Genomic DNA, 57671 nt, shown 5'->3' with positions numbered 1-57671 from the left:
TATCCAAAACTTCAAACGTCAGATCAACTCACTGGGATTCTCATATGATTGGGACCGTGAAGTTCAAACAACTGATCCTAAGTTCTATAAGTGGACTCAATGGATCTTCGAACAAATGTACAAAAAAGGTTTGGCTTACGAATCAGAAACATTAGTTAACTGGTCACCAGATCTTGGTACTGTTGTTGCTAACGAAGAGATCATCGATGGTAAGACGGAACGTGGTGGTTTCCCAGTTGTTAGAAAGCCAATGCGTCAATGGATGTTGAAGATCACAGCTTATGCTGACAGATTGTTGGACGACTTGGATGATATCGACTGGCCAGAAAGTATCAAAGAAATGCAAAGAAACTGGATTGGCCGTTCAGTTGGTGCCCAAATTACTTTCCCAGTTGCTGACTCAGATGACAAGATCAACGTCTTCACAACTAGACCAGATACTGTTTTCGGTGTTGAATACATGACTTTGGCTCCTGAACACAAATTGGTCGACAAGATCACAACGCCTGAACAAAAAGCTGCGGTTGATGCTTATAAGGAAGAAGTTTCTCACAAATCAGACCTTGATAGAACTGATTTGAACGATGAAAAGACTGGTGTCTTCACTGGTGCCTATGCGATCAACCCTGTTAATGGCAAACGTATTCCTATCTGGATCTCAGATTATGTCTTGGTTACTTATGGTACTGGTGCAGTTATGGCTGTCCCAGCTCACGATGACCGTGACTTTGCCTTCGCAACTAAATTCCACTTGCCAATGACACAAGTTATTGAAGGAAACCTTGAAGATGGTGCCATTACTGGTGACGGTAAACACATCAATTCTGATTTCTTGGATGGTTTGAACAAAGAAGATGCTATCAATCGCATGGTTGAATATCTTGAAGACAAGGGCATTGGTGAAAAGAAAGTCAACTACCGTCTACGTGACTGGGTCTTCTCACGTCAAAGATACTGGGGTGAACCAATTCCTGTAATTCACTGGGAAGATGGCACAACTTCACTTGTTCCCGAAGATGAATTGCCACTTAAATTGCCAGCTGATGACAACATCAAACCATCAGGTACTGGTGAAAGTCCATTAGCTAACTTGACTGACTGGGTCAATGTGGTTGATAAGAATGGTCGTAAGGGTCGTCGTGAAACAAACACTATGCCACAATGGGCTGGTTCATCATGGTACTACTTGAGATACATCGATCCACACAATGACAAAGAATTGGCTGATTACGACTTGTTGAAACAATGGTTGCCAGTTGATCTATATATTGGTGGTGCAGAACACGCCGTACTTCACTTGCTATATGCAAGATTCTGGCACAAGGTGCTTTATGATTTGGGCGTTGTTCCAACTAAAGAACCATTCCAAAAACTCTTCAACCAAGGTATGATCCTCGGTAAAGGTCACGAAAAGATGTCTAAATCAAAAGGTAACGTCGTTAACCCAGATGATGTCGTTGAATCATACGGTGCCGATACTTTGAGAATGTATGAAATGTTCATGGGACCATTGGATGCATCCATTGCTTGGTCTGAAAACGGCCTTTCTGGTTCATACAAGTTCTTGGACCGTGTTTGGAAGTTGTTCATCAATGATGATGATTACAGCACAATCAAAGAAGGTTTCTTGACTGATACAAATGATGGTAAACTTGATAAAGTTTATAACGAAACAGTTAAGAAGGTTACTAACGACTTTGAAGCTTTGCACTTCAACACAGCCATTTCACAAATGATGGTCTTTGTTAACGAAGCTCACAAGGTTGATCACATGCCTAAGGCTTACGCTGAAGGTTTGGTTCAATTGTTAGCTCCAATCGCACCACATATGATGGAAGAACTTTGGAGCAAGTTTGGTCACACAGAATCAATTTCTTATGCTAAGTGGCCAACATATGACGAAAAGAAATTAGTTTCTGATACCGTTGAGATCATTGTTCAAGTTAATGGTAAATTGAGAGACAAAGTTGAAGTTGCCAACGGAACTTCAAAAGACGAACTCGAAAAATTGGCAACAAACGATGAAAAGGTTAAGAAATTTATCGAAGGTAAGAACATTGTTAAGGTGATCGTTATCCCTAACAAGATCGTTAATATCGTTGTTAAATAATAGATAGAAAAAAGGCTTCGGAAATTTTCCGAGGCCTTTTTATATTGAATATCACCACAAAAGACAAATTGTCTAAGATATTTGATATGAAGGAATTGAAATTTATTAATGAATAATTGCATGATACTTGTAATGAAGTGAATTATTATATGGTGTTTGATAGAGATATTCAATATATTTATTTTAACATTGTTAGCGCTTTAATAAACCATTATCTACAGATAATTTTATTTTTCTCTTAAAGAAAATCCGATTTTGGGAAATTAATTTGCTTTTTGGCCAATTAAAGTGTAATTTAAAATTTTTAGGATAAGAATTTTGCTATAATTAAATGGATAGTTTTTAAGGTGGTGCAGGTTTTGGGCGTAAATAATAGCCGTGATGATGAAGAAGTAATGCCAGTGATGGATCCGGAATCATCTTCACAAGATACTATGTTGGCAGGGTCCGCTTGGATGACAGCTGGTAGTATTTTTTCACGTATTTTAGGTGCGATATATATCATTCCCTGGATGGCTTGGATGGGATCATATTATCCGGCAGCTAACGCGTTGTTTGCCAAAGGTTATAACATTTATAGTTTGTTCTTGATCGTTTCGACTGCAGGAATCCCTGGAGCGATATCAAAACAGATCTCACATTATAATGCTTTGGATCAATACGCAACAGGTAATAAATTATTTAAGCATGGGCTGAGGATCATGACTTTCATGGGAATCATCTTTGGTGCGGTGATGTACTTTGGTGCTCCAGTGTTGGCAATGCTATTTACTGACGGCGACCCCAGAAGTATTCCGGTCATCAAATCCTTAGCGGTAGCTGTGTTAATTATTCCTATTTTGAGTATTTTAAGAGGATATTTGCAAGGATATTCGGATATGGCTCCTTCAGCTATATCCCAATTCTTGGAACAAATTGCCCGGGTTATTTATATGCTGGTGGCAACTTATATCATTATGGTCGTTCAAAAGGGCAGCTATATCAATGCCGTAGTTCAATCGACTTTTGCAGCTTTTATTGGAGCAATTGTAGCGATTGGAATCTTGGTTTTGGCAATCCTCAAAAAATTGCCGAAGTTAAGACGCTTGTCCCGTGAAGGACAACCAGTGGCTGATGTAAATGAGAACAACTTTACCCGAGAAATTTTTGAACAAGCGGTGCCATTTATTATTTTGGATGCCGGAATCACGTTCTTTAATTTGTTCGATCAGTCGACTTTCAACCAATTCATGCGGATGTTCGTCAACGCAACTGGCGCTCAATTGGATAATTACTATTCACTCTTCGGATTCCAAGCTAACAAGTTGATCATGATCATCGTTTCGCTGTCAACAGCGATGGCAGTGACGGCGGTACCTATCTTGTCTGGCCTATATTCTAAAGGTGATAAAGAAAAAATTGAAAATCAAATTTCAAATACTTTGGAGTTATTCTTCTTCGTCATGATTCCTGCTTCCTTAGGGATGTATGCGGTAGCACAACCATTGTGGACGACGTTCTATCGTTACGATGCTTTGGGTGTCTTGATGCTCCAATTTTCATCAGTGATCTCAATTCTATTAGGACTTTTCACAGTTCTCTCAGCTATTCTACAAGCGTTATATCGTAATAAATTAGCCATTAGATATTTTGTTTATGGCTTGATCGTCAAAATCGTTGCTCAGTTGCCAATGATCTGGCTCTTCCACGAGTTTGGACCTTTAGTAGCGACAAGTATCGGTATGGGAGTTGTTTGCTGGTTGATGCTACAAGAACTACACAAAATCTATCCATTTGATACTGGTAGAATTTCACGCAGAATCAGTGGCATCATCTTATTCTCCTTGATTATGTTTGTGTCTGTTTTGTTCGTCGATTGGGTGGTCTTCCACTTCGTTGGCAACTCCGATCGAATCATCAGTGTAGTCGTATTAGTTCTAGAAGCTGGTTTAGGTGGCGTCATTTATGGATATTTAGTCTTGAAGACGTCCTTAGCTGATAAGATTTTGGGACCTCGAGTTGAACGGGTCAGAAGAATTTTCAATATTAAATAAAATTATTAGGTTTTCCAATATTAATTTAAAGACGCCTCTGATTCAGCATTTCAAATCAGGGACGTCTTTTTTTTGTTACCACGATCGGTTAGTTTTCAAGTTGATTATTTATAAAATCAACGATCAGTTGGGTGATCTCTGGGTGCCAAAATTTTGGATCCATGTGACGTGCACCCTTGATTTCGTATAATTCGTTGGTAATATTATGTTCAGTTAATTTTTGCGCCAATTCTTCAGCGTTAGAAATTGGGACGACTGAGTCATCAGTTCCGTGCAGAATAAAAAAAGGCACTGTTGTTGAATCGATATATTTAAGCGGATCAGCTCGATCGTTTAAGATTTGTGACTGATCAGGTTTTTTGCCTAAAAAATTCCGATACATGAAATTATGATCGTCAGTGCGATTGCTATTCATGGTCGTCAACGGATCAACGACGCCAGACCAAGGAATGGCCAAAGCTACTTTGCTGTCAAAATTAAGATTGTCGCCAACGTTAAATTTTTCTGAATCGTTAGTGACCCCCAGCATGCTGGCTAAATGTCCACCGGCAGATTCACCCATAGCAATGATTTTAGTCGGGTCAATTTGAAATTTAGCAGCATTTTTTTTGAGATAACGAATCGCCGCTTTAGCATCTTCTAATTGACCAGGGAATTTGGTTTTATTGCTGTCGCGATATTCGACGTCGACGACAACAAAGCCCCTTTTAGCATAAGCCGTCAAATCAGCTAGATGAACGTTATAGTCGACATCCATCCAAGCACCGCCAGCAAACCAGAGAATGACTGGAAATTTGTGATTGTCGAAACGTTTCTGGTGCCGTATGACTGATAAATGCAATTCTCTAGTCGTTTGGTTGAGCCAGCCGGGAACTTGAGCATAGGTAAGGTTGGAGTCGATCTGCAAAAGATCCGGAACATTAGAAATGTTCAATTCGTGTTTCAAACTCAATCCTCACTTTCAATTTGACTGTATCTAGCCATGTATTTAGGCAATTTGCGAATAATGGCCGATGGCAAGACGACATAATGCTTTTCGTTCAGTTGGTCAGCAATAATGCTGTGGATCAATAGGGCGGCTGAAATCGTGTCTAAGGAGAAACCAAATTGACCGATGAAACCTGCGATGATACCAGTCAACGTGTCTCCCATGCCGCCAGTCGCCATACCAGGATTGCCAGCTTCGATTTGGGAAACTTGATCGTGATAATAAATTTCTGAATGGTGTTTTTTCAAAACTAATACGGCATCGTGATTTAAATGTTCCAAAGCTTCGAAATTATTGCTGACGGTTTGTTCAAGAATAGGTAAGTTAGCCAGTCTTTGCCATTCGCCTTGATGTGGCGTCATAACGATGTTGGCGGTCGTTTGTAGAGGAATTTTTTCACTGGCAATAATGGTTAAGGCGGAAGCGTCTAAAATCACTGTTTGATTAGTAGCGGTATTATTCAAGACGGTTTTGACCAAACCTTTAGCAACTGAAGTTGTTCCTAAACCTGGTCCAATTGCGATAACTGAACTGCTGATAATGGCTTCCAAAAGGAGTTGCTTGTTGTGATAGTCGATAGTCATAGCTTCAGGAATGCGCGTGTTGATAGCGGTGAATTTTTCAGGGGTAGAGGCGACGGTAACTAATCCAGCCCCACTGTGAACGGCTGCACTGGTAGCCAAAATAGCTGCACCGCCAAAGTTGCTAGATCCGGCGATAATTAAAATTCTGCCATAGTTTCCTTTATATGAATTAGGTTTTCGAGGTAAAATAACGTTACTTAAAATACTTTTACTAATATTTTCCATTACAAGGACCTCCATTTGTAGTATCATTTTCATTGTAATCTAATTGGTAGATTATTTGTATTGATTTGCCGCCGTGGCGGAATTGGCAGACGCGCATCGTTCAGGTCGTTGTGTGGTTTTCCACATGCAAGTTCGAATCTTGTCGGCGGCAGAGTTTTATCGGTAAAAAAATAGCTAAAGTCCTTTTAAAACAAGGATTTTAGCTATTTTATTTTGCTTGAAATATTATTTTTTATTTGCACTGGAGAAAACATCCAAATTGGATTGGAAATGTGAGTAAGTAAAAGGTGTCTTGCCCTTTAAGGATTTATTTTTCAATTTAATATTTAAGCGGGTGTGAAATTTCATCTTCAAAGCAAAATCAGTTTTACAGAAGTAGTCGATTTGATAAGTTTGGGGGGCATTTAATTTTTTTACATAAATACCGGTATCACTCAAGTTATCGAAATACAATTTAGGATATTCGGATTTGACGGCACTGTGAGCGATGGCATAGAATTTTTTTCTCTGATCATCGTTTAGGTTATTGTTTTTTTTATCTATGAGCACATGGCTGCCAGTTTGATCATAATAGGGTGCTGACCAATGATGACTGGAATACAGTTTAAAGCCGCTAAAGCCTAAAGAAACGATCACTAAGGCCACAATCAACCAGAGCCACCATTTAGTGTAGAGTGGCTTTTTTTGCCTGCGATGACGTTCAACACGACTGTAACCATAAGTTTGCATAGATTTATTATCCCCGATTTTTGAATGATTTAAGACCTTTTTCTAATTATAGCAATAGTCGAATCGATTAATACGGTTGGAAGTTAAAAATCTCGAAAGAGAGCAGTTATAATATGTACTTAAAAACCTCAGATTCATATTTAGAATCTGAGGTTTTCTATGTTAATACTCAAAAGTTAACCAGTTTGTTTCACTAAATTGAAACGAGTTGCTCAAACCAGATTCCTGCGCATTGCTACGGCCTAAAAATCATCTGCCAAAAACGGTCAGATAATTTCCAGGTCTAGGCAATTGCTCAGGATCTAAGCAGTTTGCTTCACTCTCTAAAACGAGTTACCCAAACTAACTTTCTGCGTTTTGCTACATCTCCCAAATCACTCGCAAACCCGGCGAGCAATTCGTGAGATTAGGCAAATACCCAAAAGTTAACCAGTTTGTTTCACTCTCTAAAAGTCTTTTTCACCAAGGGCATGTTGAGCAGCAACGTTTAGAATACTCCATTGTCTGTCAAAGCCTGGTTGGAAGAAGAAGTCAGCGTCGGCCAAATCTTCAACGGTCAATTTGTGTTGAACGGCCAAGGCCAAAACGTTAGCTTGAGCAGTGACATCATAAGTTGACAAGACAGCGCCACCTAAGAGAACGTGGGAACTTGGATTGAAGAATAATTGGACACAAACTTGAGGATTTTCTTTGCCAGCAAGTACGTATGCAGGTCTGAGACTGCCTGAATAGAAGGATGATTTTATCTCTACATTGGAACGTTTAGCAGTAAAGCTATTCAAACCAGTTTCAGCAAAGTGATAATCGAAGACGCTCAAAGCTGATGAACCAACGACGCCTTTGAATGGCAAAGCGGGTGTCTTTTCAAATAAGTGTTTGACGACATATCTAGCTTCACGACGAGCAACAGTTGCTAAAGCAATCGGAACATGGTTGTCAGCTGGGATTGAATAAGCCAATGTAGCGTCACCTAAGGCATAGACATCGGGCAAATTAGTTTGAAGGTACTCGTTATTTTTGATCCAGCCGCGGTCGTCCAAATCAACGGTTCCTTTGAGCCAGTCAGTATTTGGTTTGACACCAGCAGCTTGGATGACTAAGTCACTTGGGTATTCAGCGTCAGATGTTTTGACAGCTGAAACTTTACCGGTACCAACGTATTCTTGAATGTGAGCACCTGTGACAACTTTGACACCTTTATCTTCGAGGTGTTTAGCTAAAATGTCAGTCATTTCGGAATCGAGGTAAGTGCCCAAAGGACGGTCGATCATGTCGATAATTGTGACATTCTTACCAGCTTTTTTGGCAGCTTCAGCAGCTTCAATACCAATATAGCCGGCACCGATAATAGTAATATTTTTGACTGCTGGATCTTCAAGTTTTGCTTTGATCTTTGTAGCCCAGTCGAAGCCACGCATCAAATAGACATTTTCTAAGTCGTTGCCGGGAACAGGAATTGACTTAGGTGTTACACCGGAACTCAAGATCAACTTATCATATGGATAATCTTGGGTCGTATTATTGACAGAATCAACAACTGTAACCGTCTTTTGATCGGCATTGATCTTGGTTACTTGATGGTTGTTGAGAATTTCTACGTTTTTATCTTGAGCAAAATCACTTGGTCTGAAGTTACGAACATCGTTCACGTCGGTAACTGCATTTTCGAGATACAATTCAGTACCACAGGACATGAAGGAAACAAAGTCGCCCGCTTCAAATAATTTGATATCGATATCATCATAACGCTTGAGTAATTCTAGAATTGATTGGTGGCCACCGTGGGAAGCTCCAACAATTACTACTTTAGTCTTTGACATAAAATAACCTCCGCTTATAATTTTTAAAAATCAAATCATACACCCATAGATTAAAGCTAAAAAAAACAAGTGTCAAACAATAAGTTAGTTGACACTTGTCGATATTTTAGCTTTAACTAAAAATATTTTGTTGAATCAGATTACATTAGAATACTAATTTTGAAATTGCTTTGGTCAATGTCTGTGGAGTTGACATTTGGCCATTTTCTTCGAGAATTTTTTTGACTTGATTTTTAGTATCCTCTTCACGTAATTTCTTGAGATATTGGAATCCAGCAATCGTCAGACCATTGAACTTGATCAATGTGACGTATTTTAAGGGACTGACGATACCAGAGATCAGACCATCATTGATCAAACTGAGAGTAGTTTCTTGAATATCGTCGATCAAAAACTGATTAACGTTGTCGCTTGCAATGTAATCTTTGACCAGTTGATAACGTTGAGCGTCGTCGAGAAGTTCTTGGAAGTCTTTGGGATTCTTGTCAGCGATGATTTCCAGAACCATTTTATAAATGTCAAATTTATTCATTTCTTCACAGCCTTTCAAGTTGATTATAGATGAAAAGAGAATAAAAAAATACTCACTGGTTGAGTAAGTATTTTATCTGTGATGATCAATAAAATAATTGATAAATTGTCGATATGTATACTGCTTTTTAGTAAAAAATTTGCAAAAATGACCTGAAAAACCCTATAATTAAAGTAATGAAGAAATTAGGAGATTGGGAATATGATAAAAGAATTTAAAGATTTCATCAGTCGTGGAAACGTAATGGACTTAGCTGTCGGTGTTATCATGGGGGCCGCTTTTACAGCCATCGTTCAATCATTAGTTGGTAATTTGATCAATCCATTGATTGGTTTGTTCTTAGGTAAGATTGACTTGAGCAATTTAGTCTTCAAAGTCGGGGATGCAACGTTCAAATATGGTAATTTTCTTGAATCGATCATCAACTTTCTGATTATTGCAATCGTAGTCTTCTTCCTAGTTAAAGCTATGAATAAAATCATCAGCAGTCGTGATGAGGAAGAGGAAGAACCTGAAACAACTAAAGAGGATGAGATGGTTATGTACTTGAAGAAAATTTCTGATGCTTTAGATGAAAAAGATGCTAAGTAGGGGATTAAAATTTTTTTGCTTAATTAAAAACCCATCTCTGATTCAGTACTTTCGAATCAAGGATGGGTTTTATGCTAGTATTTGAAAATTGACTATGCTTTGAAATGAGTTACACAAATACTCAAAAGTTAACCAGTTTGTTTCACTTTATAAAATGAGTTACACAAACTAACTTTCTGCGTTTTTCTACATCTCCCAAATCACTCGCAAAACCGACGAGCAATTCGTGAGATTAGGCAAATACTCAAAAGTTGGCCGGTTTGCTTCACTCTCTAAAACGAGTTGCCCAAGCCAGATTCCTGTGCATTGCTACGACCTAAAAATCATCTGCCAAAACCGGCCAGATAATTTCCAAGCCTAGGCAATTACTCGGAATCTAAGCGGCTTGTTTCACCTTATAAAATGAGTTACGCAAACCAACTTTCTGCGTTTTTCTACATCTCCCAAATCACTCGCAAAACCGACGAGCAATTCGTGAGATTAGGCAAATACTCAAAAGTTGACCGGTTTACTTCACATTAATAAATACGTTTGAAAACTTCACACAAACAGGGAATATTCTCGTTAAATGTTTGACCGGCTTCCTTGTATTCTTGCTTGAAGAAATCTTCGTGAACTTGACGCCAGTATTCTAAAGTTCGATCGCCTTCACCTTCATGATAGGCATGTTCGGCACTGACATATTTGAAGGGAACTACTTCGGTAACTAAGGTTTCTGTGATACAGACAGGGTCGCCATCGCCGTTTAAAATGATATTGTAATCGCCAACTTGGGGCATGTATTCGTTAGGTTCGTAGAGGGCGTACGAAGATGTAGTAGCCGTCTTTTTGCCATCATAGATCAATTCAGCCAATTCTTGAGCGGACTCTTTGGTACTTCCGTAGGAACTAATATCACCGAGTGGGTAATAAAGTGAATTTTTGTCTCTTAAAAAATTGAACCAGTAATCTTGAATTTTTTCCTTATCCATTATGGACACCTCAAATATTAATCTTTATAAGTTTATTAAAACATAGGTAAATAAAAAATCACAAATTCATTTTTGAATTTGTGATTTTATTATTTATTGAATGGAATCAACGGTTTGCCAAGTCCAATGGCTGACATAGTTACCAGGAGTGGAGCCAGTTTTACTGGCTTTGAAATTGAGGCGAAGATTATTCAATATATCATCAGTGAAGTCACTGGTTTGTTCCCACTCATGATGTTCTCCGAGTTTTGTTTGGCCAATTATCAGATTCTTTGGCTTAACTAGCTGATTTTTCCAATAAGTCCTATGAGTCAGTCGCTCTTTGTCATTGGCCATTCGATCGGGGTCACCGGTGAGTTCGCTGTCACCACCAGAATTACTGTCGTTGAAATCTTCATCTTCATCATCATCGTCACCATCGTTAGGATCATCAGCATTCTTGTAAAATTTTGACATCGTCAGTGAAACTCCCGCAGGGGTGGCATCCTTTTTGCGGAAATCAGTTAATATAACGCGTCCCTGAGTGATTTTTGGTTTGACCTTTGAACCATAGTCGTTTGAAACGGATATTTCACCAAAATCAATTTTTTCTGGAGCGGTTAAATACATGCTCCCAGGTTCATGTTGAAAATGAATTTCATCGGTACCGATATTTCCTTCATGATCAACGATTTTAAAATCAATCTTATGGATCTCGAAATCGTTATGTTCCTTAATATCAAGAGCATTTATTTCCCAATTGTTATAAGCACTCAAAGTTGGATTGTCCAAGCTAGTTTCAACTGGTTTCTCTTTGCCTCCGTCAATTGAGTAAGTGATAGACTTGATTTTTTCACTGTCAGCATCGTTCCAAACGCCTTTGATGTCGAGTGCATGATTAAAAGGATTGTGAGGATCATTAGGGGTTGAATGTGGAGAAGTAACAGTGATTTGTGGAACATCAGTAGCAGGTTGAATAAATCGAAAGACGGTTTCTTTAATACGAGATTTATTCCCTTCAGTGTGATATTCATCTTCCCAGTCCGTCATTTGAAGTCGTAAAGTGTGATTTCTTTTGCGATTCAAGTCCTTAATAGATATTCCATCATCGATTGAGAATTCGTGAATCTTACCAAAGTCGGATTCCTTTTGAACGCCCTTGAATAATTCCTTAGCATTTTTGAATTCAGAATCGTCAATTGAATATTTCATGGTGGTATATTTACTGTCAAAGTCATACCAAGAACCCTTAATAGTAAAGTGATCAAACATGTCCATGACTAATTCAGGGTCTTCATGAGTTCCTTGATGGTCTAGTTCAATAACTGGAACTGCTGATTGATCATTGATATCAGTCTGGGCAGCGTATTCCAGGGAGACAGTTTTTTCGGGTAATAGATCTTGTGGGGCAGTTCGCATAGTCAAGCCGGCATCCCAGAGTTCTTCTTTTTCATCAGCCCCGAGTCTTTTTCCAGCAATAAGAGCATTAGAAGTTCCTTTATCGCCAGGGTCACGCTGGTTTTCAAAAGCATTAAATTTATATCTGGGAACGAAAGGTGAATTGTAACGATTGGTACTTGAATTATAGAACCAAATAACATTGAGAATGTGGCTGATATAATGAGGTTTTCCACTCTTCCATGGATAGTATCTTTCTTTAGTTTCTAGGAGAGGTCCAATCCCTATAGTATGCATAAATCCCTTGGTAGCCAGATATGATTTACCAATCGAACGAGCGGCCCAAGCTTTAGGACCTTGGGGATAATTGGTAAAGATACTTGTTCTAACTTCTTTGTTGCCTGATTCGATGTACATCCCGCGGTCGCCACCTAAAGAACGCATAGGAACATAATTTCCAATTTTATTTAATTGTGCTTTTTCATGAGCTGATAACTTACGACTGGTTTTTTCGATTTCACGACCATCCTTGTTGAGCGACAGGTCGTGACTGGAGAAGCCACTGAAGTTATTAAATACCCGATCGCCAACATTTTTAAAATCAATTTTAGTCACAACTTTTCCAGCTGAATTGAAACTATGGGTGATAGTTGTTTCAATCTTACGATTTTCACGATTGTTAGTTTCTACAGGGTAGGCTTTTTGCAAATAGACCATTCGTTGTTCTTCAAATCCAGTAATCGGGTTTACCCGGAAGTAAAATGATGGTTTACCCGCCATAGCAAAACTATAACCATTTTTATCGGGACCAGAAGTCCCCGGCATCAACCAATTGTCGGTTTTTACAACAGAATTATAAATATTATTAGATATGAAACTATTTGGGGAACCGACGGGACGATCTTCAATATTTTGTTTTTCAAAGAATTCATCGGCCTTTTGGTTATCCCCATAGTGACTTGTGTAAATATGATTTCTATCACCTTCGGGACCATCTTCAATTCTTGCACCAGGACTAGAGTAGAGAACTGCAAAGTTAGCAGCAGTTAAGCTATTTTTACGTGCTTTTCCTTTAGGAGAATATGCATCAGCAATTGTCTGATTGGCTTTAGCCATTTCGTAATCACCGAAGTAAAGGTAAGGTTGAGTGGTTGAACCATTTTTGTGATTCAAAATAGGTCCCTTACTAAGACGTAGTTCTTTAGTTTTGATCCAGCCACTGTCAGCACCTTCATCATCTTCATGTTCAGGGTCATTCATTCTTTTATCTAGACTAGTTGGTTCGTCCTCATTGAAAGTTTGATAAAAGAGGGATTTTTCATCGCCATTAAAAGCCTCTAATTTAAAGGCTTTATTATTAGCAATCGCTAATCTGAAATTCTTGCTTTCACTAGGAGCTAATTTTACTGTTACTTTTTGATTATCTGAATCAACAGAAACATTTTCTGAACCCAGCTCTTTTTTTTAGGCGTCAAAGTCGATAACATCTTTTTCGCTAGTTTGAAAAACCAACGTTTGGTCAGATCCTAATTCGTAGTCGACGGTTAATTCAAGCTTGTCATCTTTTTCATGTAATTCAGTAACGTCAGCAGAAGTCATAGATTCAGCGTGAATGGTGGTAGTTTTTATAAAGCATAAGAGTAATAGACTTAAAAAGGTGGTAGTTAAGCATATTAGGGTTATGTTTTTTCTTCTCATAAAAAAAGTGCCTCCCTAAGAAATGATTTTTAAATCTTAGCATGAAGGTCTTTTTTATCTGATTCAAAAGATGTAAGTGCTTTTTTTGGAAAATGAAGTGCAAAATATTAAAATTAATATTAAAAATATTAAACATTACTTTAGAAATACAATATTTAAATATAATTAATAAAAAAATCATTCAATTAAGAATGATTTTTTTATTATCAATGTTTAATAGGAAGTTCAACTACAAATTCACTGCCATGAGGCAAGTTGTCACGAACAAAAATATGTCCATGGTGTAAACCGACAATCTGTTTAGCGATGGCTAGTCCTAAACCGTGGCCGCCACTGTTAGTATTGCGGGATTTGTCGACTCGGTAGAAACGGCCAAAGATTTTGTTTTTCTCATCGTCAGGGACACCAACACCGGTATCACTGATGATAAATTGATATTTGGAGCCTTCAACTTGATCGTAAATTTTGATGGTGCCATTTTTAGGCGTATATTTCGTGGCGTTGTCCAACAAAATGATCAGCAGCTGCTTTATCTTGTCCCGGTCCAAATTCAAGGTGGGATGTGAGTTCAGATTGATTTGAAAGACTTTTGACTGAGAATTGATGATGTCTTTGAACGGCTCGATGGGGTCTTTTAAAAAGAACTCTGGTTTAGTCAATTCAAAGTTGTACTTAGTCGTAGCTGAGTCGGAACGCGCTAAGACTAAGAGGTTATTAGTCAGGGAATTCAGACGATTGACTTCATCCAAAGAGACGGAAATGGCTTCAGCTTCATCGAGAATCGTCTGGTTAGGTTTAGTCAGCATATATTCAAGTTTTCCTTGAATAATAGTCAAGGGCGTTCTTAACTCGTGGGCCGCATCGTTGACGAATTCGGTCTGTTGTTTCCAAGATTTGACGATCGGCAACATATTGATCCGTGCCAAGATGTACGAGATGAGTAGGGCAATCACCCAGAATAGGAAGAACGTAATGATCAAGATTTTCTTGAAATTATCGATTGCTTGGATCTGGGTATCGATATTTTGCATGATCAAAACATAATTGCCGGCATACATTGGATTATTATTTTTTTTGGAAACTTTTATTAAAATGGAACGGAAATTCATATTCTTTACAACTAAAGTTTGTTTGACATTAACATTATCTTTATTTAAATTTATGTGTTTTAGAACTGAATAGCGATTACCCAAACTGGATTTGTTCAAGAGTTTACCTGACGAATCGAAGACTAAGATCGAAGCCTGAAAGGGGGTCTTGGGATCCGGCTTTTTGTTTTGGTCGTCGAAACGATTAGGGTCATGAGGATCTGGTGTGAGTTTCTTTTTGGCCATATTCGGTTGCTTTTGAATCGAAACGACTTGGTTTCTAATATCTTTATCGATACTGCGATACGTCGACGATTGAAAGAGATTGAAAATGATGATTCCTAAGGTCAAAAAGAGAATGGCAAAAGCAGCCATAATGGACAAGAAGAGTTTGAATTGTTGGCGACGTGTGATTTTACTTTGACTGGTTTTCGGTTTCATCTTGGAAAATATACCCAACGTTTCTAATAGTTTTGATCAAGCTGTCATTTTGTGAAGGACGAAGTTTTTTACGTAAATTACTCATATAAACTTCAACGACTGTGATTGAAGTGTCGGAGTCAAACCCCCAAATTCGTTCAAAAATTTGGTCCTTGGTCAAAATCGTATTTTTATTTTGTAACAAATAAACTAATAAATCATATTCTTTGCCATTGAGAGAAACTGGTTCGTCATTGGCAGTGATCACATGGTTATTCAGATTGACTTCTAGATTTCTAATTTTAAGCGTGGAGTCATCAGCTAGAACGCCACTACGTTTCAACAGAGCTTTCACACGGGCCTGAAGTTCCTCACGGTGAAACGGCTTAGTCAAATAGTCGTCGGCACCCAGATTGAAACCGTGGATCTTGTCATCGATCTCGGCTTTGGCAGTCAAAATCAAAACCGGAGTGTTGATTTTTTCGTTGCGGATATTTTTTAAAACGTCATAGCCATTCATTTCTGGCAGCATGATGTCGAGAATAATTAAGTCGTAAACATCCTCCGTTGCTGCAAACTTGCCACTTAGGCCATCGTTTTCAATATCTACTTCTGAAAAATCTGCCAAGAAGGAAGCAATATTGTTGGCTAGGTTCTGATCGTCTTCGACTACTAAAATTCTTATATTATTTGGCATAGTAATCTCCTTTTGTAAATTCTAGTAATAATTATAAAGCATAATTTTTAATTTAAGCTAAGTTTAAGTTAGTTTGGCTAATCTTGTCCTTGTCGTTAAGAAAGGAATTTGAACAGATGAAAAATAATATGCAATTAAAACCAATTCTATTATCAGTTTTAGTCTATTCAATCATTTGTTTCTTTATAAATATTGTTATTCAAGGATAGGAGAAGTTAAATGATGGAATCAAAAGAACCTAGTCGTGTTCAAAAAAATGAACGAACGAGTTTTTTCCATAAATTAAGAACTATTAAATATGACTATTGGCTGATAGCCATTCTCATTCTGGCAGCATTCTTGTATGCCTGGAACATTTGGGAAGCAGGGGAAGCCAACAACTTCTATACTGCCGCTATCGTCAGTATGACTAAAAGTTTTAAAAATTTCTGGTACGCCAGTTTTGATCCTGCCGGATTCATTACAGTTGATAAACCACCGGTAGCACTCTGGTTTATGACGATCAGTGCCAAAATCTTTGGAGTCCATGGTTGGAGTGTCGTCTTACCATCGATTCTGTTTGGGATTGGATCAGTCTACTTGATCTACAACATGGTCGCTAAAAAGTTTGGTCGTATCCCAGCCAGAATTTCAGCTTTGATCATGACTTTAACACCGATCGTAGTAGCCGACTCCCGGACCAACAACATGGATGCTACGTTAGTATTTTTCCTACTGTTGTCATTTTGGTTCGTACAAAAGGCGGTAACTAATAAACAACAACGTTACCTTTGGATCGGATTTGCTTTGATCGGATTTTCTTTCAATATCAAAATGTTACAAGCCTTTATGGTTTTACCGGCCTTGTATCTCTACTATTGGATAGCTGCCGAATTCAATTGGAAGAAAAAATTGGCTCACTTGTCAATTGCGACGATCTGTTTAGCAGTTTTCACCTTGATTTGGCCCTTGTCAGTCGATATGACTAATGCCAACAGTCGTCCTTATGAAGGTGGTTCTGAAACTAACTCAGCTTTGGAATTAGCCTTTGGATATAACGGTACTGAACGTTTGTTAGGTCAAACTACCGGTACTGGTGGAGCTTTCCCAGGAATGGGCAGTTCATCTAAGAAGAGCAGTAAGTCAATGACTCCGCCTTCTGGTACTAAAAAATCAAGTTCGAAATCATCAACAAACGCACCAACGCCACCAAGTGGAAGTAGTACTAAGAAGTCCGCTAGTGGTAATCCTCCAGCTAAACCATCAGGTTCTAAGAAAGGCAATGCGCCAACAATGCCAACTGGTTCTAAGAATGGTGGACCAGGTAGTTCTAAAAATGGTGGTGGAGCTGGTACTGGCGGTGCCGGTGGTGGTGCCTTCAACATTGGTACAGCCGGTCCGTTCAGATTGCTTCAAAAAGAATTGGGACCACGGATCAGTTGGCTGATGCTGTTAGCGGTCTTTGGAGTTATTTCCAGTTACGCTTACTTCAGAGGTTCCAAGATGAAGAAATGGTACGCACTAAACGCTCAGAGAAAAGAACTTTGGCTCTGGCTAGGATGGTTAGTACCTGTAGCTGGCTTCTTCTCAGTCGCTAGTTTCTTCCACCCTTATTACACGATCATGCTAGCTCCCGCAATGGCAGTTTTAGCTGGTGTCGGAATTTACACAATGATCAAACAGTGGCGTGAAAAGTCGCTTTGGGCAATGTTGTTGCCAATTTCCATTTTGTCTACAAGTATCTTACAAGCTTGGTATTTAACAGATTATTATCCAACCCTTGCTTGGGTATTGTTGATAGCTGGAATCATCATCTCGCTTCCATTGTTCGTCTTGCCATGGATCGCAATCAAATTGAAGAATAAACGAATTTGGCCAATCGCCGCTTTGATAATCGTTATGTTGGCCCCAACTTGGTGGTCATTGACACCGACTTTAGCTGGTTCCAGTGATGGTATCCCTAGTGCCGGACCAAGTTTACTATCGTCAATGGGCGGTGGCGGCATGGGTAACTCCCAAGTCGACTCGACCTTACTCAAATATTTGGAAAAACATCAAGGCAATGCAGAATACTTATTTGCTACTGATGATTCTAGTACCGCTGCACCATACATTATCAAGACTGGTAAAGCTGTCATGGCAATGGGTGGTTTCAATGGTACTGACAAAGCTATTACGTTGAAACAATTTAAGAAACTCGTTAAAGAGGGCAAATTGAAGTATTACTACTCCGGTGGTAAAACTGGTGGTTCTAATACTGAAATTGTCAACTGGATCAAGAAACATGCTAAGAAAGTTACTTTATCAAACAGCACGACCCAAACGAATAATTCTAGTTCGGTAACAGTATCGACGAAGAGCAAAACTTCTGCCGAGGCTCCAACTGGACAAGCTCCAAGCGGCACTAATCCAGCTTCAAGTAGCAAGTCGACTCCACCGGCTAAACCAAGTGGATCTAAGAGTGGTGCCCCAAGTGGTCAACCATCTGGAACAAAGCCAAGCGGTACAAAACCAAGTGGTACAAAACCATCCGGAACCAAAGCACCAACAGGTAAGAAGAAATTAACCAAAGCTCAACTCAAGAAGATGAAGAAGTCGAATAAAACTGGCGCACCTTCAATGGGTACAGGTGGCGGCATGGGTGGTCCTGGTCAATCAGGTACCCTCTATGATTTATCAAGTATTTATAAGTAATCAATGAAAGGAACATTTGCTTATGAAAAATCAATTAATATCGATTGTCCTTCCAGTTTTTAATGAAGAGGCTGGTATTCAAGCTACAATTGATACGTTATTAAATTATATTGAACAACAAGAGGAAAGTTATGAGTTGATTTTCGTTGACGATGGTTCCAAAGATAAATCAGTCGCCATCATCAACCAGGCTATCGCTCAACATTCCAATATTAAATTAGTCGAGTTCTCTCGTAACTTTGGACATCAGTTGGCGATCACAGCTGGCCTAGAATATACCAAGGGTGATGCTGTCGTTGTAATGGATGCCGATTTGCAAGATCCACCTGAAGTTATTCCCCAAATGATTGAGAAATGGCACGAAGGGTACGAGATCGTCTACGGCAAGAGAATGCAACGGGACGGTGAAACATTTTTTAAGAAATTTACAGCGAAGATGTTTTATCGGACTTTCCGCAAACTAGCCACGATCGATATGCCCCTTGATACAGGAGACTTTCGCCTGATGGACCGTAAAGCTGTCAATCAGTTGATGAAATTGCACGAGCAAGATCCTTTTGTCAGAGGACAAGTTACTTGGATCGGTTTCAGACAGACGAGCGTAAAATATCATCGTCAAGAAAGAATTGCCGGTGAAACCAAATATCCACTTTCTAAAATGGTCAAACTAGCTTTGGATGGTATCACATCATTTTCAATGAAACCCTTGCAAGTCGTTAATATCTTTTCGATTTTGCCTTTGGCAAGTGGAGTCTTCTCACTAGGATATTTGATCGTAACTAGCAACTATTCACTAGCATCTGTTGGTGTAACTATCTTATTGTTCACATTGGGCTTGTTGATGCTGTCGATTGGCATATTGGGAAGTTACTTGGGCCGAGTATTAGACCAAGTTAATAATCGCCCTAGATATATTGTCAGCAAAACTGAAGGATTTGAGGCTCGAAACAAGGGTATTCATGATTTCAGCGCTCGACAAATAAATAATTAATAAAATTAAAATTACTGTTTTATATATGAAAAGTTTTCACACTTTTTAAATAATAGTTTATGTGTTAAAGTAATGGTAAATTTGATGATTACAAAAGTTGTTTGATGGACAACTTCTGGCATCAAATTGAACATGAACTATCCCATTCATTAAAAGAAGCTGACGAACACCCAGTCGTCAACTTCTTTTTTCTTTGCTCCAAAAAAACGATTATGCTTTTTTATAAAATTATTTGATTCATCGATTATAAAAGATGATTATTTCACAAACTAGAGGGTGAAACAAACCGGTTAACTTCTGAGTATTTGCTTAATCCCCCGAATTGCTCACCGGTTTTGTGAGTAATTTGGGAGATGTAGCAAAACGCAGGAAGTTGGTTTGTATAACCCATTTAGAGGGTGAAACAAGCTCGGTCAGATTCTGAGCAATTGCCTAGATTTGGAAATTAGCCACTCGATTTTGGTGGGTGATTTTTAAGTCGTAGCAATGCACAGGAATCTAGCTTGTGTAACTCGTTTTGGAGAGTGAAACAAACCGGAAAACTCATTTTGGATAACAAGACATTATGTCTGTTTATTGCAAATTAAAAGGACCTCAATTCCAATCGGAATCGAGGTCCTTTTTGGTGAACTTTTAGTAGACATCACCATTGTAGATAGAATTTTTAACGATTACGTAGTCAACTTTGCGAAGCGAATTGAGATCTTTACCACCAGCATAAGAAATGGAAGATTGAAGATCTTGTTTCATTTCTTCTAAGGTGTCTTTGATTTCGCCTTTGTAAGGGATGAGCATCCGTTTTCCCTCGACGTTTTTGTATTCGCCTTTTTGAAATTGTGAGGCGGAACCATAATAAGCTTTGAATTTTTGACCATCTTTTTCGATGATTTTACCGGGAGATTCTTTGTGACCAGCGAGAAGAGAACCAATCATGACCATATCGGCACCAAAGCGAATCGATTTAGCAATGTCGCCATCGTTTCTAACGCCACCGTCAGCGATAATAGGTTTGCTAGCAGCCTTAGCACACAATCTGATAGCAGCTAGTTGCCAACCACCAGTACCAAAACCAGTTTTTAATTTAGTGATGCAAACTTTACCAGGTCCAATACCAACTTTAGTTGCATCGGCACCGGCGTTTTCTAGTTCACGGACAGCTTCAGGTGTACCGACGTTACCAGCGATAAGGAAAGATTCGGGGAGGTTTTGTTTAATATATTTGATCATTTGAATAACGCGGTCACTGTGGCCGTGAGCGACGTCGATCGTGATATAGTCTGGCTTGAGACCTTCGGCAACGAGTTCGTCGATGAATTGAAATTCTTCTTTTTTGATACCGACACTGATCGAAGTGAAGAGACCCTTTTGGTTCATATCTTTAATGAAGGCAACTCTAGTTTCGGGAGCAAAACGGTGCATGACGTAAAAGTAACCATCAGCAGCTAGTTTTTCAGCTAAATTTTCATCAATGATCGTTTGCATGTTTGCAGGAACAACAGGGATCTTAAAAGTTTTTGGTCCAAATTTAATAGTTGTATCACATTCAGAACGACTATCGACGATACATTTATTCGGAATTAGTTGAATATCTTCATAATCGAATACTTGCATTTAATATACACCTCATTAATTACGAACAATTATTATTTTTATATTCATGTTCGTTCGTACTTATAATTTAACGGTTAATGATTAAGAAGTCAAATTAAAATTGCTAATATTTTCATTTATTATGATAGAATTTTCCTATACAATAAAATTTGTAGCAAATATTCTTATTTTTACACTGGGCAATGAAAATATTTGACACTAATACATGGAATTGGTATTATTATCATATTATTAATAGAACAGTATATTAATAACGTTTATTAGTGACCTTTAAAAAATCGGTATATCCAATAGGAGTGGTTAAAAGTGCAACAGTATACTGCAGAAGATATTACAAAAATCGTTAAGGAAGAAAACGTTGAGTTTATCTGTTTGATGTTTACAGATATCAACGGAATCATCAAGAACGTCGAGGTTCCTGTTTCTCAACTAGACAAGGTGTTAGCAAACAAGATCACCTTCGATGGTTCATCAATCGATGGTTTCACACGTATTGAAGAAAGTGACATGTTGCTACATCCTGATCTATCAACATGGTTGATCTTCCCATGGGGCGAAGAACACGGACGCGTTGCCCGTTTGATCTGTGATATTTATAAGACTGACGGTACACCATTTGAAGGCGATCCTCGTGTAAACCTCAAGCGGATCATCAAGAAGATGAACGACATGGGCTATTCACATTTCAACATTGGACCAGAACCAGAATTCTTCTTGTTCAACACTGATGAACATGGCAACCCAACATTGCATCTCAATGATGATGGTAGTTACTTTGATTTCTCACCAGTTGATCTAGGTGTCAATGTACGTAAAGATATCGTTTTAGCCTTAGAAAAGATGGGCTTTGAAGTCGAAGCTAGTCACCACGAAGTTGCACCTGGCCAACAAGAAATCGACTTTAAGTACCAAGACGCTATCTCAGCTGCCGACAGTATTGAAACTTTCAAATTAGTTGTTAAGACTATTGCAAAAGAAAATGGTTTGTATGCAACCTTCATGCCAAAACCTGTTCAAGGTATCAATGGTTCAGGAATGCATATTAACATGTCACTATTTAATGGCGACGACAATATCTTTGATGATGCAAATGATATGTTGTCACACACAGCTAAGAAATTCTTGAGTGGTATTCTCAAGCACGCTCGTGCTCTAACAGCTGTCAACAATCCAACCGTTAACTCATATAAACGTTTAGTACCAGGTTATGAAGCTCCAACATACATTGCTTGGTCAAGTAAGAACCGTTCACCATTAGTACGTGTACCTGCTGCTAAAGGTAAGTCAAAACGTATCGAAATGAGATCTGTTGATCCAACAACGAACCCATATTTGGCCATCGCATGTATCCTTGATGCTGGTCTAGATGGTATCGCAAGTGATTATCCATTGATGAATGAAGTTAAGGATAATATTTACGAAATGTCTGAAGACAAACGTCGTGAAGAAGGCATCGTTGATCTTCCTTCAACATTGCACAATGCTTTGAAAGCACTTCGTAAAGACGAATACGTTCAACAATCGCTTGGCAAAGGTCTAACAAATAGTTTCTTTGCTGCTAAGAATGCTGAATGGGCTAGATATCAACAAACCGTTTCTCAATGGGAACGAGACACTTACATGTCACAATATTAATTTGAGAATTAAAAATAGTGGTGATCCGTTTTTGTGGATTGCGACTATTTTTTTATGTTTAAAACTATGGTGCCGAACACTTTTGCTAAAAAGTATAAAAATATCCATACAAAAGGTATACTATAAATAATATTTTTACTGAAAAAGAGGAATAACGAAATGGCTTATTCAATTGGACAAGTAGCAGAGAAGACCGGACTGTCTAGCTACACGTTACGTTATTATGATAAACAAGGCTTGATGCCATTCGTTCATCGCGATGATGTCGGTCGCCGGGAATTTACAGAAAATGATATGGACTTTATTGAATTAATTACATGTTTGAAAGAAACAGGGATGTCATTAAAAGAGATCCGTGAATTCGTCAATATGTCTATGGAAGGCAATGATACGCTAGAACAACGTTTGGAAATGTTCAAGAAACAACGTGACGAAGTGTTGGAACAGATCAGACAGTCGCAAAAGTATTTAGAAAAATTGAGCCACAAAGTTCAGTATTTTGAAATGGCTTGTGCTCAAGGAACGGAAGACGGTTTGGAAGATTTCTGCGATACTTTGGAAGCAGCTTCAAAAGCTAGTCAATCAATGGATAACTAAATATTTGTTTAATGGCTTTTCTCTGGAAATCATTAGTCTAAAATGTTAATATTTGGCGTAATCAAAATTATGGTTACTGCTTTCCCCCCAGAGAGCATAAGGGACACTACTAAGCTGGTGTCCCTTTTTTTGTGCATTAAAATATTTTTTATTCAAATATGCATAATCTAATTGTTAATAAATGGAATAAATGATAATAAGTTTTATAATATAAGTGGATTCTTAGTAACAAATTTCCGCAATTGATTTTATTTTGAAAATAAATTAATGAAACATTCAGAGAGAAGTGATTCTTTATGGGGGTAAAGAAACTAAGCTGTTTTTTAGCAATTATTTTGTTGACTGTAATTTCAAGCTTCCTTGTTGATGTGACTGATATTCAAGCAGATCCACCGGCCTTGAGCCCTTTTAATAGTAATGATGTTCCCAGTGGTGTCGCGGGGGATAAGGTGATCGATCCATACGATGAAAAAACCACGACCATTTTTAGACCACTGACTTATGACAATGGCAGCGGACTGGGTAATTCCAATAAGTTTCTTAATGGGACTAATAACCCGATTGCGGGTATTAATAATGGCTTTTCTACTAATCCAATCAATCATGGTGGTGGATACTTGTCGCTGTGGACCAAATCAAACCATGCAGGTGTCATGTGGAGCAACGATGCTTACAAAATGGATCTGGATAAGGACCAATATTTTTCCTTTTGGTTTTGGGGTAGTGACCAGGATATGACAACTAAGTATTCTAATGGTGGGATCGCATTTGCCATTCAAAATGATCCTCGTCAACAGAATGCTTATTCTTACGATAATGTCAATGGGACAGCGACAACTGATGCTGCGCTTAAATTGTCACCGGCAGAATCATTAGGGCTATTTGCAGCTGATCAAAACGTTCCCCATTTGAGTAGTGCTGTCAAAAATAGCTGGGCTTTGTCGATCGACTCGTATGACAATAAATCCGGCAATATCAATGATTCTTTTGATAAGGGTGTTTATCAAGGTGTACCAATAACTGGGCAAGTATATCTTTCCACAAGCTATCCAGGAGAGGCTGACTCATATTTGCCATTCACAACAGCCAATGGTACGACGGCCTATACGATTCCCCGAACTGTTGTTGATACAAGCAATATGAGTTTAGCAAATGGTGTAGGGATGTGGCATCACTTGAGATTGCTCTATCAGGCTCCTAAAGACGGTGGCAATCAAGCGACGATGACATATTGGTTCAATGATATATATACCAATGGCAGTTCGAATACTAATTCTGGACCAGATTCAGTAGATACACAGGCCAATCCACGCAAGATCCAACGCACTACCACAATTGATTTGAGTAAATTGCACGTAACTCAGGATTCCGATGGCAAGCGCTTAGTCAGATGGGGATTAACGTATCGTGATGATGCTGCAACAACTTCTGGTGGTAGTTTCGTTATTGAAAATGCTTCGCCAGTAATGAACGTTTCCGTTGAGCCGGAAGTGATCGACGTGACTCAGGATAATCGAGTTTTAACTGATGACAATGAGTATGTCAATTCGGGCGACCAACTAATATTTAGAAATGTTTTGAATTATAACCGTGGCGTAACTAATTGGACTAATATCAAATCGGTTATTGGCGTTCCTACAGGGACAATTTTAAACAAAAGTAATTATGGTAATGTCACTTATGGCACGGGCAGCAATACTTCGAGTGTGGCGATTCAAAATGCCACAGTATCTGGAGCATATATGAGCTATGCTTTGACCAAAGGCTTGGCCGCTAGTGAAACTACTACTACGTCCCCACATGCAGTTATGGATGTGAATATGTCTGCTCAAGCAGCGGATAATACCGATGTTAAAGTTCCGGGAATTACCAGTTATTTCAATGGCGATTACTATGTTGGAACTACCACCTCAAAGAGTTTCATTATTCGTGGCAAACAAACTAAAGATTTACAATTGTCGGTCAATGAAAGCAATCCAATCAAAGTCTTTAATGGTGGCAACGTGAATATCAGTGGGAGTTTGAAATACGGTGATGATTCAGCTTTTGTCAGTCCTGGTGCGTCGATCTACTTAAACGTAAATGGCAGCGATAAGAGCGCACTCACAGTTCCAGTTGCGTCCACTGGTGATAAATCAATCGATATTTCTGACGCCGTTTCCCAAGAACTGACCAAAGAGTTAAAGAATAATGAATTAAATGTAGGCGATAACCAAGTTACGATCTATGCGCGGGATTCACTAGGAAATGTATCCAACAAAGTAAGTTTGACGATCAATGTTTCTGATCAGTCAGTTGTTTTGGATCTGGATTCAAATGGCTATTCGTTCAAAGATATTCAAGCGCTTTATAGTGGTCTGGTTGAACGTAAAGGTGATTGGAAAGTAAATGTCGATGCTGTAAATTCAGCTTGGAATTTATCAGCTAGTGCTAGTTCTTTGGAATATACTGATGCTCTTGATCAAGTGCATGCATTTGATGGTGGGTTAGTTTATAAAAAAGGCAACAAAATTCAAGCAATGGATGTTAACGTACCAATTAGTTCATCTGCTGATAATACTGGTACATCGACAACTATCATTGGTCAGAATTGGTTATCTGACGAAGGTATTCTTTTGCAATCAGATGGTAAGACTAATACCAAAGGAAAATATACTGGTACGATTTTTTGGGATCTAGTCCAAGGACCGTAATTTAGAAAGTGGAATGAATTTGTGTCGCTCATTTCCAAATAAAAACAAAAAATTCTCTGATTCAAATGCGAATCAGAGAATTTTTTTGTAAGTGTGATTTTAGTCTCTAGTAATACTCAATACGGCAGTTGTTTTCAAGGAATTTTTGTTATCTTTTCCAATGGTGATCCAGTCGGCAGCGCTGATCAAACCTTCAAGTTTGTTCTCTTCGTCGTCTTCGGTAACTTTCCCATCTTCGAAGCTACCATTAAAGATTCGATCCAAATAATAATTGTCGTCGTTGCTTGCCATCAATGATGATTGATATTTCCAAGCAATTAAATATGTTTCCTCAGTAATGTGAATGCTGCGACCATTCACTAGATTAATATTCAAAGCCATGATACCGCCTCCTTAACTTGATTATAGCAAAGATAGCGCTTTATTCGTTATCGGAAAGCCATTTTATTAAATAAATAGGTATTTATATATAAGAAGAAACGTAATTTTAATATGGTAATTAATCAAAATATATTAGCGATTTAATTAACTTATTGGAAAAATGAATCATATAGACCAAAAGTTATGTTAAGTTTGTCAGTAGCAGGAGAATTTTTCAAAAAGGGTGTGCGTGATTTTTATGAAGAAAAAAGCCGCATTATTTTTATTGTTGAGTTTATTGATCATTTTGACAGGGTGTTCGCAAAAAGTTGCTACAGAAAAGTCGACGCGTTCCAGTGCCGAATTGGTCAAAACAACTGATTACAGTGACTATAATACTCAAGAAAAAAACTTAGAACATTTTATCAAGCAAAAGTTAGTGACGAAAAAAGGCATCTACACTAATTACAGCAAGCAAAAGTATATTGAAAGCGAAGCGCGGGGACATGAAATGCTGTCAGAATCATCAGGACTTTGGCTGGAGCATTTAGCGTATACGCATCAATATAAAGCATTTAGAAATTTTTATAAGCAGACGAAAGCTACTTTTGATCAAGGGAATCAATTCAGCTACCGTTATGTGCCAGCAAAGAACAAGAAGTTCTCAGTCAATGCGACTTTGGATGATCTAAGAATCATCAAGGCTTTGCAGATGTATTCACAGTTAACTAAGGATAAATCTTATCACCAAGAGGCCGTGACTAGATTTGCTAAACTTCAGAAGCACACGATGCAGCGGGGAAAGATCGCCAGTTTTTACGATACCAGTGCCCATAAGGCAAGTACGGACAGTGCTTTACCATATTATGATCTTTTGACTTTACGTTATTTTGAATCAGGAACTAAGGCTAGTAAAAAGATGTATCGCCAACAATTGACGGTCGTTCAAGATGGTTTCTTGGGGGATGCTTTTCCGCTGTATGCGACGACTTATAATTGGCAAAGCAAGTCTTATAGTAAGGATAATTTGAATACGTCTGAAGCGTTGGAAACGTTGTTGCATTTGTCAGAAGTTGGTAAAGTCAAAAAAGTTTCATTGAACTGGTTGACTCGTCAAGTCAAGAACAACACGTTATACAACGCATATACAAATACTGGTGGCATCGTTGATTCGGGACATTCGGCTGGTAGTTATGCTTTAGCAGCTGAGATATTTGCCACGAATGGCAATCAAAAGATGTATCACCAAGCGATGAATTTGGTTTGGAAATACCAAATCAGCGATAAAAGTTCGCCAATGTATGGGGCCATTGGTTTGGAACAGAAAAAAGAAGCATATTCATACAATAATTTAAACGCCCTAATCGCATCACAATATTGAGGTGAACAATTTGTCAAAGATACTCAAGAGCTGGTGCAGTAAATTTGCTAAGCGAGTTTCACCAGCTATGTTTGCCACTATTTTGGTTGCAATCATCAGTGGCATTATCTTGTTTATCCCACCAATCAAAGGATTAGGGGACAATGGGGATTTTTATAATGTACTTTTAACTAATGGCTTGTATCGCTTGCCGATGCATTACAATCAACTCAGTGACTATGTCATCAATAAATTTGGAATTCTTCATTATTATAATGAGAATCATTTTTATACTTTTACTTCACAGATGATCTCTGTCAAACTAGCGATGTTTTTAAATAAGCTATTTTATAGTCGGACGGTGTTTGACATTCGTTTTATGGGGTTGGTCCATTATGGATTTTATCTAGGTGGGATTTATCTTTTAACGAAGTCACTTGTCCATCCCTTCCGTAAAGTCGGCAGCTACGTGATCGCCTTTTTGGTCGTTTTGATCTTGGGCGATTCGGCTTATACATTATTCTTCAATTCGTTTTATGCGGAAGCCGGCATGTTCGTCTTGATCATTTACATCATGGCAGCAATTATGTCGCTGGCTAGAGACGTTTATGCGAAAAATTGGCCAATGGTTTGGCTGTTCTTTGTAGCATCGATCCTTTTGGTCACGAGCAGTCAAGCCAATGCTAGTTTGACGATCAGTTTAGTCATTATGGCGATCGGTTTGGTGTTTTTGCCAGGTTTCAAGGCCAGAAGACTTGCGGTAGCTTTTGGAGCGTTGACGATTTTTCTGGCTGGAGTAGGGATCTATTTCTCAGCTAATGAAGAAGCGGTCAATGCTAATAAACTCCAAGCTTTTTCCCAAGGGGTATTGTTGGAAAATACTAAGGATCCAACTGAAGATATCGACCGTGGCGGAGTTGACGGGCAGTATTCATTGATTCGTGGGAAAAATTATTATACGGACTCTTATACGGCCATCAAGCCAAGTGGGGCTTACACTAAAAAGCATCTATTGAAAAAAATCAATGTTGGTTGGACAGTCCATTACTACGCAACGCATCTGAAGCAATTCAATAATCTTTTAGATGTCGCCGCAACCGATATTCCAAATTTACAGATGAAAAATGTCGGTGACTTTTCTAGAAATTCAGGTCATAAACCACGGGCCCAGACCAGATACTTTACATTGTATAGTGCAACTTTAGGGGCTTTTTATCCTGGTAAATATGCGTTTGACTTGTTGATAATGATCGGTGCGATTGGTGCTTATGCGGTCGGCTTTTATTTGGATAACAAGCGCAACCATTATTACGGAATCGTTAGATTCTTCTTGGTCGTTGGCTTGATGTTGGCGTTAGTTTATATTCCAATTTACGCAGTGATAACTGGGGGAGAATTTAATCTAGCTCAAAGACTCTTTATGGCCGTAACTAGTCTCAATTTAACGATTTTGTTGTTCGTGAGCGATATTATCAATCACACATTGTGGCACACAACGCCGGAGGAGGATGACGATGAAGAATAATAAGTTTGCGGGATCATTTTTAGTAGTTATTAGTCTATTGTTGTTGTTGTTTATCGTGGATCCACCACAACCTGTGCAAGCTGCAAGAACTGATAACAAAGTTTTATTAGTCTACGATTCGCAAAATAATCTGCAAAAAAAAGCCAAAAATATCGACGCCTTGCAACGAGTTTTGACCAGTATGAATTTGCAAATTAGAACAGTTGAACAAGCTGATTATAAAAAAGGCGATTTGAACAGTAGTTACGTTGGAGTGATCACGATGATCAATTGGCGTCAGGTAGGCTTGAAAAATCGAACGTTTATAACTGATCGCAGTAAATTTTCTGGTATCAAACTGCATATTGGCAATAATCTCCTTAAAAGTGAAATTGAAGCGTTAGGTGGTTCGGCTCAAGATTTGTATCGGCAACAGTTCATTTTGAAGAATCACGCTAATACGCAAACTTTACCGTTCAGTGAAACTATCACAGTCGTGCAAAATTTACCTAAATCGGCTAAGACGTTTGGCACTTTGTCAACGCAGCAGGAGGATCAGAAAAGCTATCCTTTTGGTGTCATCAATGGAACGAATGGATATTTGCCATCGTTTCGGTCGAGTGGCTTGTCGTTGATGACGGAAATAGAGCTCATCGGTCAGTTGTTCAGTCGGGTTGGCAAGTATCAGCCATTATTGACTTTTACCAACGTGACACCTTATAGCAATTTGGAATACATCGACGATTTGAGTTTGTACTGTTATAAAAATGAGATTCCCTTTGCAATCAGTACGACTTCGGTCAGCCAGAATACTGATTTGAAGGCTTTTGATCGTTTCACAGCGGTTATGCGTAGTGTTGAAAATCGGGGTGGCATTATCTTTCTAAATGCACCTGAAGTCAGTAACGCCGACAATAGTGGACAGACTTTGAGCAATAAGTTTTCAGACTATTTAGTCACTTTGGCTCAGCACAAAGTCTTTCCAGTTGGCGTCAGTGCGCCAGGCTATTGGAATCAAGATAAAATTTTACGAAATAATTTTTTGGACTATGGCGACCACTGGCTGATGTTGCCCGATCCGGAAGAAACGGCATTTGTTCACCAAGATAATAAGGCCAATGTAGCCACAGAGAGTTTCTTTACTATGCCGTTGTCATCGTTAAAGGAAGTTAAGAAGACAAGTACGATGGCGTTTGCTATTCCAACAGCTCTGACGATCTCAATGCCTGATTCGAAGACGCACGTGCAGATGGTCAAACGAGAACTTTCACGTTCACAGTTGACTTGGTATGATCCAGCAAATAATTTAACAACGCGCATTGCCACACCAAGTACATTATTGGAATATAAATATGGCAACTATTTTGCCAATGGTCAGCAAGAGGATACGCAGATCAGCAGTTCGTTATTGAACAAAGAATTCGATGATGGCAGTCCTAAAGCAGCTATGAGCAAGTACTTCAGAGTGCAAGGCAATGTCTTTATGGTCTTCTTTGTCATCGTGACAGTTGTTCTTTTAGTGTTTATTTACTTGGGACAACGAGTTTATTGGAATAATTTCAGAAGAAAGTAAGGAGGGGGTCGCTATTTCAGCTTTAGATTATTTATTATTAGTGGCAGTAATGTCGATCTGGGTAACTTTGGTAGTCAATTTGATTTTGACTATCGCTGGATATACGTGGTATTTGCGCCACGCCAACAAACCTGATCCTAAGTTGCCTAAGACGCCTCCGTTCGTCTCGATCTTAGTACCAGCGCACAACGAAGGTATCGTGATCGTTAAGACAGTCTTAGCGTTGTTGAGCTTTGACTATCCGCACGACCGTTATGAAATAATTGTGATCAATGACAATTCCAGCGACAATTCAGCGGAATTATTGAAGAATTTGCAAGATGAATTTGGCGCCAGTCGCTTACAAGTCATTAATACCGACAATATTACTGGTGGCAAAGGAAAATCAAATGCTTTAAATATTGGCTTGAAACGTGCTAAAGGTAGCATTATTTCGATCTATGACGCCGACAATACACCGGAACACGGAGCTTTAAGAATCCTTGTGGCCGAGTTGTTAGGCGATGATCGACTAGCAGCAGTGATCGGTAAGTTTAGAACTCGAAATAAGAATGCTTCGCTGTTGACCCGCTTTATCAATATTGAGACGTTGTCCTTTCAATGGATGGCTCAAGCTGGTCGGCAGCAACTGTTCCATCTCTGTACGATTCCAGGAACCAATTATGTGATCAGAAGAAGCGTGATCGAAAAAGTTGGTGGCTGGGATGAAAAAGCTCTAGCTGAAGATACAGAGATCAGTTTTAGAGTTTATCAGATGGGCTATCGGATCAAGTTTCAACCCCGAGCAGTCACTTGGGAACAAGAGCCGTAGACTTTGGACGTTTGGTTCCATCAAAGAACGCGTTGGGTCAAAGGCAATATTTATGTCATCGTCAAGAATGCCAAATTGCTCTTTCAAAAGAAGGGCCGGCCGATCCGCTTTGATCTGTTGTATTTTTTGACGATTTATTTCTTATTGATGACGTCGTTATTACTGTCAGATTCGGTCTTTGTTTTGTCAGTCGCTGGTGTAGTTCATTCGAACTTGCAAGGATTCAGCAATTATTTGTGGTTATTTGCAATTTTAATGTTCGTTATCAGTACTTTTGTAACAATAACGACAGAACGTGGGGAATTAACGTTCAATAATCTGTTGTTAATATTATTTATGTATGTGGTTTACAGTCAAATGTGGCTCGCAGTAGCCGCTTACGGAATGGTGGGGTATATTCGTGAACAAGTCTTTCATCAACAAGCGAAATGGTATAAAACCAAACGCTATAAATAAAATAATTAGTTTTTTCATGGCCTTTTTCATCGCCATTGTTTGTTTATCGACCCAAGTGAACACAGTCAAAGCGGCCGATGACAATCAAACTTATACACAACAATTTCAAAATACCACGACAACGTTATCTGGAAAATCAGTAACTTCGAGTATGTATTTTACTAAAATGGGTTACTGGGATCTCAAAAAAGTAACGTTCAATTTTAATTATCAGATCTCGCAACTAGCGTCTCGACAGACTTCTGATATCACCGTGTCTGTCAATGGGGTCAAGTTCTATTCTTTCAGGCCTAAAGACGAAACTGGTTTTCAAACTGAAAAGATCACTGTACCTTTGGATCTAGTTCAAGGCAGCAATAAATTACAGATCAGTGGTCAAGTGTTGGACCAAGATGATCAGAACAATAATTATCAATTAGCTCAGACGCCAGCAAATTGGCTAACGATGGGCAAAGGTTCCAATATTAATTTTGAATATAGTTTAGACGAAGCTGACAATACGCTCAGTTCGTTTTATGATCATTTCACTGGTAAAGATACGATCTCTTATCAAAGATCAAAAATTGCCACAGTTAACAATCCAACCGCCGATGAATTGACGGCTAGTATGATTGCTCTGTCAGGTCAGTCACGAGTTATTTCAACTGACAACGATCAAATCCCAGTTGTGAAATATAATCAAGTCAAAGCCGCAGAAGGCAGCTATACGATGGTCATTTCTAAGTATGACAAGTTGAATAGCGATTTGAAGAAACAGATCGATGCTGACAAAATGGGCAATCGAGCTGTTATCAAAACGTATTATGCAAATAATCGTCACTATTTGACCAAGTCGGCGGATCGTTTGGAGGGTGCTGGGCACAGAGAAGCTGATTACTTTGTCCAGATGCCAAGCGACAAAACTAACGCAGACGGTTCTAGGATCAATTTACATTTCAGTTACAGTAAGAATTTGAATTTCAATCGTTCGTTAGTAACGTTGTATGTCAACAATACTGTAGTTGGCAGTAAGAAGTTGACGGCAGCTAATGCCAACAGTGATTACGTTTCACTGAAGGTTCCTAAAGGGGTAGCTTTGGACAGTAGTTTCACTGTACGGGTAGCCTTTGATTTGGAAATGAAAGATCAAGCTACTTCGGACAACAGTAATACGCCTTGGGCTCAAGTTGAACCACAGTCCAAGATGATCGTTAAGTCGCAAAAGAGCAACGACTTGTTGTTCACTAACTATCCAACGCTGTTCATCAACAATGAAACCTATGATCACTTGGCTGTAATAACGCCTAAGAAGTTGAACAACAATGACTTCAAGACCTTGACGAATATTTTCAATTTGGTTGGTAATTTCTCAAAGAGCAATACTGGTAACATTCAGTTTTATAACAAGATTCCTTCCAAGTCAGTTTTGAAAAATGATAATGTGATCGTCGTTGGTACGCCAAAAAATAATCCAATGGTCAAAGAATTAAACGACCAACTTTACTTCAAGTATTCTAAGAATTTCACTCGGCTCGTTTCGAATGAGAAGTTGAGTATTGAAGACGACTACGGTAAAAATATCGGAACCGCTCAACTCTTGCGTTCGCCATACAATGACAAGAAAGGGATGCTAGTTGTTACTGGTGTTAACACGAATGATACTTATTTAGCTTCTACACAGATCAATTTCCAAAAGAATATTCAACATTAAACCGGTGATGCGATCGTCGTCGACAATAACAATACTAATTACGGGTATCGTTTCAAGAAGAACAAAGCTATTGACAAATCCTTAGCTAAAAAACGTAGTTTTGATAAGAATTCGCAGTTGATCATGTATTTGGGAGCTGCTATTTTGGTCATTATTGCGATCGGTGTTGGTGTCTTTTTGACCTTCAGAAAACAAGGACAATTGAATGGGGGCAGTAAACATGGACAAAAATGATGCAAGGAGTTCGCTTTTTCAAGATGTTGGGTTGTTGACCTTTTTGGCATTGTCTAGTGCCACAGGAGTCCTAATGGCCATCAGTGGTCATATCTTCTTAAACGTAGTGTATTTATTCTGTACGGGGATGTTGATGATGATCACCTATTTCTTCGGCATCTTGCCTAGTCTGATCTCAAATATCGTTTTCATCGCCATTCAAGCGGTGATCATGGTTTATCAATACGTTACACAAACTTCACATTTGCCATGGCAGCTGAGTTTTTGGATGATAATGCCAATATTGTTGTCGCTAGCTTTGTATACGATGACTAGAAACCAAGTTGCTTTGCAGAAGTCTAACAGTGAATTGCGGACTTCTTTGATCGAACGGGGAGCCTTTGATGAACAGACTAATTTGAGAACTACGGTTGCTTACATTGAAGATATTGCCGTTTTTGCGGAAACTAACCGTCGTTTTGAGATTCCAGTTACAACAGCGATAATCAAGATTCGTTACTTCAACGACTTGAAACGAATGATGAGTCCGGATCAGTTGCGGCACTTGTTGAAATTGACGACTGAAACTATCAAAGAGAAGACGCGGACCAATGATGTTATTTATTTGTTGAACAACGAAGATCCAACTTGGGCTGTCTTGCTATATAGCGACACCAAGGGAACTTCGATCGCAACGAATAGAATTAAAGAAGGCTTCGCCGAAAACGTACAAGCCGATGTCTCCTTGAATACCTTGGCAATCTCAATGGTTGTAGGGATTGCTTCTTGGGATGGAGAAACAATGAAGACGCCATATGATCTAATGAATGCCGGAATCCACGAGACACAATATGATGTTTAACGATAAATAGAGTAAAAAAATAACCACTGATTCGATTTAGAATCAGTGGTTATTTTGTCCTAATTTTTGAAAGTTAGGAATGCTTTCTCAATTAGAAGTTTATGATAAGTAAAAAAATCGCAAAAAAGATAACGTCCAGAATGGCCGACCATTCGTACCATTTATCTGGCTTACTAAACTCTATAGTGTTATGCCCTCGTTTATGAGGGTACCACGACGGATATTCTTTTTTGGACATATTTTTCATTTTGCATCTTCTCCTTATTGATTGTATTCATTATATCTAGAATGAAGAAATTTTGCCACCGAAAAAAATAATGTCATGAGTTTTATTAAAAAGAAAGGGCTTGCATTTTAATAAATAAAGAATATAATTTCATTTATTATCCGTTGGGAATAATCTAAGAAATATAAAGATGGGGGTAGACAAATGGAATATCGAGTACAATTAAATACCAGTTCTCAATTGTTTACTGTTGAAGACAAAAACACACATGCTTTTGCTGATGGTAAAACAATCGAAGAAGCCGTCAGTAAATTAAAGACTGCTTAATATAACAATTTATACATAAATAAGAGACAATTAGAAGGCAGGACAAAATACGTTTAGCTTTCAAAGATCAATGTAAAATGACCTCTGATTCAGGATCTCTGAATCAGAGGTTATTTTTGTCAAAAGTTTTTATAAAAATTTCAGTTTAAATATATTCAAAAAGCCAGTTGTATCATGAGGTAGTTTGTCGGACAATATAGTGATTATTTTGAAATATGGAGGGCCTTATGAAGACGACTGACGAAAGAATTCAAGCGGCACTTTTAGGACTACTGAAAGAGAAGCGACTTGATGAAATTACGACCGTGGCAATCGCCGATCGAAGCCAACTCAACCGCACGACAGTATATAGACATTATGTAAATAAATCTGCCATCTTGAAAGCGATTGAAGATAACGTTTTAGAAAAAATATTTGCAGCTGACGAAAAGGTTCATCAAGGCAATGTCTTAGTTTTGCTGAAAGCTATCGATGAACGCCGTGATATTATTGGCATCCTGTTGAGCGACCATGCTGACTCGCGGTTCAATGACCGTTTCATCGCCTTTTTAGTGGAGCGGGGGTTAAATACGATCAATTCCTCGCCACGATTCAACTGGTTAGATGATCGACAAAAGGAATTGCTGATGCAATATTTATCCTCGTCATTGATGGGATTAGTTAAATATTGGCTGGAACATCCCGAGATGCCAGTTGAAGAGTTAGATGACTTCTTTGAAAACTTGTTTCAAAAAGGAGTCGACAGTTTTACTGGTCATCGATGGAAAAAGGGTGTAGAGCAACAAAAAACGCCAGTCGCAAAAGACTGACGTTAACGATTATTTATATAAGCGAACTACGAGAAAGATACCCTCAATGGTCAAAATGCCTTAATAGCAATAGGTACAAGGGCTACAGCCTGTTAAAATATATCCGTGACACACCCGTGACACACTTTAAAAATTCACAAACTTTGCGAGGTTGTTAACAGTATTCATTTGTGTTTTATTAGATATGTGCCAATAAACTTTCATTATTTGGGATGTATCGGAGTGTCCAAGTTGAAGTTGAACAGCTTTGATACTTGAACCAGATTCAAGCATGAGGGAACATGCTGTATGTCTGATTCCGTGAATGTTAATACGTTTTAACTTTTCGTCATGATTTTTATTGTATGTATTTATTATGACCTGTAACCATTTATTGATTTTAGTTAAGCTCAATAGTTCGTTGTGTGTGTTAGGGAACAATAATTGATCGTTTGAGCTATCAATATTATAACCAAGGACAAACATTTCTTTTCTCAATTCTTTAAGCCACTTTTTTAAAACTGAACAAGTTTGACTATCAAGACCGATAGTTCTAACAGACGTTTTAGTTTTAGGTGTAGAAATAATAGGTTTATTATCTATTCCACGACTTACAGTTTTATTGATGGTTAAAGTTTTATTATCAAAATCAATATCGTTGATCTGCAATGCTAAGAGTTCACCTTTTCTCATTCCGGAAAAAAATAAAAGTCTGAACATTGCTATGGCTTTTTGATTATGGTCGGAATAAGTTTTATATAGTTGGTCAAAGAACATAGCTGTTTCTTCCTTAGTCCAAAAATTAGCTGGTTTATTAACTTCTTGCTGTTTCTTCTTTGGCATTACAATTAAATTCATGGGGTTATCATAGATAATCTTTAATCTAATGGCTTCTTTAAATACAAGATTCGCATAGTATTTAACCATTTTGAATGATGATAGTTCATTAGACCACTTATTTACCGCTTCCTGGCACATAGGAGTGGTTATTTTTTTTATCTTGAAACTTCCTAGTGAAGGCAAGATGTGGTGCTTAAAAAGCCCTTCAACACGATTTAGCGTGCTCTCTTTGACTGTATTTTTATAGGACTCAAGAAAATATTCATATACTCTTTTATAAGTAAGATCAGAGTCGTTAGAATATCCATGGTTATCAATTTCAGATAATTTTGCATTTAGAAATTTTTGACATTCCGCTTTAGTTTTAAAGCCGCGTTTTGTAGTTCTTTTTACTTTATTTGTTAATGGATCAATGCTACTAGGATAAATACATCTCCACATTGATTTGCCATTTTTTAATGTATATTTTGTTATTGTTGCCATATTATTACTCCTCATTTTCAAGCGTGGGAGCGCAAATTATGAGAGTAAATCAGGCATCACCTCCTTAAAATTTGATATTGAATCTACACAGTTGCTATGCTATACGTGATATAATATTATATAGTATATATTAGGAGGGCTATATGAATTTAACGTCATTAATATCATCACTTATAGTTTCTGGTAGTTTAGGATATTTAAATTACAATATATTAACAAAATTAGATGTAGTAGACTTCTATAAAGATAACAAGGACGATAAAAGATATTTTGTTATTATGCTAGATGGTATAAACTATCTTTTATATTTAGTGATAGCAAGTTTTATACCACATGCTCAGCAAGGCAGTTACTTAGCAATAGCTATTACCATGCTTTTAGTATTACTAATAAGCGTTGTTTTAGACTTTACTGTTTTTCCATGGTCTAAAAAGTTTATTAATTGGTTAATTTCAAAAGTAAGAAACAGAAGCGGACTACCTGATTTCGACGTTAAATCCACACAAGAATTCTTTTTCAATAGTAATGAGCCACAGAGGGTTTACATTTATGATTTTGATAATAAATTAATCGATTGTGGATATCTTTACTATAGCTCTGGTTCAGATTTTGACGAATTGAGTCCGGTTTTAATTCCTTTTGAAAAACCAGAAGAGGAGAAATCTTACTTGGAAGTTAAAAAAATAGCTCGTAAGCAGAGTTCTCAAATGTTAATAGATTCCGATAGACAAATAAAAATTTTAAATCTTTCTTAAATTATTATCATCGCTCATAATAGAGTCCTTCTAGTCACGCTTAGTTGCGTGGCTTTTTTAATTTTGGTAAAAATAAATAAGCCTACTTGAGACTTAGATTTATTTTTGTGATTAATTACTGAATTTGCCCCTTCCAGGTCAAGTCATTAAATTTGATTGTTACTTCATTTCCTGAATGTTTTAGCCCGACACCAATTCTTAAATTAGCATTTTGCCCTTCAGATAAAGTATCAGGTATACCATTGTCTCTATTTGATGATTGAGTACCAATTGTTCCGTTGGAATCTGCAACAGATAGTTCTGATCCATCAAAATCATCCAGTGGAATGTCTCCCTTAACAGAACTAACAGTATAATTAACAATTACATATTGTTGCATACCTGAATAATTATGAGATATATCGGTAACAGACACATCATCTGGATCAACCTTTTGTACTGAATTAACAGTAATTGAAGCAACCATATCACTATTGCCAACCATATCGCCTTTACCAAAATCCATTGGTTTAGAGCTTGAAGATTCAGATTTAGTAGATGCTTTTTTATTTACATATGGATGAATAGTAAACTTTTTAGAAATCTTCTGATTATTAAAATATGAGATTATTTTAAATTCACCTGAATTATAAAGGGTCATATTTACAGAACCAGTTTCAGCTACCTTAGGTCCATAAACGGCACCATCAGAAATTCTAATGATTTTATATTTATTACCCTCATTGGTACTAAATTTAAACTTTGCCTTTCCGTCGGCTTGTTGGGTGATATTTTTAGTATCAATACTTAAAGTCGCCTGTTCCTTAGGTATCATTAGGTAGGCAATTGCAATAATAAACACGCCAAGTACAACCCAGAACCACCATTTTTTATATAGTGGCTTTTTTACCTTTTCTTTATCCATAATATAATTTCCCCCATAAATATATATTTGATCAGTATAAGTATATCAGAAGGGATGTATTAAAAATCACATTACAGCCATTTTTCTTTTGGCGATGTATTCATATCTCAATGGAATACAGAATTGCTGTAGAAACATAATATAGCTATTGAAGTGGATATCATAATCTTTACAATACTGTAGTAGTAAATCGATTGCTACCTTATTAGCAGCTCCCTCAGAACTAATCTTTCCAATATTTGAATGGTCATATATGTAGCAGGTATCGCCATTAAGCATATGACCAATCTCATGAGCTACCACCATTGGCAGTTCCTCTTGCTTGTACCAATTCGTATTAATAAACATCATGTTACGTTCTGGTATGGCTAAGGAAGGCCAATCAGAATCTATTCCATTAAGTAATTCGAATCCTATGTGATGATCTAGTGCGTAATTCAGTAAGTAAGTTGTAACATCACTCATATATTATTTTCCCCCGTCTAAGATACGTCTAATCATTTCTAATTCTTCTGGTGGTATTTCTCTACCACCATAGCTCATGATAGTGTAGTCATCTTGCATAGCATCTTTAATATCTACTTTTTTAGACTTAGTATTAACATCCGGATCATCCGTTTTACCCAATAGGTAGTCTACAGATACGTGTAAAACATTAGCAACCTTAGATAGGCTTTCAGTACTAGGCGTTTTAGTTTTCCAATGATATATGGAATTTGTGCCTAAGCCAGCTTTGTCATTTAGTTTTGTTAGGGAATAACCCTGTTCTTTTGAAACTTTTTTAATTCGTTCAAACGTCGTCATAACAATGTTCTCCATAAGTTTGACGAATTTAATTAGCACAAATGCGTAAATGCACTTGCAAAATTAGCATTTGTGCGTAATAATTAATTCATCAAGTAATTGAGCAACAAAAACACACGACCACCGATACAATGCTTTGGCGAGAATTGCGGTAGTAATAGGGTTTGCATTGCTTATTTAATATGCCTTCATATTAGCACCTGTGCTAATTAAGGTCAACAACTTGATGAAAAAATAACAGAATGGAAAGGAGTTGATCACATGCCAGAACAACAATTCGCAAAGGTAGCACATGACATTGAGCGATCAATTAAGATTGCATTGCTTAATCGAGATATGACTCAAAAAGAGTTAGCTGAATTGATTCATGCTAATCCACAACAATTGAATAGAGCTATTAAAGGCGACATGACACCTAAATCACGTGAATTACGTGAACAAGTTGCACGAGTTTTAAACCTATAAAAAAGAAGGCAAGTAAATGATGAACAACTTACAGGAATTTAATTTTAAAGGAAACAATGTACGAACGGTACAAATTGACAGCAAACCTTATTTTATGGGTAAAGACGTGGCGAGCATTCTCAATTATATGAATACTGCTAAGGCTATCAGAGATCATGTTGATGATGAAGATAAGCTGAGTGAACGAATCGTTCTGTCAGGTCAAAACCGTGAAGTAATTTTGATTAATGAATCAGGACTTTATAGTTTAATTCTTTCTAGTAAATTACCAGCCGCAAAAGAATTCAAGCGTTGGGTTACATCAGAGGTTCTACCAACAATACGAAAACATGGTGCTTACTTAACTGATTCAGCGATTGAACAAACACTAACTGATCCAGATTACCTAATTAAATTAGCCACACAGCTTAAGACGGAACGTGAGGGTAGGTTGATTGCTGAACAACAAGTAGCAGAGGACAGACCAAAAGTTACTTATTATGACAAAGTTCTCGCTAATCCATCATTAGTAACTATAACTATCATTGCTAAAGATTATGGGATGAGTGGTAGAGAAATGAACGCTAAACTTCATGAACTTGGAATTCAATATAAACAAGGTACAACGTGGTTGCTTTATTCTAAATATCAACATAATGGTTGGACTCATTCAGATACAACAATGGTTAAACGAAAAGATGGAACTGAAAAGGCTGTTTTAAACACTAAGTGGACTCAAAAAGGTCGTTTAGGACTATATGAAGTTCTTAAGCAGCACAACATTTGTCCTACGATTGAACAACTCGTGGAGGTCTAAACAATGGGAGAAATTAGGCCAATTGAAATGTTACTAAGTGAACGACAGTTTCAAATATTGAGAGATCAAGTCATTAAAGCTGTAACACGTAAATGGCTACGAACTAAAGACCTACCGAACTATTTAAGCATGGCTGACAGTACGATTCGTGAGAATTTACCAGGTCTTCCATTCCACATAGTAGGTGGCACCAAGCTTTATGATCCGAATGAACTAGACGATTACATTAAAAATTTATAAAAAAACAAGCGTGGGAGCAAAGTTTTATGAGTATAGGAATACCAATTATTTTAGTGATACCAGCTCTAGTATGGGCAATTACATACCTATTAACTAAATATCATGGTTTACGTGGATTTATAAAAGAGTTCTTTGACTTCGACTTGTAGGAGAAATTTAAATGGACAATTTAAAAATTAAAACGGATGCCGATTATGATCCAAATGGCGATTGTGAACCTTACGATGTCATGATTGATGACAAACTGACGGGAGATGAACCACGTGAATTCTAAAGAGTTTAGTGAATTACTATCCGAACACAAACAGATGAATAGAACGATTAAATACACTGAAACCTTAATCGATGAACAAAGACAGCTCCAGGCAAATGCTGAGAGTCGAGACGATGAGGAGGCATACAGCAATTGTATTTTAAGACTGCAAGTCACGAACAGCCGTTATAAATCTGAGAATGATGACATTGAAAGCAAACTAATTAAAGCATTCCAGGAGGCTAACCATGAATGTCAATAAAGACGTGGTAGCGATCGAGAATGCCTTAGATGAGTTCGTTCGAATCGGCGAAGAAATTGGACGTAAGTCCGAACAGATTGAAACGTACGAAGCTAAGAAGTATGTGGAAAACGTCCAAGAAATTGAAAACAAATCAATAGCCTATCATATTGAGCGTTTAAAGCATTATCGAGATGACTTGATGATTGATAAAGCTAGGGCTGAAACAGTAGTTAAAGAAGCTTTTGAACACTACTACTCATAGAAGGGAGGTGAGAGCATGGTAACAATCAGTGAACACGTCAACAGGGTGATTATGGCTTCAATCCATTATCGAAACCGACAATTGATATTTAGATTTGTTATGTCTGAACATAATCGAGCTAAATATTTAGCAGCAGGCAGTAAATTAGAGCAACAAAAAAACGCCCTGCTGAGCGCAATCAGCAAAGGCGCATACATTAACTAGCTATTAGTTAAATTATATCACAAAGAAGGAGTGCTACATATGAGTGTTTATAAGCTAACAGGAAAATTGTTAGAACTTCAAGAACATGCAGACGACATTGATCCTACCACGTTTAACGATACTGCAAATTCAATCAAACTAACTTTAGATAGTGAATACGATGGCTGCATGGATTTAACCACTAACTTAAAGTCAGACGAGGACGGGATTAATGCAGAGATTAAACGCTTACAGGCTCGTAAAAAGGCAATCGGTAAAAGCATTTCATACATTCGGGACTTAGTCGCCGCAAGTATTAACGCAAGCGGTCGAACTAAGGTTAAAACGCCTAATCATACATATAGTGTTCCAGGAACATTTAAATCTGAAGTTAAAGTAACACCGTCAACGGTTCCGGCAGAGTTTTACGACCAAAAACCCACTATGAATAGATCCAAAGTTAAAGATGCTTTACTAAAAGGAAAGACAGTCGGAGATGGTCGGCTTATTCAAACTTTCAATATGACGGTTCGATAATGTTTCACCTAAGGGACTATCAATTGGAGGAATTACAACGGATTTACGATTCATTTGACCAGGGTCATCGATCAATAATCGTACAATCCCCTCCCTAGAACTGGAAAAACAGTTTTGATGGCTGAAATAGCACGAAGAGCGACAGCCAAACATAACCGAATTTTGTTTGTTGTTCATCGTAAGGAAATCGTTGACCAAGTAGTTGCGACATTTAAAGCACAAGACGTGGACATGTCACTAGCAAAAATAGGTATGGTTCAAACAATTACACGTCATGTAAATGACTTAGAGGAGCCCGCTATTATTTTTGTGGACGAGGCACACCATGCCTTAGCCAAAAGTTATAGAAGAATACTTGATAAATTCCCCAATGCTTTAAAGTTACTATTCACAGCTACACCGTATCGACTGGATGGCAAAGGCTTTGATGACATAGCAGACGACTTGATACTAGGAAACTCAATAAAACAATTGATTAAGGATGGATTCCTGGCACCAGTTGACTACTATGCTCCAGTTCAATTAGATGTTTCACAACTTAAAACTAAAAGAAACGGTGAGTTTGATGAGAAATCAGTTGAACAAGCTTTTAAACCCAAGGTATATGGAAATGCAGTTAAAACTTTCAGAAAATTAGCTGGTAACAAGCAAGCAATTGCTTATACATACAACGTTGCTAGTGCTGAAAGATTGGCCGATGAACTCAACCACAATGGAGTAGTAGCAAGAGCTGTGAGTGGCAATACTCCTAAAGATGAACGTAATTCTATTATTAAAGATTATCGTAATGGAAAAATACAAGTAGTTACCAATGCCGAACTGTTTACAGAGGGTTTAGACCTACCCAATGTTGATTGTGTAATCATGCTACGACCGACACAATCATTGTCGTTGTATTTACAATTTGCAATGCGTTGCATGAATCCACGTAAAGGTAAGACAGCAATAATCATTGATCACGTTGGAAATGTGAATAGGTTTGGACTACCAACGCAACCACACAATTGGACTTTGGACGGCAAAGATAAATCTAAAAGCAATGATGGCAGAAGCGATATTAAGCCCGTTACAACGTGTCCAATGTGTTTTGCTACATTCTATCGTAAAGGTGATAAATGTCCGTTCTGCGGCGCTGAATTGACCGAAGAAAAGGTATTAGAAGTAGTTGAAGAAGCCAAACTTGAAAAGGTTAAAGAAGAACGAATTCGTAAAGCTAAATTGATTATGGAAGACAACTTAACGGCGAATGTTGCTGACAAAAAGGCTAGTGAATTAAAGAGTTTTGAAGAAATACGAGCGTTTGGTAAGTTCAAAGGTTACAAACCTGGTTGGAGTTACTTCTACGCTAAGAAAAGAGGATTTATTAAATGAAACGAACCACAGAAGTTTTGATTCAAGAAATTAATAAATTAGGTTACAGAACTGAACTAGCATCAAGTCACCTCGACAGACCTAATCAACAATTGTGGGTTTATAAAATGGACGGCTCAAAGCCGATTGCTAAAGTTTCATTAATGCTTCAATGTCGTGTTAATACGATGTTTAACGGTGTTGGTAAGAATGAAGCAAAGCTTTTAAAAATATTGTGTGAATATTCAACAAGGGGGTTATAAATTGTCAATTTTACCTGAAAACAAACCGCATACGCCACATTATGCACCACGTAACTTCTTTATCTGGGGTGCTACCATGTCCGGAAAAAGTTATCTAGCCTCCGCATTTCCAGACTCTTTTGTGTTTAGCACTGATGATAATGAAAAAAATTCCGGAACAAGACCGAGCGTACAGTTAAAAAATACTTTTGATGCAAAAGGCAATATTGTTACATCGGCAATTGACACCTTAGACAAATATATTTTGGCTCTAGGAACTGAATCGAATACGTTTAAAACTGTGGTAATTGATGTGATTGAAGACGTATGCACGTTACTAGATCAAGCAATTTGTGCCGAATATCACGTGAAGTTTATTGGCGATGTTCCTTATGGAAAAGGTTGGGGATTATTTGACTCAATGCTTCAAGAATTAGTTATGAATTTAAAGGCTTTGCCAATGAACATCATATATATCAGTCGTGAGAATTCCAAAATGGAAGATGGCGTTAGTGTCGCATCACCCGCATTAAAGCAAAAGTATTACAACGTCGTAAATGGTAACTGCGACTTAGTTATTCGAACACAGCACTTAGGTCATAACTATCTAAGAACAGTTACAGACATCAGACGTAAATACAAACAATCTGAAATTGATGATCCACAAATTTTAAGAATTTTAATGGCAATACCGGGGGCGCTCGTTAAAGACGTACAAACAACAACAACTAATAAGGATGGTAAATAACCAATGAGTTTAAGAGATAGAGCTAAAAACGTAATGAGCAATTTTGATGCAACAAAGGACGAAATCAACGGGTATCCAGGACTACCATCCGGCGATTATCATATGGCAGTTGAAAATGTACAAGAATCCGATTACGGACAACTAAGCATGAAAGCTCAAGTTATTGAAGGTGACAACACAGGACGTATCGAATTCATCAACATTGGTTTAGATGAAGTCACATCTAAGGGTCAACCTTTGCCCGATTTCGTAATCGATAGAAACATCAAAACCGTAGCACGTTTAGCAGCGGTTTTAGGAGTAGCTATTTCTGACGACGCTTGGGATAGTATGCAAATTATGGTACATGAATTTAGTAAAGCAATTGGTAAACAATTTAAGATGACTTTAAAGCTTAGTGAAAATAAAAAAAAGCCTCAATATCCATATAAGGAATATGAATTTGAAGAAATTAAAGAAGATCCATTTGATGCTAAAGATACACCAGAAGTTTCAGATGACGACGTTCCATTTTAAAAAGTAAATATCGCAGTATCGTATATGCCGAATGGGTGGAATGCCCGATAAATGCGAGGTGAGTATTATGGGTAGAGTTATTGATTTAACCGGTAAAAGATTTGGCCGTTTAACCGTTATTGAAAGAGATTATGAAACTCAAAAGAAAAAACATAGCAACGGTACATATTGGAAATGTAAGTGTGATTGTGGGAATAGCAAATCTATAAATGCTAGATGTCTTACATATGGGACCACGCAAAGCTGTGGCTGCTTAGGACTTGAAACGAAACAAAATAATTTCAATCAGGCCAGATGTAAACGTAACAAAGTACGAGTTGAAGGAACAGACTTATTCAAACTAACTGCTATTACACCAAGAAGTGATAATAAAAGTGGTATCACAGGAGTCCGTTGGGACAAGCGTTATCAACTATGGGTGGCACGATTGACTTTGAAAGGCAATCTACTTTTGGATAAAAGTTTTAAAAATAAACAAGATGCAATCAACGCTCGTAAAGAAGCCGAAGAAAAATATTTTAAACCTATCTTAGAAAAATATGATTATGAGAAATCTTGTTAATTACGCAGTCGCTTATGCCGAAAAAGGTTTAAGTGTCCTTCCAATGTTAGATAAGAAACCACTAATCACTTTTGCAGATAAGCCACCTTTAAACCCCGATGAGGTTAGACAACTATGGAAACAATTTCCGTATGCACAAATAGCTATTAGAACAATAAACATATTTGTAGTTGATATAGATACTAAGGAAGCTCATGGACACGATGGATTTAAATCAATTGAAGAATATGAGCATAAGGATCTATTGATACCAACGCTTGAACAGACTACTTCTAGTGGTGGTAGACAAATGATTTATTTTAAACGTCCTGATATAGATATGTCTCAACACATTGGATGGCTTCCAGGAGTCGATGTTAAAGCTCACGTTAATAATTATTTCATGATCGCACCTAGTGAACGAAATGGTAAGAGGTATACGTGGTTTAATCACAATCCGATTGTGACACCAAGCCGTGAATTAATTGAACTAATCAATAAACGACCAGTCAATAAATCAAACTATCAACCAGGTAATTATCAATTTAGTGATGAGAAAACAGCAACGTCTGAATTGTTTGAATCAATAGTTAATGGCTTAGGCGAAACTGGTGGTAGAAATAACGCCCTAGCGAGTTTTGTGGGTGGGTTACTATTCCGCAATGTAGAAGTAGAAACAGCATACGAACTTGCTAAACAGGCGAACGAGAATACATCTAAGTCATTACCAGCTAAAGAGTTTGAACGAACTTTTGAATCAATGGTTCAAAAAGAAATTAAAAGAAGGGAGGCTCTAAATTCTATTGGAAGCAAAATTGAAAAGTAGTATAAGTAAATTATCCAAAATGCAACATGAAAATAAAGTAGTACAAATGCCATTAGATTTTGAATTAAACGAAAAAGATAATATTAAAACAAACAGTTTAAAAAATATTGGTTTGATACTGGAACATGACAAAGTGTTAAGAAACATCTTTGCATTTAATGACTTCACACATGAAATTGGAGTGGTTAAAGATGTACCTGATTTAAGAATTGATAAAGGACAAATGTTAGATGACTATGATCCATCAATCCTTAGATATATCGAAGATAACTACCACTTGTTATTTAATAGAAATCTATTTCAAATGGCTGTAGTAAATGACGCCCGTAAGCGTAGGTACAACCCTGTGGTTGATTATTTCGACTTTGTTTATACACAGTGGGATGGTAAACACAGAGTTGATGATTTCTTACCGACTTTTTTAGGGGTAGAAAAATCCGATATTACCACATTGATAACAAAAATATTTTTCGTTGGTGCAGTTGCTAAGGCTTATGAGCCTGAAACTAAGTTTGACTTTGTTCTTGATTTAGTAGGAGGACAAGGAGCTGGTAAAACTACATTTCTTAGAAAAATGGCACGTGAATGGTACACAGATCAGTTCACAGACTTCAAGGATAAGGATAATTTCGGAGTTATGTTGCGATCATTGATTGCTAATGATGATGAAATGACAGCTACAAATAATAGTAGTTTTGAAAGTTTAAAGAAATTTGTTTCAGCCCAGGAATTGGAATTTCGTCCACCTTACGGTAAAACTTCAATCCGCTATCCTAAAAATTTCGTTTTAGCTAGAACAACTAATGAGATGACTTATTTAAAAGATAGAACTGGTGAACGTAGATTCTTGCCCGTAAAGGTAGATGGTACACGTCAAAAGAAAACACCATTTGATGATCTAACTGATGAAGTTATCAATCAAATGTGGGGTGAATTTGTTAGCTATTATCAACATGGTTTTGACTTCGGCTTAAGTCGAAAACAAGAACAAGAATTAGCTAAGTATCGTGAAGACTTCATGTATGTAGATGAAGTAGAAACGCAGATTGAATACTTTCTTGAAAAATATCCTGATGATTTTGTTAGCAGTAATCAAATAGCAAAGTTCTTAGGCGAAACAAGTTTAGTTAAGAATCGTAGACTATCTAAAAAGATTAAATATGTTATGGATAATAAAGCTGGTTGGAGCTATGTAAATCATCCAAAGCGAGGTTATAGGAGAGATTAGTACACTTGTGTACACATTGGGACACTAATATTTAACTTAGTGTCCGGTCGAAACTCTTAGAGCCCCATGTCTTATATAAATATAAGGACACTAAGTACACTAATAAGTAGTATAGGTTATATATATATATATATTAGGTATATATAGGGGATAAGAAAAATTAGTGTCCCAGTGTCAAAATGAAGTTAATCCTATGTGGCAGTAAGAGAAATAGTGTCCCAAGCTAGTGTACCGAAGTGTACGAAATATTATGAGTAAATCAGAGCAAGAAATTCAAAATGATATTCGCGTTGCTGTAAGTTTAGATAATTGCAGAATATTTAGGGCAAATGTTGGTAGTGTGAGATTACCAAACGGTAAGTTTTTTCAAACAGGATTACCAAATGGCTATCCGGATTTACACGGATATAAAATTTCAAACGGTAAGATATTTTACCTTGAAGTTAAAACACCAACAGGTAGACCACGACCAGACCAGATGCAGTTTCATAATCAATTGATGTCTGATCATATTATTCACGGCATAGCACGTTCGCCAGAAGACGCATTAAAAATCATTGATGAGGAGTTGGTAGGTTATGGATTTAAATCATGAGCATTGTGGAGGAAATAGAAAATGACTAATGCAGTAGTAAGTACGGTACTAGAAATCGAAGCCGAATATGGAACAGTACTCAAGTGTCCGATTAACGATAATCGCTTAGTAGCGATTAGAAAATTCTTAAATGACGGGAACGATCCTATTGAAAATAGGTCTCCCCTTGGGATTGATCTAAAAGTTGCGCAGAAACTATTAAATTCAAAATTGACTAAGCAAGAAATTGCCGACATTTTAGAAATCAAAGAATACAGACTGCAAACATACATCAATGACGGATATCTTGATGATACTATCTGGCACACCTTCGATGATAAGAGAAAAAAACGTAGAAATTTCAAATATAAAATGTTTAAAAACGGTGATTACATCGGGGTGGGAACATTCGAAGAGCTTGCTGAATTAACACACAAAACAGTCCAATCAATTAGATACTATCATACCGAAAAATACAAGCTTAGAAAACATACAGACCGCTTTAGACTTGTGAAGGTTGAGTAACATGGATGAATTATTAAATATCTGCGAAAATCCCGAATTGTTGGAGGCAGAAAAATATGTAAAAGAAAATAGTAATCCTCATGTTTATGATAGGCCATATTCAGATTTATATGAGGGTGGTTCACATGTTGAAAAAGTTGAATTAGGAGATTAATTATGAATTATAAAAAGATATATTCAAATTTCATTGAATCAATTTTTGAAGAACACAACAAGGATATTGAAGCAACGATTTCATATATCAATACCAACCAAGCCAAAATATATGAGTGGAAGCCTGAATTTAAAGAAGCAAAGCGACATCTAACTGCTGGTGAAAAAAATGACATCATTTGGAAAATTATTACACCATTCTAAGCAGGGATAAGATATGATTCAAGATATTAACTTACAAGTCTATGAAATGTGTGTATGCGTTAGTAAACGTTTATGAGGTGGAAAAATGAAACAAGTTAAAGAATTCATGCCCAATGAGGCTATCTGGCGAGAAGAAAAAACTTTGAATGAAGTTAATGATTTTTGTAAGCAAAATAAGGTTATTGATATTATGCCTAAAGTTTTTGTTGGAATGAACGGTAGGCCAATGCTTGCATATATCGTTATTTATGAGGTGAAGGAATGAGAAGAATTAAGTTTAGAGCGTGGAATAAGGGAAACGAAATCTATCTTTACAATGTACAAGATGCCTATGACACGTTGAGTGGGTTTGTAAAATATGATGATGGTGAAAATGCTGAATATGACGAGGATTGCTTTGGAGGCTTCTTAAATAATAAATGGTATGACGTTGAACAGTTTACTGGCCTGAAAGACGTTAATGGCAAGGATATTTATGGAGGCGATATTGTTAAGTCTAGCTATAAGTATGCTCAACCTAAAATTTCACAAATTATTATGGAGAACGGTAATAGTTATATTGCTGGAGAAGACTTGGCTACTGGGAACGAAATGCTAGTCAGCGACCACGTTGAGGAAATTGAAGTTATTGGCAACGTACACGAGAATTCGGAATTGTTGGAGGAATCTAAATGACTAATTTATCGAATGAAATTGTACATTTATCAAAAATCTTGGAGAAACAAATTCCAAAAGGGTATCACGAAATTGCAGCAGAGTACGTTAGACAGAATATTACAGGAGCAATCTATGATTTACTAGTAATGGCTTTTTGTATACTGGTTGTTTATTTCATTATTAGAACCATAAAAAATGCAAATCAGAATAAAAAAGATTCAATGTTTTTTGAAAATTACGACGATCCAGATATAAGTATGCTTGGAATCATAGCAGTTCCAGTTGTAGTAATAATTGGGATTGCCGTACTAATTATATTTGTTTCAGCATTCCTTGATATTCGAACAGCTATCCAACAAGCAGTAGCACCAAACTATTATCTAATCAAATCATTTATTAAGTAGGTGAAGAAATGATTTCGACAGTAATATTTTTATCAATTTATTCAATGATTGCTATGATTTTTATTATATCCACAGATAAAATTGCCAAAAAAATAACCTATCTTAGTACAACAACTATTTTATTATTGTTTGCTATAACACTTGGAGTTATTAAAATATCAATGCATTTTAAGTAGGGAGAGTGAACACTATTAGATCAGGAACACGAAGTAGAATTGAAGAAACGTTAAGAGACTATCCGAACCTCGATAAATATATTTCTGAGCGTAATAAGGAACTCAGACATCCTTATAGAGAATCGGATGAGAATGTGGGAGGCGGTAAGTCTAGTAAAATTTCTAAGCCTCAAGAACAAATGATAATTACCATTGAAGCTGATAAGCGTTTGGCCATGCTTGAACGAGAAAAGGAAGCCATTGATAAGTGTTTGATTGTGGCTAGTGATGATACTAAGACTATCATTTCAGAATTGTATTTCAGAGAACATCCCTATTATAGGATAGATGGCCTCATCTTAAATGGAATGATTCATTGTTCAAGAGCACAGGCATTCAGATTGAAGCATGAGTTCTTAAACAATTTAGCAAACGAGTTAGGTTTACTTGACCCGTATTAAATTATTGATACTAAGTTGAGACTATAGACATGTATATAAGTAGTAAATTAGTAGCATAGATGATTGGCAGAGATACTAACCATCTAAATAGAATGCAAAATATGTCCCTCAAACTATATTTTTGAATAGCGTTGTGGTAATCGCTATTTAATCGACAATGTAAGACGTGTGGAAAGCGTCTTACTTCTGTGAGATGGCTATGGTAGCCAGTTAATAAAGACCAATTTTAGATAGACGTTCCTTCTACAGGACTTAATATTATTTTACATACACCTTTAATTAACTTTGGGTTCGATTCCCAAGTCTCACATTGCTCGGCGGAAAACGAGCATAAAATATAAAGGAAAACCTCATTTTTTCTTTTGTAAAATAACAACAAGTATATGAATACGGTAGCGATGCTAATTCATATACTGGTAGTTAGTGGCGCAAAGGGTAACGCTAAATATCGATGATGGTGTATGGTTCGATTCCATACCTGACTATAAGGTGCGACATGGTGAAACGTATACTAGTTAATGCGTTTGTGGGTTAGATTCCCACTCACACTATATTAAAACTGAACGCGTACTTAGTACGCCACTAGCTGATAGGTTAATTCCTATCGGCTTTTTATTTTGGAGGAAACAATATGTCAAAGATTAATTTGGTACTCTTAAATGTCTAAGCCAAAGAAGCTAATGGTTATCAACGGAAGACGGCAGTTAGTTCCTATTGTTTACCATACCCGAACTGAAACAGATAAGGCATACAATCAAAAGCGGAACCGTGAGAACAAAGAGTACGTATCCTTTTACAAGACCACAGCATGGAGACATACACGTGAACAGGTCCTGCTACGTGACTACTCTACATGTGTTAGATGTGGACTTGAAGGAAACATAGTTGATCATATTGTTCCGAGTGAAGATGATTGGGAAGACAGACTTAATACAGATAATCTTGAGACGTTGTGCCAACGATGTCATAACCTAAAGACACGTAGAGAATGGATTAAGAAGAATAAAGGACGTGAGAGAGCTATGAAGATACATGTTGTGGTAGGCTATCCAGCTAGTGGTAAGTCTACATACGTTGCTAGACATATGACATCACATGATCTTGTATATGATTATGATTTACTTACATCATCATTAGATGGTTCGATGCTTAATGTCTTGAACACAAATGATAGTAAGGCTAATGACCTAACCATTCATAAGCACAACATAGATATGAATGATTACGTTCAGATTATATATGAGATGTTATTACGTAAGATTAAAGCAGAGAAGACTTTCAATAACGTTTGGTTAATCATGACTAAGCCTGATGAAAGGCTGACTACATTACTATCATCTAATGATGTAGAGTGGTTGATGTTAGATACTTCGAAGGAAGAGTGTATCAGTAGACTACACAGACTACACAGAGATACAACTGATTCATATAAGATCATGAATGATGTTGATAGATTGATTGATGAATTAGATTTAGAAATTAAAAAAGTAAAAACAAATTAAATAAAATTATTTTCTTTTCATTTAATGAATTGAATTTAGTTTTATTTTTTCTTTTTATTATTGTTTGCGCACAAAAAAATATCTATGAGGCTTGAGATTTTAACCAGATGGGTGAGGATATTTTCCAGACCTACCCCCTCAAAGTCAACGGGGGCGTACATTACCACTGCTTCTTGAACGCACGTCCTCTTTTTTGCGCACGAAATTCTATTAATTAATTTTTTGAAACGACCGATTTAGACCATAAATATTATTGGAAAGAAGATGTAATTCGATATAAAGATTGGAGGTGGTGATATGGCGGGAAAAGGTCGTCCTTATAAGGTTTTAGAGCAATCAACAGCTAACTTAACTAAGCAACAACAAGAGGCAAAATTCAATGCTGAAATACTTGCTAGTGATGGCTACAAGTTACTGCAAAATTCACCCCCTAATCGTCTCTCTGGCGTGGCTAAAGCGGAGTGGAAACGAATTATACCAGACCTTAAAAACTTGCCTGTAAGGGCAGTCGATAGGGCAATGGTTGAACAATATTGCTTCTGGTACTCACAATTCGTAGATTTAAGTGAACGTCTTGAAACTGTGGATGATATTGACGACAGAATGAAGATTTTAGGAACTTTAGATAAAGTTTCGAAAAATATTCGTTCAGCTGCTAGTGAGATTGGACTAACGGTTGATTCACGTATGCGTATGAATGTACCAAAACAAGAAGGCAAGGCTAAAACACTTGCCGATAAATTGGGATTTTAGGGGAGGTGATAGCATACAAAACTATATTAATAAGGTTTTAAGTGGTGAATATGTCACTTGCAAGGCCACTTTAAACGCTGTAAAGCGCCACGAAAACGATTTAAAGCGTGTCAATGACGCCACATTTCCATATGAGTTTGACCAAAAACTCGCCGAAAGAGCCATTAAATTCATCGAATTATTGCCAGACCCTAAAGGTGGCACTCACAAACTAGCAGGATTCCAGAAATTTATCATTGAGTCTATTTATGGTTGGGTGGAAAAGAAAGACCATGGTAGACGTAGATTCCACAAGGTGTTTGTTTCTATGGCACGTAAGCAAGGTAAGACACTGCTTATATCTGGAATTATTTTGTATGAATTCTTGTTTGCTAAAGATCCCGCACGTTCAAGACAAATCTTTTGTACAGCCAACGATAAGGAGCAAGCAAAAATTGCATTTGAGATGGCTCGTAAACAACTGGATCAATTGCGTGCAAAGTTTCCAGATATTAAAAAGTCCACTAAGAAAATTCGCGAGTTGCTAATTAATTTGGATGACGATTCATATGTTCGTCCACTCTCTCGTGATACTGGTGCCATTGATGGATTTGAACCATATTTAGGTGTACTTGATGAGTATGGAGCTTCTAAAACAAACGAGATGATGGAGCTATTGGTTTCTGGTCAAGGTCAATTACATAATCCACTAATAGTTATTATTTCCACAGCTAACTTTAATATGAATGCGCCGATGTACACGGTTGAATATCCACGAGCAAAGAAGATTCTTTCAGGAGAAATTACTGATAATCAATACTTTGCATTTATTGCAGAACAAGAATCTATTGATGAGATTGAAGATCCTAAGAATTGGACAAAGAGTAATCCACTTCTTGTCATCCCTGAAGTTAAGAAAGATTATGCACCATATTTAAAGAAACGATGGGACGTAGCCAAACAAACTGGTGAGAAAAACGAAGTCTTGGTTAAGAACTTTAATATGTGGCGTCAAGCCGAAGAAAATTCTTATTTGGATATTGAAAACTGGGAGGAAACAACGGTTGAAACTAAGCCAGACATTCATGGCAAACCTGTTTGGATAGGTGTGGATGTTGGTAAAGTATCCGATTTATTTGCCATTAGTTGGTTAGTTCCGATTGAAGGTAAATGGTATGCAGATTCCTATTCTTTTGTAGGAACTAAATATGGACTAGATGCAAAGATAAAAAAAGACCGTATGAATTATCGTGATTTAGCTGAAAAAGGACAATGTGAAATAACCAAACTTGAATCAGGCGTTATCGATAACGAACGTGTTTTTGATTGGCTTGAATCCTTTATCGAACAAAACAATTTGGACGTTAAAGGAATCATGTACGATCCATATCAATATGGACAACTTTTAACATTAATTGAAAAGCGACATCCAGAATGGGATCAAGTCCAGGTTAGACAAGGAACCATGACTCTCTCTGCTCCTACTAAGGAATTTAGAGATGGCGTAATAAACGGAAACATTATTCATTCTGACAGTTTTATTTTAAAGACAGCTGTTACAAATGCTGTGCTAATGACTGACAACAACGGTGTCCGAATCGATAAAAATAAGTATTCTAACAAAATTGATCCTGTTGATGCTTTACTTGACGCTTACGCAATTTGTTTCACCGAAAACATAGATAATTACTTAAATGATGACTATGTAATGAGTGATGAATTTGGTTTTTAGGAGGCGAAAATGAGTAAATTATTTAAATGGATGATCTTGAACTTTCCACAGATCGTTTTGATTTGTGGCTTTTTTGTACTCTCAATTGGTTCATATTTTATTAGTTTACCGGTTGGACTGATTGTAAGTGGAGTTTCGATGATCATCCTAGCAATCTTGATGATTAAATCTGACTAGAAGGGAGGTGAATAAATGAGTTTTTTTAGAAGTTTAAATGATTCTAGCGATGATTGGGCTATGGACTATTTGAATAACGGTGTTTTACCAAGTAATCGAAATTTTATGGGAATCGGTGCTTTGAATAATTCAGATGTATTGACTGCCGTTTCAATTGTAGCTGGTGATGTTGCAAGATTTCCTATCCTACAAATTAGAGATAGTGATGATTCGATTGTGGATGAGAATACTGTTACCTACCTATTAAATAAGAGATCTAATGATTATAGTTCCGCATACTCCTGGAAGTTTGCCATGATGGTTAATGCAATTTTGACTGGTAATTCGTACACGCGCATTATTCGTGACCCTACGACATACGGTAAGGATGCTGGTAAGGCAATAGAATTGGAATTTTTCCCACCCTCACAAGTGGCAATTAATTATCGAGATAGACCGGGTGTAAAACGTGAATATTACTATACTTTCTATCCGGAAGATGACAGAAGTCCATTTGATTTAGAACCAGAAGATGTTATCCACTTTAAATTCTTTAGTTCCGATGGGATTGTTGGTAGGTCGCCACTTTTATCGCTTGGAGACGAAATCAATTTACAAAAGTCTGGCGTTGATACGTTAGGACGATTCTTTAAGTCAGGCCTTAAAGGCTCAATTTTAAAAGTTAATGGAGCCAAGCTCAGCAAGGACGCACGTAGAAAGATTAGGGCTGATTTTGAATATGCTCAAGAAGGCGATTCAAATGGTCCCATTATTACTGATTCGACAATGGACTATCAACCATTAGAAGTAGATACAAATGTTCTGAATTTGATTAATTCTAACAATTGGTCCACATCACAGATTGCTAAAGCAATGAGAATACCAGCCTATAAATTGGCAATTAATTCTCCTAATCAATCCGTGAATCAGTTAGCAGCTGGATATATCAGTAATGATTTGCCGTTTTACTTTAAGCCAATCGTTAGTGAATTTGAAATGAAATTGCTGACTGATAAAGAGCGTCACAAGTACCATTTCGACTTTGATACTCGTAAACAAACAGCAAGACCAGTCACTGAACTAGTAGCGCTGGTCGAAAATAGCATCTTAACGCCTAATGAAGTTAGAGCCGAATTAGGTAAGAAAGCTGATGATAACACTCTCGAAATGAATACATATCAATCAACACTGAACACAGTTTCTTTGGCTTTGAAAGATGAATACCAAAAGAATAATAAGGCTCAACCGAAAGGAGGTGATGTTAATGGAACTAAGAACAACACAAACTAAAGTGGAAGTTAGAAGTGACGAAGAGGATTCACGAACAGTTGAAGGCTATGCGCTTAAATTTAATACACGCTCACAGCCTTTAGCTGATAACTATTTTATCGAAACACTAGATAAACGTTGTCTTGATAATACTGATATGAGTAATGTGGTAGCCACTTTTAACCACGATCAATCCAAATTATTAGGTCGTTCAGGTGTCAATTTAACTTTGACCAAGGACGATACCGGATTGAGATTTAAAATTGATTTACCAAATACTACAACTGCGAACGATGTTCTAGAAGAAGTCAGAATGGGCATCCTATCTCAATGTTCTTTTGCTTTCTCGTTGCCAGACGATGGTAATGGAAGTGAATGGCGTGAGTCAGACATTGATGGTGTGGAGTATGAAAGAACAATTCGTTCAATCGACAAATTATATGATGTTTCTATTGTTACCACACCAGCCTATGCGGATACGAACGTATCTGTAGGCAAGCGGTCAATGGAAGTAGTCAACAAGTTAAAAGAAGAACCGTTAATTAAAGCCAGAGAGCTTAAACGACAAGAAGCTTTACGAAAATTAAATATGAATTATTTGAAATAGGTTATTGATTAAGTTCAGTGGCCTTTTTTTAATACGGCGAATTTACAATTGAAATGCAACACAAAGTAAAAAAATAAACCCATACCGGGT

General features: G+C 37.3%; 61 protein-coding genes, 1 tRNA gene and 1 pseudogene (1 of these 63 running past the window's edge). 47 read left to right on the top strand and 16 right to left on the bottom strand.

Annotated elements, in window-relative coordinates:
- Together leuS and FD29_RS00565 are read left to right on the top strand one after the other, a co-directional pair.
- A protein-coding gene (gene leuS / locus FD29_RS00570) for a leucine--tRNA ligase (protein ID WP_057887036.1) crosses the window boundary here: on the top strand, positions 1-2110 show its 3' portion. Its footprint begins 305 nt before the window's first position; the window shows 2110 of its 2415 coding nt (coding positions 306-2415); its start codon lies beyond the left edge, outside the window; it ends in the stop codon at positions 2108-2110.
- 395 nt (positions 2111-2505) lie between these two features.
- The gene (locus tag FD29_RS00565) at positions 2506-4143 is read left to right on the top strand and encodes a putative polysaccharide biosynthesis protein (RefSeq protein WP_371862701.1); all 1638 of its coding nucleotides are present in this window, start codon (positions 2506-2508) and stop codon (positions 4141-4143) included.
- An 88-nt stretch (positions 4144-4231) separates the two neighbouring features.
- Here the strand turns inward: FD29_RS00565 and FD29_RS00560 are convergent, their stop codons facing one another.
- Together FD29_RS00560 and FD29_RS00555 are read right to left on the bottom strand one after the other, a co-directional pair.
- The gene (locus FD29_RS00560; protein ID WP_057887035.1) at positions 4232-5089 is read right to left on the bottom strand and encodes an alpha/beta hydrolase; all 858 of its coding nucleotides are present in this window, start codon (positions 5087-5089) and stop codon (positions 4232-4234) included.
- A gap of 2 nt (positions 5090-5091) precedes the next feature.
- The gene (locus tag FD29_RS00555; protein WP_057887034.1) at positions 5092-5940 is read right to left on the bottom strand and encodes an NAD(P)H-hydrate dehydratase; all 849 of its coding nucleotides are present in this window, start codon (positions 5938-5940) and stop codon (positions 5092-5094) included.
- A 67-nt stretch (positions 5941-6007) separates the two neighbouring features.
- On the opposite strand from FD29_RS00555, the gene FD29_RS00550 reads away from it, so the two are divergent.
- Positions 6008-6091, top strand: a tRNA-Leu gene (locus FD29_RS00550).
- Positions 6092-6165: 74 nt separating this feature from the next.
- Here the strand turns inward: FD29_RS00550 and FD29_RS00545 are convergent.
- The 3 genes from FD29_RS00545 to FD29_RS00535 form a co-directional block, all read right to left on the bottom strand.
- Complete coding sequence (locus tag FD29_RS00545; RefSeq protein WP_057887033.1) at positions 6166-6669, bottom strand: hypothetical protein; 504 nt, start codon at positions 6667-6669, stop codon at positions 6166-6168.
- Positions 6670-7115: 446 nt separating this feature from the next.
- Positions 7116-8489 carry an FAD-dependent oxidoreductase gene (locus FD29_RS00540; protein ID WP_057887032.1) on the bottom strand — a complete coding sequence of 458 codons (1374 nt, stop codon included), beginning with the start codon at positions 8487-8489 and terminating at the stop codon, positions 7116-7118.
- 145 nt (positions 8490-8634) lie between these two features.
- Positions 8635-9021, bottom strand: a complete 387-nt coding sequence (locus tag FD29_RS00535) for a DUF2513 domain-containing protein (protein WP_057887031.1) — start codon at positions 9019-9021, stop codon at positions 8635-8637.
- Between the two features lie 201 nt (positions 9022-9222).
- On the opposite strand from FD29_RS00535, the gene mscL reads away from it, so the two are divergent.
- Positions 9223-9612, top strand: coding sequence for a large-conductance mechanosensitive channel protein MscL (gene mscL / locus FD29_RS00530; RefSeq protein WP_057887030.1), 390 nt, complete (start codon positions 9223-9225; stop codon positions 9610-9612).
- 518 nt (positions 9613-10130) lie between these two features.
- On the opposite strand, the gene FD29_RS00525 is transcribed toward mscL, so the two are convergent.
- The 5 genes from FD29_RS00525 to FD29_RS00505 all read right to left on the bottom strand — a co-directional run bounded on the left by FD29_RS00525 (position 10131) and on the right by FD29_RS00505 (position 15863).
- Complete coding sequence (locus tag FD29_RS00525; RefSeq protein ID WP_057887029.1) at positions 10131-10583, bottom strand: ASCH domain-containing protein; 453 nt, start codon at positions 10581-10583, stop codon at positions 10131-10133.
- Positions 10584-10676: 93 nt separating this feature from the next.
- Entirely contained in the window at positions 10677-13220 is a 2544-nt protein-coding gene (locus FD29_RS00520; protein ID WP_057887028.1) for a hypothetical protein, read from the bottom strand.
- Between the two features lie 204 nt (positions 13221-13424).
- Positions 13425-13658: a hypothetical protein gene (locus FD29_RS00515; RefSeq protein WP_057887027.1), complete on the bottom strand. Its 234-nt coding sequence runs from the start codon at positions 13656-13658 to the stop codon at positions 13425-13427.
- 206 nt (positions 13659-13864) lie between these two features.
- Positions 13865-14569 (bottom strand): sensor histidine kinase, encoded by a 705-nt coding sequence (locus FD29_RS11805; RefSeq protein ID WP_420834651.1) that lies wholly within the window; start codon positions 14567-14569, stop codon positions 13865-13867.
- A gap of 592 nt (positions 14570-15161) precedes the next feature.
- Entirely contained in the window at positions 15162-15863 is a 702-nt protein-coding gene (locus FD29_RS00505) for a response regulator transcription factor (RefSeq protein WP_057887026.1), read from the bottom strand.
- Between the two features lie 219 nt (positions 15864-16082).
- Here FD29_RS00505 and FD29_RS00500 point away from each other — a divergent pair, with 219 nt between their 5' ends.
- Both FD29_RS00500 and FD29_RS00495 read left to right on the top strand, forming a co-directional pair.
- The gene (locus tag FD29_RS00500) at positions 16083-18536 is read left to right on the top strand and encodes an ArnT family glycosyltransferase (protein WP_235804232.1); all 2454 of its coding nucleotides are present in this window, start codon (positions 16083-16085) and stop codon (positions 18534-18536) included.
- Between the two features lie 22 nt (positions 18537-18558).
- Positions 18559-19527, top strand: a complete 969-nt coding sequence (locus tag FD29_RS00495; RefSeq protein WP_057887025.1) for a glycosyltransferase family 2 protein — start codon at positions 18559-18561, stop codon at positions 19525-19527.
- 633 nt (positions 19528-20160) lie between these two features.
- Here FD29_RS00495 and FD29_RS00490 read toward each other — a convergent pair.
- Positions 20161-21138, bottom strand: a complete 978-nt coding sequence (locus FD29_RS00490) for a GMP reductase (RefSeq protein WP_057887024.1) — start codon at positions 21136-21138, stop codon at positions 20161-20163.
- Between the two features lie 306 nt (positions 21139-21444).
- On the opposite strand from FD29_RS00490, the gene glnA reads away from it, so the two are divergent.
- From glnA to FD29_RS00475, 3 genes are all read left to right on the top strand, one after another.
- The gene (gene glnA, locus FD29_RS00485) at positions 21445-22773 is read left to right on the top strand and encodes a type I glutamate--ammonia ligase (RefSeq protein ID WP_057887023.1); all 1329 of its coding nucleotides are present in this window, start codon (positions 21445-21447) and stop codon (positions 22771-22773) included.
- Between the two features lie 159 nt (positions 22774-22932).
- Positions 22933-23370, top strand: a complete 438-nt coding sequence (locus tag FD29_RS00480) for a MerR family transcriptional regulator (protein WP_057887022.1) — start codon at positions 22933-22935, stop codon at positions 23368-23370.
- Positions 23371-23666: 296 nt separating this feature from the next.
- Complete coding sequence (locus FD29_RS00475) at positions 23667-26063, top strand: hypothetical protein (RefSeq protein WP_147007896.1); 2397 nt, start codon at positions 23667-23669, stop codon at positions 26061-26063.
- Between the two features lie 99 nt (positions 26064-26162).
- Here the strand turns inward: FD29_RS00475 and FD29_RS00470 are convergent, their stop codons facing one another.
- Complete coding sequence (locus tag FD29_RS00470) at positions 26163-26444, bottom strand: hypothetical protein (protein WP_057887020.1); 282 nt, start codon at positions 26442-26444, stop codon at positions 26163-26165.
- Between the two features lie 238 nt (positions 26445-26682).
- Between FD29_RS00470 and FD29_RS00465 the strand changes: the two genes are divergently transcribed.
- The 8 genes and pseudogenes from FD29_RS00465 (at position 26683) to FD29_RS00435 (ending at position 36254) form a co-directional block, all read left to right on the top strand.
- Positions 26683-27804: a hypothetical protein gene (locus FD29_RS00465; RefSeq protein ID WP_057887019.1), complete on the top strand. Its 1122-nt coding sequence runs from the start codon at positions 26683-26685 to the stop codon at positions 27802-27804.
- Positions 27805-27814: 10 nt separating this feature from the next.
- Complete coding sequence (gene wsfD / locus FD29_RS00460) at positions 27815-29308, top strand: glycan biosynthesis hexose transferase WsfD (RefSeq protein ID WP_235804231.1); 1494 nt, start codon at positions 27815-27817, stop codon at positions 29306-29308.
- Complete coding sequence (locus tag FD29_RS00455) at positions 29298-30860, top strand: hypothetical protein (protein ID WP_057887018.1); 1563 nt, start codon at positions 29298-29300, stop codon at positions 30858-30860. The genes wsfD and FD29_RS00455 overlap by 11 nt, the downstream gene beginning before the upstream one ends.
- 49 nt (positions 30861-30909) lie before the next feature.
- Positions 30910-32127, top strand: a pseudogene (locus FD29_RS00450) (glycosyltransferase family 2 protein).
- On the top strand, positions 32072-33817 hold the full coding sequence (locus FD29_RS00445) for a cellulose biosynthesis cyclic di-GMP-binding regulatory protein BcsB (RefSeq protein ID WP_307724430.1): 1746 nt from the start codon (positions 32072-32074) through the stop codon (positions 33815-33817). The pseudogene FD29_RS00450 and the gene FD29_RS00445 overlap by 56 nt, the downstream one beginning before the upstream one ends.
- A gap of 220 nt (positions 33818-34037) precedes the next feature.
- Positions 34038-34892, top strand: a complete 855-nt coding sequence (locus tag FD29_RS00440) for a hypothetical protein (protein WP_057887017.1) — start codon at positions 34038-34040, stop codon at positions 34890-34892.
- Between the two features lie 430 nt (positions 34893-35322).
- Positions 35323-35445: a hypothetical protein gene (locus tag FD29_RS11705; protein WP_268871988.1), complete on the top strand. Its 123-nt coding sequence runs from the start codon at positions 35323-35325 to the stop codon at positions 35443-35445.
- Positions 35446-35672: 227 nt separating this feature from the next.
- A complete protein-coding gene (locus FD29_RS00435; protein WP_057887016.1) occupies positions 35673-36254 on the top strand; it encodes a TetR/AcrR family transcriptional regulator in 582 nt (193 codons plus the stop codon).
- A gap of 126 nt (positions 36255-36380) precedes the next feature.
- Here FD29_RS00435 and FD29_RS00430 read toward each other — a convergent pair whose 3' ends face one another.
- Positions 36381-37556, bottom strand: coding sequence for a site-specific integrase (locus FD29_RS00430; RefSeq protein ID WP_057887015.1), 1176 nt, complete (start codon positions 37554-37556; stop codon positions 36381-36383).
- Positions 37557-37699: 143 nt separating this feature from the next.
- On the opposite strand from FD29_RS00430, the gene FD29_RS00425 reads away from it, so the two are divergent.
- Entirely contained in the window at positions 37700-38311 is a 612-nt protein-coding gene (locus tag FD29_RS00425) for a hypothetical protein (protein ID WP_057887014.1), read from the top strand.
- Positions 38312-38426: 115 nt separating this feature from the next.
- Here the strand turns inward: FD29_RS00425 and FD29_RS00420 are convergent, their stop codons facing one another.
- The 3 genes from FD29_RS00420 to FD29_RS00410 all read right to left on the bottom strand — a co-directional run bounded on the left by FD29_RS00420 (position 38427) and on the right by FD29_RS00410 (position 40019).
- Positions 38427-39215: a hypothetical protein gene (locus FD29_RS00420; RefSeq protein WP_057887013.1), complete on the bottom strand. Its 789-nt coding sequence runs from the start codon at positions 39213-39215 to the stop codon at positions 38427-38429.
- A 66-nt stretch (positions 39216-39281) separates the two neighbouring features.
- The gene (locus tag FD29_RS00415) at positions 39282-39680 is read right to left on the bottom strand and encodes a M48 family metalloprotease (protein ID WP_057887012.1); all 399 of its coding nucleotides are present in this window, start codon (positions 39678-39680) and stop codon (positions 39282-39284) included.
- Between the two features lie 3 nt (positions 39681-39683).
- Positions 39684-40019, bottom strand: coding sequence for a helix-turn-helix domain-containing protein (locus tag FD29_RS00410; RefSeq protein WP_057887011.1), 336 nt, complete (start codon positions 40017-40019; stop codon positions 39684-39686).
- A 261-nt stretch (positions 40020-40280) separates the two neighbouring features.
- Here FD29_RS00410 and FD29_RS00405 point away from each other — a divergent pair, with 261 nt between their 5' ends.
- From FD29_RS00405 to FD29_RS00280, 29 genes are all read left to right on the top strand, one after another.
- A complete protein-coding gene (locus FD29_RS00405; protein ID WP_054642070.1) occupies positions 40281-40484 on the top strand; it encodes a helix-turn-helix domain-containing protein in 204 nt (67 codons plus the stop codon).
- 19 nt (positions 40485-40503) lie between these two features.
- Positions 40504-41280 carry a phage antirepressor gene (locus FD29_RS00400; RefSeq protein ID WP_057887044.1) on the top strand — a complete coding sequence of 259 codons (777 nt, stop codon included), beginning with the start codon at positions 40504-40506 and terminating at the stop codon, positions 41278-41280.
- A gap of 3 nt (positions 41281-41283) precedes the next feature.
- Positions 41284-41520 (top strand): hypothetical protein, encoded by a 237-nt coding sequence (locus FD29_RS00395; protein ID WP_057887010.1) that lies wholly within the window; start codon positions 41284-41286, stop codon positions 41518-41520.
- A 26-nt stretch (positions 41521-41546) separates the two neighbouring features.
- Complete coding sequence (locus FD29_RS11700; RefSeq protein ID WP_268871987.1) at positions 41547-41669, top strand: hypothetical protein; 123 nt, start codon at positions 41547-41549, stop codon at positions 41667-41669.
- 114 nt (positions 41670-41783) lie between these two features.
- A complete protein-coding gene (locus tag FD29_RS00390; protein ID WP_057887009.1) occupies positions 41784-42035 on the top strand; it encodes a hypothetical protein in 252 nt (83 codons plus the stop codon).
- Positions 42022-42279: a hypothetical protein gene (locus FD29_RS00385; protein ID WP_057887008.1), complete on the top strand. Its 258-nt coding sequence runs from the start codon at positions 42022-42024 to the stop codon at positions 42277-42279. Before FD29_RS00390 ends, FD29_RS00385 begins: the two co-directional genes overlap by 14 nt.
- A gap of 15 nt (positions 42280-42294) precedes the next feature.
- On the top strand, positions 42295-42483 hold the full coding sequence (locus FD29_RS00380; RefSeq protein WP_057887007.1) for a hypothetical protein: 189 nt from the start codon (positions 42295-42297) through the stop codon (positions 42481-42483).
- Positions 42484-42522: 39 nt separating this feature from the next.
- Positions 42523-42999, top strand: coding sequence for a siphovirus Gp157 family protein (locus tag FD29_RS00375; protein WP_057887006.1), 477 nt, complete (start codon positions 42523-42525; stop codon positions 42997-42999).
- Between the two features lie 117 nt (positions 43000-43116).
- Positions 43117-44370, top strand: a complete 1254-nt coding sequence (locus tag FD29_RS00370; RefSeq protein ID WP_057887005.1) for a DEAD/DEAH box helicase — start codon at positions 43117-43119, stop codon at positions 44368-44370.
- Positions 44367-44612, top strand: coding sequence for a hypothetical protein (locus FD29_RS00365; RefSeq protein WP_057887004.1), 246 nt, complete (start codon positions 44367-44369; stop codon positions 44610-44612). Before FD29_RS00370 ends, FD29_RS00365 begins: the two co-directional genes overlap by 4 nt.
- A gap of 1 nt (position 44613) precedes the next feature.
- On the top strand, positions 44614-45339 hold the full coding sequence (locus FD29_RS00360; RefSeq protein ID WP_057887003.1) for an AAA family ATPase: 726 nt from the start codon (positions 44614-44616) through the stop codon (positions 45337-45339).
- Positions 45340-45342: 3 nt separating this feature from the next.
- On the top strand, positions 45343-45855 hold the full coding sequence (locus FD29_RS00355; RefSeq protein ID WP_057887002.1) for a hypothetical protein: 513 nt from the start codon (positions 45343-45345) through the stop codon (positions 45853-45855).
- Between the two features lie 67 nt (positions 45856-45922).
- Positions 45923-46417 carry an AP2 domain-containing protein gene (locus FD29_RS00350; protein WP_057887001.1) on the top strand — a complete coding sequence of 165 codons (495 nt, stop codon included), beginning with the start codon at positions 45923-45925 and terminating at the stop codon, positions 46415-46417.
- Positions 46401-47222, top strand: coding sequence for a bifunctional DNA primase/polymerase (locus FD29_RS00345; RefSeq protein ID WP_057887000.1), 822 nt, complete (start codon positions 46401-46403; stop codon positions 47220-47222). Before FD29_RS00350 ends, FD29_RS00345 begins: the two co-directional genes overlap by 17 nt.
- 19 nt (positions 47223-47241) lie before the next feature.
- On the top strand, positions 47242-48450 hold the full coding sequence (locus tag FD29_RS00340; protein ID WP_371862702.1) for a virulence-associated E family protein: 1209 nt from the start codon (positions 47242-47244) through the stop codon (positions 48448-48450).
- Positions 48451-48700: 250 nt separating this feature from the next.
- Complete coding sequence (locus FD29_RS00335) at positions 48701-49045, top strand: VRR-NUC domain-containing protein (RefSeq protein ID WP_057886999.1); 345 nt, start codon at positions 48701-48703, stop codon at positions 49043-49045.
- A 21-nt stretch (positions 49046-49066) separates the two neighbouring features.
- Positions 49067-49549, top strand: coding sequence for a hypothetical protein (locus tag FD29_RS00330; RefSeq protein ID WP_057886998.1), 483 nt, complete (start codon positions 49067-49069; stop codon positions 49547-49549).
- 1 nt (position 49550) lies between these two features.
- Positions 49551-49703: a hypothetical protein gene (locus FD29_RS11320; protein WP_157049371.1), complete on the top strand. Its 153-nt coding sequence runs from the start codon at positions 49551-49553 to the stop codon at positions 49701-49703.
- A 2-nt stretch (positions 49704-49705) separates the two neighbouring features.
- The gene (locus tag FD29_RS00325) at positions 49706-49906 is read left to right on the top strand and encodes a hypothetical protein (RefSeq protein ID WP_057886997.1); all 201 of its coding nucleotides are present in this window, start codon (positions 49706-49708) and stop codon (positions 49904-49906) included.
- An 85-nt stretch (positions 49907-49991) separates the two neighbouring features.
- Positions 49992-50171: a hypothetical protein gene (locus tag FD29_RS00320; protein WP_057886996.1), complete on the top strand. Its 180-nt coding sequence runs from the start codon at positions 49992-49994 to the stop codon at positions 50169-50171.
- Positions 50168-50581: a YopX family protein gene (locus tag FD29_RS00315; RefSeq protein WP_057886995.1), complete on the top strand. Its 414-nt coding sequence runs from the start codon at positions 50168-50170 to the stop codon at positions 50579-50581. The genes FD29_RS00320 and FD29_RS00315 overlap by 4 nt, the downstream gene beginning before the upstream one ends.
- Positions 50578-50967 carry a hypothetical protein gene (locus FD29_RS00310; RefSeq protein WP_057886994.1) on the top strand — a complete coding sequence of 130 codons (390 nt, stop codon included), beginning with the start codon at positions 50578-50580 and terminating at the stop codon, positions 50965-50967. The genes FD29_RS00315 and FD29_RS00310 overlap by 4 nt, the downstream gene beginning before the upstream one ends.
- A gap of 181 nt (positions 50968-51148) precedes the next feature.
- On the top strand, positions 51149-51583 hold the full coding sequence (locus FD29_RS00305) for a hypothetical protein (protein ID WP_057886993.1): 435 nt from the start codon (positions 51149-51151) through the stop codon (positions 51581-51583).
- 659 nt (positions 51584-52242) lie between these two features.
- On the top strand, positions 52243-53085 hold the full coding sequence (locus FD29_RS11800; RefSeq protein ID WP_057886992.1) for an HNH endonuclease: 843 nt from the start codon (positions 52243-52245) through the stop codon (positions 53083-53085).
- 297 nt (positions 53086-53382) lie between these two features.
- Positions 53383-53838, top strand: coding sequence for a phage terminase small subunit P27 family (locus tag FD29_RS00295; RefSeq protein WP_057886991.1), 456 nt, complete (start codon positions 53383-53385; stop codon positions 53836-53838).
- 13 nt (positions 53839-53851) lie between these two features.
- Positions 53852-55549 (top strand): terminase large subunit, encoded by a 1698-nt coding sequence (locus FD29_RS00290; protein ID WP_057887042.1) that lies wholly within the window; start codon positions 53852-53854, stop codon positions 55547-55549.
- A 9-nt stretch (positions 55550-55558) separates the two neighbouring features.
- The gene (locus FD29_RS11315; RefSeq protein ID WP_157049370.1) at positions 55559-55726 is read left to right on the top strand and encodes a hypothetical protein; all 168 of its coding nucleotides are present in this window, start codon (positions 55559-55561) and stop codon (positions 55724-55726) included.
- Positions 55727-55741: 15 nt separating this feature from the next.
- On the top strand, positions 55742-56995 hold the full coding sequence (locus FD29_RS00285; RefSeq protein WP_057886990.1) for a phage portal protein: 1254 nt from the start codon (positions 55742-55744) through the stop codon (positions 56993-56995).
- Positions 56970-57581, top strand: a complete 612-nt coding sequence (locus FD29_RS00280) for an HK97 family phage prohead protease (protein ID WP_307724431.1) — start codon at positions 56970-56972, stop codon at positions 57579-57581. Before FD29_RS00285 ends, FD29_RS00280 begins: the two co-directional genes overlap by 26 nt.
- Positions 57582-57671: the final 90 nt, after the last annotated feature.

Origin of the sequence: Companilactobacillus mindensis DSM 14500 (assembly GCF_001434275.1) — a bacterium.
Lineage (GTDB): Bacteria > Bacillota > Bacilli > Lactobacillales > Lactobacillaceae > Companilactobacillus > Companilactobacillus mindensis.
Note: the sequence above shows the minus strand (reverse complement) of the source record. Positions and strands in the feature narration are given on the sequence as shown.

Bases quoted from the DNA above. Each gene is read 5' to 3' on its own strand.
- FD29_RS00500 (WP_235804232.1), top strand. From the start codon at position 16,083: ATGATGGAATCAAAAGAACCTAGTCGTGTTCAAAAAAATGAACGAACG.
- FD29_RS00345 (WP_057887000.1), top strand. From the start codon at position 46,401: ATGAGAAATCTTGTTAATTACGCAGTCGCTTATGCCGAAAAAGGTTTA.
- FD29_RS00370 (WP_057887005.1), top strand. From the start codon at position 43,117: ATGGCTGAAATAGCACGAAGAGCGACAGCCAAACATAACCGAATTTTG.
- FD29_RS00415 (WP_057887012.1), bottom strand. From the start codon at position 39,680: ATGAGTGATGTTACAACTTACTTACTGAATTACGCACTAGATCATCAC.
- FD29_RS00350 (WP_057887001.1), top strand. From the start codon at position 45,923: ATGGGTAGAGTTATTGATTTAACCGGTAAAAGATTTGGCCGTTTAACC.
- FD29_RS00365 (WP_057887004.1), top strand. From the start codon at position 44,367: ATGAAACGAACCACAGAAGTTTTGATTCAAGAAATTAATAAATTAGGT.
- FD29_RS00380 (WP_057887007.1), top strand. From the start codon at position 42,295: ATGGTAACAATCAGTGAACACGTCAACAGGGTGATTATGGCTTCAATC.
- FD29_RS00285 (WP_057886990.1), top strand. From the start codon at position 55,742: ATGAGTTTTTTTAGAAGTTTAAATGATTCTAGCGATGATTGGGCTATG.
- FD29_RS00295 (WP_057886991.1), top strand. From the start codon at position 53,383: ATGGCGGGAAAAGGTCGTCCTTATAAGGTTTTAGAGCAATCAACAGCT.
- FD29_RS00320 (WP_057886996.1), top strand. From the start codon at position 49,992: ATGAAACAAGTTAAAGAATTCATGCCCAATGAGGCTATCTGGCGAGAA.
- FD29_RS00310 (WP_057886994.1), top strand. From the start codon at position 50,578: ATGACTAATTTATCGAATGAAATTGTACATTTATCAAAAATCTTGGAG.
- FD29_RS00455 (WP_057887018.1), top strand. From the start codon at position 29,298: ATGAAGAATAATAAGTTTGCGGGATCATTTTTAGTAGTTATTAGTCTA.
- FD29_RS00535 (WP_057887031.1), bottom strand. From the start codon at position 9,021: ATGAATAAATTTGACATTTATAAAATGGTTCTGGAAATCATCGCTGAC.
- FD29_RS00505 (WP_057887026.1), bottom strand. From the start codon at position 15,863: ATGCCAAATAATATAAGAATTTTAGTAGTCGAAGACGATCAGAACCTA.
- FD29_RS00315 (WP_057886995.1), top strand. From the start codon at position 50,168: ATGAGAAGAATTAAGTTTAGAGCGTGGAATAAGGGAAACGAAATCTAT.
- FD29_RS00385 (WP_057887008.1), top strand. From the start codon at position 42,022: ATGAATGTCAATAAAGACGTGGTAGCGATCGAGAATGCCTTAGATGAG.
- FD29_RS11800 (WP_057886992.1), top strand. From the start codon at position 52,243: ATGTCTAAGCCAAAGAAGCTAATGGTTATCAACGGAAGACGGCAGTTA.
- FD29_RS00475 (WP_147007896.1), top strand. From the start codon at position 23,667: ATGGGGGTAAAGAAACTAAGCTGTTTTTTAGCAATTATTTTGTTGACT.
- FD29_RS11320 (WP_157049371.1), top strand. From the start codon at position 49,551: ATGGATGAATTATTAAATATCTGCGAAAATCCCGAATTGTTGGAGGCA.
- FD29_RS00355 (WP_057887002.1), top strand. From the start codon at position 45,343: ATGAGTTTAAGAGATAGAGCTAAAAACGTAATGAGCAATTTTGATGCA.
- FD29_RS00410 (WP_057887011.1), bottom strand. From the start codon at position 40,019: ATGACGACGTTTGAACGAATTAAAAAAGTTTCAAAAGAACAGGGTTAT.
- FD29_RS00520 (WP_057887028.1), bottom strand. From the start codon at position 13,220: ATGAATGACCCTGAACATGAAGATGATGAAGGTGCTGACAGTGGCTGG.
- mscL (WP_057887030.1), top strand. From the start codon at position 9,223: ATGATAAAAGAATTTAAAGATTTCATCAGTCGTGGAAACGTAATGGAC.
- FD29_RS00490 (WP_057887024.1), bottom strand. From the start codon at position 21,138: ATGCAAGTATTCGATTATGAAGATATTCAACTAATTCCGAATAAATGT.
- FD29_RS00565 (WP_371862701.1), top strand. From the start codon at position 2,506: ATGCCAGTGATGGATCCGGAATCATCTTCACAAGATACTATGTTGGCA.
- FD29_RS00280 (WP_307724431.1), top strand. From the start codon at position 56,970: ATGGAACTAAGAACAACACAAACTAAAGTGGAAGTTAGAAGTGACGAA.
- FD29_RS00540 (WP_057887032.1), bottom strand. From the start codon at position 8,489: ATGTCAAAGACTAAAGTAGTAATTGTTGGAGCTTCCCACGGTGGCCAC.
- FD29_RS11315 (WP_157049370.1), top strand. From the start codon at position 55,559: ATGAGTAAATTATTTAAATGGATGATCTTGAACTTTCCACAGATCGTT.
- FD29_RS00330 (WP_057886998.1), top strand. From the start codon at position 49,067: ATGACTAATGCAGTAGTAAGTACGGTACTAGAAATCGAAGCCGAATAT.
- FD29_RS00495 (WP_057887025.1), top strand. From the start codon at position 18,559: ATGAAAAATCAATTAATATCGATTGTCCTTCCAGTTTTTAATGAAGAG.
- FD29_RS00400 (WP_057887044.1), top strand. From the start codon at position 40,504: ATGAACAACTTACAGGAATTTAATTTTAAAGGAAACAATGTACGAACG.
- FD29_RS00525 (WP_057887029.1), bottom strand. From the start codon at position 10,583: ATGGATAAGGAAAAAATTCAAGATTACTGGTTCAATTTTTTAAGAGAC.
- FD29_RS00435 (WP_057887016.1), top strand. From the start codon at position 35,673: ATGAAGACGACTGACGAAAGAATTCAAGCGGCACTTTTAGGACTACTG.
- FD29_RS11705 (WP_268871988.1), top strand. From the start codon at position 35,323: ATGGAATATCGAGTACAATTAAATACCAGTTCTCAATTGTTTACTGTT.
- FD29_RS00375 (WP_057887006.1), top strand. From the start codon at position 42,523: ATGAGTGTTTATAAGCTAACAGGAAAATTGTTAGAACTTCAAGAACAT.
- FD29_RS00340 (WP_371862702.1), top strand. From the start codon at position 47,242: ATGCAACATGAAAATAAAGTAGTACAAATGCCATTAGATTTTGAATTA.
- FD29_RS00480 (WP_057887022.1), top strand. From the start codon at position 22,933: ATGGCTTATTCAATTGGACAAGTAGCAGAGAAGACCGGACTGTCTAGC.
- FD29_RS00440 (WP_057887017.1), top strand. From the start codon at position 34,038: ATGGACAAAAATGATGCAAGGAGTTCGCTTTTTCAAGATGTTGGGTTG.
- FD29_RS11700 (WP_268871987.1), top strand. From the start codon at position 41,547: ATGAGTATAGGAATACCAATTATTTTAGTGATACCAGCTCTAGTATGG.
- FD29_RS00545 (WP_057887033.1), bottom strand. From the start codon at position 6,669: ATGCAAACTTATGGTTACAGTCGTGTTGAACGTCATCGCAGGCAAAAA.
- FD29_RS00405 (WP_054642070.1), top strand. From the start codon at position 40,281: ATGCCAGAACAACAATTCGCAAAGGTAGCACATGACATTGAGCGATCA.
- FD29_RS00465 (WP_057887019.1), top strand. From the start codon at position 26,683: ATGAAGAAAAAAGCCGCATTATTTTTATTGTTGAGTTTATTGATCATT.
- FD29_RS00555 (WP_057887034.1), bottom strand. From the start codon at position 5,940: ATGGAAAATATTAGTAAAAGTATTTTAAGTAACGTTATTTTACCTCGA.
- FD29_RS00515 (WP_057887027.1), bottom strand. From the start codon at position 13,658: ATGAGAAGAAAAAACATAACCCTAATATGCTTAACTACCACCTTTTTA.
- FD29_RS00395 (WP_057887010.1), top strand. From the start codon at position 41,284: ATGGGAGAAATTAGGCCAATTGAAATGTTACTAAGTGAACGACAGTTT.
- FD29_RS00430 (WP_057887015.1), bottom strand. From the start codon at position 37,556: ATGGCAACAATAACAAAATATACATTAAAAAATGGCAAATCAATGTGG.
- FD29_RS00425 (WP_057887014.1), top strand. From the start codon at position 37,700: ATGAATTTAACGTCATTAATATCATCACTTATAGTTTCTGGTAGTTTA.
- FD29_RS00325 (WP_057886997.1), top strand. From the start codon at position 49,706: ATGAATTATAAAAAGATATATTCAAATTTCATTGAATCAATTTTTGAA.
- FD29_RS00470 (WP_057887020.1), bottom strand. From the start codon at position 26,444: ATGGCTTTGAATATTAATCTAGTGAATGGTCGCAGCATTCACATTACT.
- FD29_RS11805 (WP_420834651.1), bottom strand. From the start codon at position 14,569: ATGTTGCCGATCGTCAAATCTTGGAAACAACAGACCGAATTCGTCAAC.
- FD29_RS00420 (WP_057887013.1), bottom strand. From the start codon at position 39,215: ATGGATAAAGAAAAGGTAAAAAAGCCACTATATAAAAAATGGTGGTTC.
- FD29_RS00335 (WP_057886999.1), top strand. From the start codon at position 48,701: ATGAGTAAATCAGAGCAAGAAATTCAAAATGATATTCGCGTTGCTGTA.